We start from the raw sequence: 55,614 nt of genomic DNA on the forward strand, positions 1-55,614 counted from the left end.
CCGCATCCAGGAGCTTCGCTGAGCGGTCCCGTCGCGGCCCAAGACCGGTCAGGAATCAAGAAGCACCGGTCGCCGAGCCGCACCTAGCGTGATGGGCATGACAAACATCGAATCCGTCACCCTCGACGTGGCCGACCCCACGGCCGCCAACCGCTTCTACACCACTGCCTTCGGTCTGGACACGCAGATACGCCTGCGGGCCTCGGAGGCGCCGACGACCGGCTTCCGGGGGTTCACGCTGGCGCTCACGGTGTCCCAGCCGGCCACCGTCAACGGCCTCATCGGCGCTGCCCTGGACGCCGGTGCCACCTCGCTGAAGCCTGCCGCGAAGTCGCTCTGGGGCTACGGCGGTGTCGTACAGGCCCCCGACGGCACGATCTGGAAGGTCGCGACCTCGGCGAAGAAGGACACCGGCCCGGACACCCGGCAGATCGACGAGATGGTGCTCCTGCTGGGAGTGGCGGACGTGGCCGCGAGCAAGCGGTTCTACGTCGAGCGCGGCCTTACCGTGGCCAAGAGCTTTGCCCGCATGTACGTCGAGTTCGCCGCTGGGTCGAGTCCGGTCAAGCTGGCGTTGTACCGGCGCCGCGCCCTTGCCAAGGACCTCGGCGTAGCTCCCGACGGCACCGGATCGCACCGGCTCATGATCGGCGGCAGTGCCGGGCACTTCACCGACCCGGACGGATTCGCGTGGGAGGCCGCGTCGCTGGCCACCACGCCCTGATGTGTCACTGCTGTCTGCCGATCACGAGATCGCCGCACGAGTGAATGGAGAAAGCATGACGGGCGCGCCGCCGCGTGGCTTTGCGGAGAGACTGCGGGACACCCGCGCGAAACTGGAGAGCGAGGTCGATCTCTGGGTCGCGACGTCGGGCTCCCCGGGCGGCGTCCACCTCATTCCGCTGTCGTACCTCTGGGACGGGACCGCGTTCCTCATTTCGACGCCGCGCACCTCGGTCACCAGCCGCAACCTGCTGGCGGATGGCCGGGTGCGACTCAGCCTGGGGCCGACGCGCGACGTCGTCATCGTCGACGGCACCGCCGAGCCGGTGGACATCGCCGACCTCGACCCGGACCTGGGCGACGCGTTCGCCACCAGGACCGGTTTCGACCCACGCGAATCCGACGAGCCCTACCAGCACTTCCTGATCCGGCCGCGGCGCATCCAGGCCTGGCGGGAGGCGAACGAGTTGCAGGGACGAGTCCTCCTGCGCGACGGCCGCTGGCTCGGCTGACCCAGCGCGGTTGGTTCACCGTCCAGTCCGGCCGACCGGGTGGCCTCAGGGTGATCGGCCCGACTCAACCTCTGCCGACAATGTCATCCGGCGGCGGCCAGCCCGACGAGGTGACCTTCGGGGTCGGTGAAGAAGCCGACCACCAACGTGTCGGCGGGGTTGCGGTGCGGCCCCGACACGCGAATGCCGCCGAGACTTTCCGCTTGCTGCAGCGCCGCCTCCACGTCGGACACGCCGACGTAGAACAACGTCCGGTGCGGGTAACCCGCGCCGCCGCCGACGCCGCCCGGGATCCCGGCACCGCCGTCGGTGCTGGTTTCCGGGTGGACGAACCCGTAGTTGCCCGGTGCCGAGACCGCCTCGGCGGCGGCGTCCCCGATGTCGAACTGCCAGCCGAACAGCTCACCGTAGTAGTTGCGCAACCGCTGCGGATCCGTCCCGATGATCTCGAAGTGCATCACTGGCCGTCCCATGGACGTGCTCCTTTCCTGCGCCGCAGCGCCCGACTGCTTCGGCCCTCGCGGCAAGTCGTCGTGGCCCGTGCGGGCCGTCCGGTGCGTGAGCCCTGCCTGTCGGGACCGTAACGCTCATGGTTGCAAAAAACAACTGGGTGGTAGCGTTTAACATGCAACCCGGATCAAGGTCAGGAGGAGGCCGCATGCCGACCAGTCGTACCTACGGCGACGCCTGCGGCATCGCCCGCGCCCTCGACGTCGTCGGAGAGCGGTGGGCGCTGCTCGTCGTCCGTGAGCTCCTTCTCGGGCGGCAGCGCTTCTCGGACCTGCGCCGGTCACTGCCGGGGGCCAGCTCCAACATGCTCACTGACCGACTGCGCGAGTTGGAGAGCCGCGATGTGGTGCACCGGCGCCGACTGCCGCCCCCCGCGGCCTCGGTGGTGTACGAACTCACCGAGTCCGGACGCGAGCTGGAACCGATCGTGCTGGCCCTCGGCGGCTGGGGCCTACGCATCCCCCTACCCGCGGCTCCGGTCCACCTGAGTGCCACCTCGGTGCTGCTCTTCCTGCGCGGTTCATTGCACCCGAATCCCCAGGCACCGCCGGCCACCTACCGTTTCGAGCTCGACGACCGGGTGTGGACTGTCCGCACCCAGGACGGGCAGGTCCACATCGAGCCCGGCGAGCCGGCCCAGTCGCAAGCCTGCCTGCGCACCGATCCGACGACGCTCAATGCCCTCCTCGATGGCTCCATCACCCTGGCCACCGCACTCACCTCCGGCACAGCCGTCATCAGCGGCGACGAAGCCATGCTCGGTCAACTCTTGCAGCCCGGTAATCCCTGAGCCGATCGGCCATCGACGTCATCGGTTGTTCGGCAGAATGTGGCGGCGACACAAGCGATCCGTAGGAGACCGACATGCGGAAATTGATCGCAGACGAATGGATGACCCTCGACGGGGTCGTCCAGGCCCCCGGCTACGACGGGGAGGACAGCGACGGCGGCTTCCAGCACGGCGGCTGGCACATGCCCCACATGGACGACATCACGACGAACTGGGTCACCAAGACCACGGTCGAGACCGGTGCTTTCCTGTTCGGCCGCCGCACGTACGAGATCTTCGCGTCGTTCTGGCCGACCGCTCCCGCCGAACTCGCCACGCTCGCCGAGGCGCTCAACAACCGGCCGAAATACGTCGCCTCGACGACGCTCACCGAACCGCTCGCGTGGCAGAACTCCACAGTCCTTCAGGGCGACATCGCCAAGGCCGTGGCGTCGCTGAAGCAGGAAGACGGCGGCGCCCTGCACGTCGTCGGCAGCTCCCAGATGACCAGATCTCTCATCGAGCACAACCTCGTTGACGAGCTCCGCATCTTCATCGAGCCGGTCCTCGTCGGCGGCGGCAAGCGCATCTTCCCCAAGGACGGCACCCTCCGGCGGCTGCGGCTCACCGGGAGCCAGGTGACGACCACTGGCGTCATCATCGCGACCTACACCACAGCCGAGTCCTGACGCTCCGCACACGAGGGACGCACCTGCGTCTACCTGGCCGAGGCGGCGATCTGGGGTGTCCGCGCGGATACGATCCATGCCACCGTCGCGAGTTGAGCCGGTGAAGGAGCCGCCGATGATCTCCGATCCAACGCTCGTCCGCATCGGCCAGGGGGTGGAGCTGCACCATGGTCGAGGCCAGCGTGAGGCCGCTCGCCACTTGTTTGCGCAGATCTGGGATGAGATCAACGGGGAGCAGGGGGATCCGTTGCACGTTTGCGTCCTTGCGCACGCGATGGCTGACGTGCAGGACGATGTCCACGAGGAGTTGGTTTGGGACCAACGAGCGCTGACGGCGGCCGACCAGCTCACGGAAGTTCGGGTGGCAGAGGCCGGGGTGATGCTGCCCGTGGCTGGTTTGTATCCGTCATTGCACCTCAACCTGGGTGAGTGCTACCGCAAGCTCGGCGACCTCGGCCGTGCCCGGGAGCACCTCCAGCTCGCGCAGACTGGGATCGGCGCGCTTGGCGATGACGAGTACGCGCAGCTGATCAGGGGCGGACTGGATCGGCTGACGCAGCTGCTGACTTCCAAGTAACCGTTCGCTGCCGCCAGAGACGACCCGGCAACCAGCGGCGTTCGTGGGCGCAGAGCGAAGTCCCGGGTGCCGGACCAATCCGACCAGCGACATCGTGGACGGTGGGCAGGAGCGCTCGCTGAGTTGATCGGGGTCAGGCCTGCGGCGCTTCAGTCGACAGGTACTTCCTCCAGCGTGTTCAGCGTCCGACGCTGGACCAAGTCGGCTCCGCGTTTGCCTCGCGGTGTGTTGGATGGCTTGAGGTCATGACGGGGTCCTCCTTCGTCGCTACAGGGATCAGGCCGCGTGCCGACCGTTGGCGGTCGGAAGACGACCTCATCCGGTGCATGGTGGCATCGGTCCCGGAGTGGGGTCCTGGGCATGGTCATCCCCATGCCCAGGACCGGCGCCGCGAGTTCGGCGCTCAGGGGATGATGGTGATCTTGCCGTGGGTCTGCCCCGCCTCGCCCTTGCGGTGGACGAGCGCGAGGGCGGACAGCGGGTGGGACTCGGTGACGCCGACAGTGAGCGCGCCCATGTCGATGAGCTCGACGATCTCGGCGAGCTGTTCGATGTCGTTGCGGGCGTCAAAGTGGACGGCGGTGACCTGCGCGGTAGCTGGCGGATCGACCGGCGTGGCGATCGAGACGATGATGCCGCCGGGCCGGACCAGGGGAACAAGCTCCGCAGCCGCCTCGGGACTGATCGCGGCGAGGTTGATGACGGCGTCGACCTGGCCGTCGAGCGCGTCGGCGAGGGGTGTGCGGGTGTAGTCGATGATCTGGTCGGCGCCGTAGGTACGGACCGCGGCAGCGCTGCGGCCGCTGGCCGTGGCGATCACTGTTGCTCCAGTGTGCTTGGCGAGTTGGACGGCGAAGACACCGACGCCTCCGCCGGCGCCGTTGATCAGGACACGCTGTCCCGCAGTGGGATGGGCATGCTCATGCAGCGCCTGCCAGGCGGTGAGCGCGGCGACCGGGATCGCGGCGGCGTCAGCCAACGGGATGGTGGTGGGTGCTTTGACCAGGGTGCCGGCGGCGGCGACGACGTACTCGGCCGACGCCCCACCGTAGTCGAGGCGGCCAACCACCCGGTCGCCCACGGTGAAGGAGCTGACATCGCTGCCGGTCTCAGTGATCGTGCCGGAGACATCGAAGCCGAGGGTGTATGGCAGGTCCACCGGCAGCACGGCCTGCAGGAACCCTGATCGGAGCGCGGCATCGGAGGGGTTGTAGGAGGCCGCGGCGACCCGGATGAGTACCTGGTCCGGCTCGGGCATCGGCCGCAGCACCTCTTCGTAACGGATGATGCCGGCATCGCCGTACTGGTGGATACGTGCGGCCTTCATGGTGTCGCGGAAAGCGCTGGCGTGGTCGGTCACCCAGGTCCGGAACGTGCGCGCCGGCGCTCCGGTGACCTCTTGCACCGTGGAGGTGACCGGCCTCGGCTCCGTCACCATCTCGGCCTGGGACTGGAGGACGCCGTCAACGGCCGCGGGCGGCCAGCCCTGGGCTAGCATCTGCCGCCGCGCAGTGTCCGGTGAGGTCTCGACCCAGCGCACCGGGCGGCCGATCACCTCACCGATGATGCGCACCTGGTCGGCCTGGGTGAGTGATTCAGGACCGGTCAGCTCATAGATCGCTCCTGCGTGCCCGTCGCCAGTGAGTGCGCGTACCGCGACGGCGGCGATGTCGCGCTCGTGCAGCGGGGGCATGACGGCCGCCCCGTAGGGCGCGCGCACGATGCCCTCGGTGCGGATCTGCTCGGTCCACCTGAGGGTGTTGGCCGCGAAGACGTGGGGCCGTAGGAACGTCCACTCCAGCCCGGACCGCTTGATCAAGTGCTCGACCTGCTGTTCGTGGTCGCGTACGGCCGCCGACGAAAGGTAGACCACGCGACCGGTGTGCTCGGCGACCACATCCAGGACTGCGGGCACGCCCTCAGCCGTGGCAAAGGGCCAGACCAGGAACGCCGCCTCGACCCCGGCCATGGGCGCATGCAGGGTGTCTGGCTCGGACAGGTCACCGCCCATGACCTGGACGCCGGGCGGCAGGACCGCCGATTCGGGATCGCGGGCCAACGCCCGAACCTCGATTCCCGCGTCCATCAGCTGAGTCACAACCTGTCGGCCGACCGTGCCGGTCGCCCCAGTAACCACAATCTTGTGTCGCCGTGCCATAACGGTGCCTCTTCTAAGTCGTCTCGGGCCCGGCTCACGGCCTCGGGGTTGATCACTTCTCTTGCGATCCACCGTACGAGGAGCGCAGGAGACTCTCTATGCGCAGACATCTCTGATTCATACGCAAACGTCTTCGCGGAATGTCAGCGATAGACTCGACCGGTGGATGTGCTCAGCGATGTGATCGCCATCATGCGCACCGGACGGCCCCGTTCAGCGCGCGTTCAATGGCACGCGTCCTGGGGACAGCGCTTCCCCTCCGCCCCCGGCTCCGCGGGCATTCAAGTGATCCTGCAGGGTTCGTGCTGGCTCACCCCGCCCGACGGCGGCGCACCCATCGCGCTGGGCGTCGGCGACGTGGTGTTCTTCCCCCACGGGCACGGATACGGCCTGGCCGACAACCCCGCCACCTCGCTGGCCGAACCCGACTGCGATCCGCTTGAAGAGGCCGAACTCTACGCCTCAGCGTCCATCGGCCAGCCTGTGCACGGCACCCCCACCGTGACGCTCTGCGGCGGATATCGGCTCGACCCGGCCCGGGCTCATCCGCTGCTGGACGACCTACCCGGCATGGTCCACCTGCCCGCCCGGCTCGGGCACCGCGCCGAAGTCCGCGCCGCCGTCGACCTGCTCGGCAGCGAACTCAATCACCCCCGTCTCGGCGCCGACACCATTGTGCAGGCCCTGCTCGACATGCTGCTCCTCTACATCCTGCGAGCCTGGTTCGACGAGCAACCCGAGCGGGGCACCGTCACCGGCTGGTCCGCGGCACTGGCCGACCCGGCGATCAGCGCCGCGCTGCACGCCATCCACCGCGACCCCGCACACCACTGGACGGTCGAGACACTGGCCGCACAGGCAAGACTGTCCCGCGCGGCCTTCTCCAAGCGATTCACCGCCATGATCGGCCAACCACCCCTCACCTATCTGACCTGGTGGCGCATGACCACCGCGGCACGGCTGCTCCACGGATCCGACGCCCCACTTAGCGAGGTGGCCACCCAGACCGGCTACACCTCGGAATTCGCCTTCGCAAACGCCTTCAAGCGGGAGTACGGCACCGCTCCCGGCAGATACCGCCGACGCAGCCAAGCGGGAACCCCGAACAAAGAACAGAACTCGGCGTAACCACACCTCAGCCAGTCGCCCTGCTCCAGAACACGCCACCGCCAGCCCGGCAGACGGTCTACCTGCGAGAACGCCACCGTTCCTACAGAGGGCCAGCCGTTGCGGTTACCCGGTCGTAGTCCAGACGCTTGTCCAGGTCCAGCTCGAACCGGGCCATGCAGGTGCAGGGTCAGCATGGAGATCTCCTGCGCCTCCCGGTCGGAGCCGGGCAGTTCTGCCTCCCGCCCATAGTGGATCGCCACGTTCGCGGAGTTCCACTGCTCGATCACCTGCAGTGGCGGAAGTCGAGACATCCAGAGGCCACTCAACACCGAGTGGATCGGGGCACCGCGGCCCCCTGATCACCATCCTGAATCCTTACGCACAAGAACTGTCATTATGATGTGCGGCCGTTATGCCCTATTTGAGGGGAGGGATTGCCGGATTATCGTTACCGGTTATCCGGTAATCCGTCCGCGAGGTCTCCGAACCATGGCAGCGGATGCTCAACCTTCCACAGTGCGGAGCCGCAGCGGACAGCGACGTTGCTGATGACCGCCCGGCACCTGGAGGCCGCGGCGGTCGACGACGCCCTCGACCTGTTCGATTCGCTGATGGCCACCCGCCTGATCAGCCCGGCGCGGCGGGCCACGGACAAGGCCCGGCTGGCGGCGATGCCGAAGCTGGAAAAGGCGTCCACGACGCTGGTCGCGGTTACCAAGGTGATGCTGGAGCTGTTCGCCGGCGCCGAAGGCGCCCTCGACATCGCCTCGGCACGGGCGGCGATCGAGGAGGTCGCTTCCCGGGAAGAGGTCGCCGCGGCGGTGGCGACGGTGACCGAGCTGGTGCCCGACGAGGACTCGTGGGAGGCCGACAACCGGGCGGCGATCGCGGCCCGCTACGGCGTGGTGCGCCCGTTCGTACGGCTGCTGGCCACCGTGCTGCCGTTGCAGGCCGCCCCGGCCGGCCGCGAGCTCCTGGCCGAGATTCACCGGCTGCCGGAACTGCTGCGCCGCCGGATCTCGCAGAAGCCGTTGGGCGAGGCCGACCTGAACATGAACCTCGTGACCGGCACGTGGCGGCGCGCGGTGCTGGCCAACCCGGCCCTGGACGGTGCGGCCGACCGCGACGCCTACGTGATGTGTCTGCTCACCCAGCTCACCGCGGCGCTGCGCCGCAGGGACATCTTCGCCTACCCGTCACTGCGCTGGGGCGACCCGCGCGCTCAGCTGCTCGACGGCGCCGAATGGAGCGGCGTACGCGATGACGTCCTGGCCGGTCTCGGGCTGACCGGGCCCGTCGAGGAGCACCTGGCCGAGATGGTGACCGCGCTTGACGGCGGCTGGCGCCAGCTCGCCCAGCGCATCGAGGAGGCCGGCCCGGACGCCAGCGTCCGCGTCGTGCCGGGTGACGGGGGCCGGATGCGGCTGTCGGTGTCGCGGCTGGAGAAGCTGGGCGACCCGCCGTCGCTGGTGGACCTGCGTAAGCGGGTTGCGGCGATGCGGCCGCTGACCGACATCCCCGAGGTTCTGATGTACGTGCACTCCTGGACCGGGATGCTGGATGCCTACCAGCACGTTGGCGGGCTGAACACCAGCATGGACGACCTGCCGCTGACCGTGGCCGGGCTGCTGGTCGCCGACGCCTGCAACGTCGGCCTCGCCCCGATCATCAACCCGGCCGAACCGGCGCTGACCCGCGACCGCCTCTCCCACGTCGACCAGAACTACATCCGCCCGGACACCCACGGCGCCGCCAACGCCCGCCTGGTCGCCTACCAGGAGAAGATCGGCATCACCGACCTGTGGGGCGGCGGCCTGGTCGCCGGCGTCGACGGGTTGTGGTTCGTCGTGCCGGTCCAGACGATCCAGGCCGCGCCGAGCCCACGGTTCTTCGGCTACAAGCGTGGCATCACCTGGCTCAACGCGGTCAACGACCGGTTCGCCGGGCTCGGCGCGACCATCGTGACCGGCACCGTGCGCGACAGCCTGCACATCCTGGACGCGCTGCTCAACCTCGACGCCGGACCCCGCCCGGAGATGATCACCACAGATACGGCCTCGTACTCCGACATCGTGTTCGGCCTGTTCCGGCTGCTCGGGTACCGGTTCTCACCGCGCATCGCCGACATCGGCGGCACCGGGTTCTGGCGTGCCGACCTGCCCGGCGCCGAGCCGGGCGACTACGGGCCACTGAATGCGATCGCCCGCAACAAGGTCAACCTCAGCCGGATCGTCACGCACTGGCCGGACATGCTGCGCATCGCCGGATCGCTGGTCACCAGCCGGGTCCGGGCGTATGACCTGCTGCGGATGCTCACCCGCGACGGCACCCCGACCCCACTGGGGCAGGCCCTGGCCGAGTACGGGCGCATCCCCAAAACCCTGCACCTGCTGGCGATGATCGATCCAGTGGACGAGACCTACCGGCGTACCGTCATCCGCCAGCAGAACATCGTCGAGTCCCGCCACGCCCTCGCACGCAAGATCCTGCACGGCAACCGGGGCGAGATCTCCCAGGCGTACCGGGCCGGGCAAGAAGACCAGCTCGGCGCGCTCGGCCTCGTGCTCAACGCGATCGTGCTGTGGAACACCCGCTACATCGACCTGACGGTCAACCTGCTGCGCGCCCAGGGCTACCCAGTGCGCGACGAAGACGCCGCCCGCCTTTCCCCGCTCGGGTACGCGCACATCAACATGCTGGGCCGCTACAGCTTCCCCAAGCCGGGCGACGGGCCACAGCTGCGCCCGCTGCGCGACCCCGACCAGCCGGAGAACTTATGCGCGCCAAGGACATCGAGCCCGGCCGCGAGTACGGGCGCAACGCCTCTGCGAAAGCAGACAGCCGCTGTTGCAGGTGGCCGTGGAAGGCCTTCCCGTCCGCGCAGACGGCAGCAGCGGTCGGGCAGAGCTGGCCCTGGGTGCGCCGCTGCCCGTACGAGGGTGAAATCGAGATCCGGTGGGTGCTGCTCGAGTCCAGCCGAGTACGCCGTGCCGAGTCCGGAACGCGAGGACTACCTGCGGACGCAGATCGCGCACCGATTAGGTTTCCGCGCCGCGCCCGTCTGTACGTATAAGAACGACTCACGAGAGGCTGGCATGATGCGGAAACTGACCTTTGGCATGAATGTGACCCTGGACGGCTACATCGCCGCGCCCGGCGACGACCTCGGCTGGAGTGGGGGTGAGGGACCGGACTCGTCGTCGAGCGACGAGCTGTTCCAGTGGTGGTCCGACCGGGTGGGGGCGACTGGCCTGGCGCTGTATGGGCGCAAGCTGTGGGAGGCGATGAGTTCCCACTGGCCGACCGCCGACCAGCAGCCCGGCGCCACACAGGCGGAGATCGAGTTCGCCCGCCGCTGGCGGGACATGCCGAAGGTGGTGTTCTCCTCGACGCCCAGGACGGTCGACTGGAACACGCGCCTGGTCACCGGCGACGCGGTCGCCGAGATCACCCGGCTCAAGGCCGAGGACGGCGGCCCGATGGACATCGTCGGCGCGACGCTTGCCGGGGCGGCCATGCGGGCCGGGCTGATCGACGAATACGCCCTGGTCACCCACCCGGTCCTGGTGGGCGGCGGCACGCCGTTCTTCACCGCGCTGGACAGCTGGGTGAACCTGAACCTCGTGGAGACGCGGACTTTTTCCGGCGGCGTAGTGCTGACCCGATACGAGACGAGGCGATGAGCACGGGCCAGCTGCTCGGCTCGTGAGGCCGGGTCGAAATCCTTCCTGACGTGCTGACCGTGACCCTCGGCTATGAGGGAACCTTCCCCGGGCCCTTCCTTGCGTTCCAGTCAGATGTTGACCGACTTGCTGGAGATGAGGACGACGGCGTCGTTGATTGTGACGATGTTCTTCGGGCATAACGCCGCCCCGCCGGCAACGCCGGCGGGGCGGTGGTGTTCGCGTTGTCGCGTTGGTGTTCAGCTGGTCGGGGTGCTCATTCCGCAGTGACTTCGGTGATGCCGGCCCGTGCGCTGGACTCGTCGACGATGGGGACTTGTGTGATCACAGTGTCGGGGGCAGGTCCAGCCATGGTTTGTCGGTGGCGTCGAATCCGGTGAGCTCGGCGATCTTCCCGTCGACGATGTGCAGGACCGCGATGTTGAATAACCGGTACTTTGGGTCGTTGGGGGTGCGGAGGTACAGCACGGCGGCGGGCATGCGGTTGATCGTCGTGGTGATACAGCGCCAGTCGTCGTAGCCGGGCTGGAAGAGCCCATTGGAGACCCAGCCGTCCACCGCGTCCTTGGCCGTGATGACCGAGGTGCCCGCCTCGGGCAGCATCACGAAGCGCAGGTCGTCGCGCAGCAGGGCCATCAGCCCGTCGAGGTCGTTGCGCTCATGGGCGTCGATATACAACTTCACCACGGCGCGCTCGTCATTCGACAGCTCGTGGGTGGCAGGGCTCCGCCAGTCGAGGCGGCGGTCGGGCAGCTGCGCGCGCATCGTCACGCGAGCCCGCTGCAGTGCGCTGGTGACCGATGCGACGGTCAGCTCGAGGGCGTCGGCGGCCTTCGCCGCCGGCCAGCCGAGGACGTCGCGCAGGATGAACACCGCCCGCTGCCGCGGCGGCAGGTGCTGGACGGCGACGATGAAAGCCAGCTCGATCGTTTCCCGCGCCACCACCGATTCCTGCGGGTCCTCGGGGAGCATCCGGTCCGGGTACGGCTGCAGGTAGAGCACCTCGGAGCCGACGTCCGCCAGCTCGGACGGTACGGGTGTGCGGTCGTTGCGCTTCTCCAGGAAGTCGAGGCAGGCGTTCGTCGCGATCCGGTACAGCCAGGTCCGCAGGGCCGCGTGGCCCTTGAACGACGCCCGCTTGTTCCACGCTCGCAGGAACGTCTCCTGCGTCATGTCCTGGGCGTCCTCGTAGTTCGCGAGCATCCGGTAGCAGTGCACCTGCAGCTCACGCCGGTGGCGCTCCGTAATGAGTGCAAACCGCGCCGTGTCGTCTGAGCGGGCCGCCGCGATGAACGCGGCCTCGTCGGCGCCCAGCAGTCTGGCGTCGGTCATGGTCATCAATCCTTCCACCGGTGCGAGAGGCTAACAGAACTGACGACGTGACGGAGGATTTCTGATCGGCGAAGCCGCTGACACCGGGCCGTTCGCCAGGCGGGCTGCGGCAGCTTGCCTCGCACGTGCCGGCATTGAGCCCGCGCACGTACAAGAAGGTGCGGCCGGTCGGGAGCACCTGGACGCACTACTCGGTGGTACCGTATAGTGGTACTCGGTAGTACGAGGTACCGGAGGGTCGAAGAGGAGCCGCGATGGACGACCTGACAGAGATGCTGAAGGGCACGCTCGAGGGCTGCGTGCTCGAGATCATCGGCGGCGAGGAGACCTACGGGTACGCCATCACGCGTCGGCTGAACGAACTCGGCTTCGCCGACGTCGTCGAGGGGACGGTGTACACCATCTTGCTGCGACTGGAGAGGAACGGACTCGTCCAGGTGACGAAACGACCATCCGAGGTGGGCCCGCCGCGCAAGTTCTATGCGCTCAACGACGCCGGGCGCAAGGAGCTCGCGACGTTCTGGGCGAAATGGCAGTACGTCTCATCACGCATCGACAGGCTCAAGGAGGGCGGGAGATGAGCTTCTGGGAGACCATCACAGGCAGCGATCTCACCAGGGAATGGAAGGTGTTCGAAGCCCGGGCAGAGGCATTGCCGGCCGACTACCAGGCGGCATGGGAACAGGTCAAGGGCAACCTCTTCCCCTACACGGGCTTCACAGGTCGCAACCTGATGCCGATCCTCGACGCCGCCCTGGGGCTGCTCGAAGAAGCATCGGCGGACGGGCAGAGCATCCACGAGGTGCTCGGCGACGACATCCCCGGCTTTTGTACGGCGTTGGCCGGCGGAGAGGGTGCCCGTACCTATCGCGACCGGTGGCGCGAGCAGTTGGACAGGAACGTCGCAAGGAAATTGGGCCGGCTAGGAGGCTGACGTGGGCATCCAGGACATCATCGAGGGCAAGAAGCAGTGGCGGGCGCACGTGGCTCGGGTCAAGGCGCTCCCGCCGGACTACCAGATCGTCTACAAGGAGATGCAGAGGTACCTGTTCAAGGTCGGCCCGGTCGACCTTTTTGATGGGCGCCTGCTCGCCGGGATCGTCGACTTCTTCGAGGAAGGTGCCGCGGCCGGCAAGGGGGTTCTGGAACTCATCGGCACCGACGTCGCCGCCTTCTGCGACGACCTGGTCAAGGACTCGCGCACCCACGCGGACGTCTTTCAGGAGTCCATCAGCGGGACGGACGAGAAGTAACACCCGTCGTCATCATGGCAGCGGGCGTAAGGCCGCACGACGCGCTGGCGAGCTGAGCAGCTTGCCAGCGCGTCGGCAGATCCGCGCTCCCCTAGTCGGCCTTCGGCTGGTTGTCGGCGGTTGCCTCGGCGATCATCGAAAAGCTGGCCAGGTCATAAGCCTCGCGCCCCTCCTGCTCGGGCATCCGCAGTGTGCTCTCCCGCTGGTACCCGGCCTTTTCGGCCACCCGCAGGGACGCCACGTTGTCGACGCGGGAGTGCAACTGAACCCGCCGCATCCCGCCGTCGGTAAGCGCCCACCGTCCAACCGCCCGGGCCGCCTCGGTCGCATAGCCGCGACCTCGCTGACTGATGTGTATTCCGTAACCGATCTCGGTGCGACCAGCCTGCCAGTCGGTGTCCCGCAACCCGGTACTGCCGACAATCCGGCCGGTGGTCCGCTCCACTATCGCCAGGTGTACGCCCTCGCCGCCCAAACGCCGCTGATGCACCTTGTCCGCCAGCCACTCGTCCACGTCAGCGACCGCCTCAGGGAAGCCTGGCGGCAGTGCCGTGCGATCCCCGGCCGCCACGAATGCCGCCACAGATACGGCATCCTGCGGCCCGAACTCACGAATCTCCAACCCGCCGGAGATGATCTTCACTGGAGGGAACATGGTGCGCAGGGTAAGCCGCACCCCGTGCGCGGTGCAGGGGGTTTTGCGCTCGTCGCGAACCAAGCGGATCGTGCCACCGCAACTCATCGGCAAGGCCCGACGTCTCTGGCGGAAGCACCGGAATTGGCCCGCCGCTGGGACCGAAAGTTACGGCCCGACAACGACGTTCGCGAGCGGCTTGCCCGCCGCGTACCGCCGTACCTGGTCGACCAGCAGCCGGCGGGCCCGGGGTGCCAACGCGGCGGTCAGGCCGCCGACGTGCGGGCTGATCAGGACGTTCGGCGCGGACCACAGTGGGTGATCGGCGGGCAGTGGCTCGGGTTCGGTGACGTCCAGGGCAGCGTGCAGCCGGCCCGCGTTGAGCTCGGCGAGCAGCGCCTCGGAGTCCACCACCCCGCCCCTCGCCACGTTCACCAGCAAGGCACCGTCGGCCATCCTGGCGAGGAAATCCTTGTTCACCAGGCCCGCGGTCTCCGGGGTCAGCGGGGTGGCCAGGATGACAATATCGGCGTGTGGCAACAGTTCCGCAATTTCGGAAATCGGCCTCACGCCGGGGCGGGCGCTCCGGGCCACCCGGCTGATCTCCACCTCGAACCCCACCAGCCGGCGCTCGATCGCGGCGCCGATCGAGCCGTACCCGACGATCAGCACCCGGGCGTCAGCCAGCCCGGTCGACCAGCCCGAGGCCCAGCGGCCCTCGCCCCCCGCCCGGACGAAGTCCGGCAGCCGGCGCCGGGCGGCCAGGGTGAGTGCCACGGCCAGCTCAGCGGTGGCCGCGTCATGCACGCCCCGGCCATTGGCCAGGATCAGGCCGGGCCGCAGGAACGGCAGGATGTGGTCGTAGCCGGCGGTCACGGTCTGCACCACTGTGAGCCGGGGCATCCGGGCGATCGGCTCGCAAAGGCGCGGATCGATAATCCCGTACGGGATCGCATAGAACTCGACGTCGTCCAGGTTCTCGGCCATGGGCTGAGTGCCGTCGTACAGCGCGATGTCGAGATCGTCGAGATCGGCCACTGCGTCGGGGTGAGGGATCAGGTAGCGCACGGCGGCATTATCCCGAAGCCGTCGCCCGGGCCGAAATCCTCTGCAATCTGCCCTGGCGCCGCCACGGCACCGGGTTCACGAGCAGGGAGTTTGACCCTCGGGTAGGTCGAGGCCCGAGGGTCGCGGCATGGACATCCAGAACGAACAGACCGCACCCGACGAGACGATGGCGAGCATCGTCGCCGCGGTGGAGCTCGGCCGCTCAGGCCAGCGCGCGCAGGCCAGGGAGGCGCTCACCGCGCTCTGGGATCAGATCGGCGAAGCCGGCGACGCCTTCCACCGCTGCACCCTCGCGCACTACCTGGCCGACCTCCAGGACACCACCGAAGCTGAACTCGGCTGGGACGAGCGTGCCCTGGCCGCGGTCTCCGACCTCACCGACGAACGGGCCCAGCAGTACCACCACTCGTTTCAGGTCCACAACTTCCTGCCGTCGCTGCACCTCAACCTCGCCGACGACCACCGCCGCCTGGGCAACAACACCCGGGCCCGAGAACACCTGGCCCTGGCCGAGCGCTTCGTCGGGCGGCTGCCGGACGACCCGTACGGCGAGGTGATCCGCGCCGGCATCCGCAACGCCGCCGAGGCGTTGGGGCCAGTGCGGGAGTAGTCGACCGCGAACCGCTGCGAACGTCGGGCCATGCCGGCGGGGCCGTCGCCAACCTCGCCGGTATCCGCGCCCGCGAGCCGGGTGACCGCCCGATCTTGCAACTTACCTTCTTGACGTGCGGCAGATGCGTAGCTAAGTTTCAGCCACCCGGACTGAGAGGCCGCCGTCTATGCAGACTCGACTCACTCCCGCAGCTACCTGGGTGACCACACTGGCGACCGCGCTCGCCCTCCTGCCCGCCCAGGCCTCGGCCGCACCGGCACACCCCCCGTCGGCCGAGCACGGCTGGGTCACCTCCACGCTGCGGCACATGAGCCTGGAGCAGAAGGTCGGGCAGCTCTTCGCCACCTACGTCTACGGCTCAGACGCCACCGCGCCCACGGCCGCCGACCGCGCCGCGAACCGGGCCGCGTTCGGCGTCGAAACGCCGGCCGAGGTCATCGGCCGGTACCACCTCGGCGGCGTCTGCTACTTCTCCTGGTCGCACAACCTGGACAGTCCTCGCCAGATCGCGACCCTCTCCAACGGACTTCAGCAAGCCGCGCTCGGCGACCGGTCGAAGGGCCGCGTGCCCCTGCTCATCTCCACCGACCAGGAGCAGGGCGCGGTGGTACGGATGCCCTCCCCCGCCGCCCAGTTCCCCGGGTCGATGGCGCTTGGTGCCGCGCGGTCCCCCGAGGCCGCCCGGACGGCGGCGGAGATCACCGGGCGTGAGCTGCGCGCGGTCGGCATCCGCCAGCCGTACGCGCCGATCGCCGACGTCAACGTCAACCCGGGTAACCCGGTGATCGGCGTCCGGTCCTTCGGCGCCGACCCCACCCTGGTGGCTGACCTCACCGCCGCCCAGGTCACCGGCTTCCAGGACCGGGCTCGGGTCACCGCCGTGGCGAAGCACTTCCCCGGGCACGGCGACACGGCCACCGACAGCCACACCGGCCTGCCGGTGATCAACCACAGCCGCGCGGAGTGGGACCGGATCGACGCGCCACCGTTCCGGCGGGCGATCAAGGCCGGCGTCGAATCGATCATGACCGCGCACATCGTGGTCCCCGCGCTCGACCCCTCCGGCGACCCGGCGACGTTGTCGCCGACGATCCTCACCGGTGTGCTGCGCGGTGAACTCGGCTTCCGGGGCGTCATAGTCACCGACGCGCTGAACATGGCTGGCGTGCGCGCGAAGTACGGCGACGAGCGGGTACCCGTACTGGCGCTCAAGGCCGGCGCCGATCAGCTCCTGATGCCGCCGGACCTCGCGCTGGCCCGGGACGCGGTGCTGCGGGCCGTCGCCGCCGGCGAGCTCACCGAGCGAAGGATCGACGAGTCGGTCCGTCGCATCCTCGGCATGAAGTACCGCCAGGGGCTGGCCCGCTCACCGCTGGTCGACGTCGAGAAGGCGGTACGCACGGTCGGCGCGCCGGAGCACCTCGCCGCCGTCGCCCGGGTCACCGACCCGACGCTCACCGCCGTCCGCAACGACGCCGGCATACTGCCGCTGCCCCGCGCCGACCGGTCGGTGCTGGTCACCGGCTGGGACAGCGCCGCCTTCGCCCCGGTCGCGACGGTCGCTGACGGGTTCACCGCCCGCGGCGCCCGAGCCACCGCCCGACCGGCGACGCTGCCCTCCGACGCGGCGATCGCCGCGACAGCCGCCCAGGCCGCCGAGCACGACCTCACCGTCGTGCTGGTGAACAAGGCGTGGGACACCACTGTCACCGACCCGCGCGCCACCCAGCAGCGCCTCGTCGCGGCGCTGCTCGGCACCGGCAAGCCGGTGGTCGTCGTGGCCGTCCGAGACCCCTACGACATCGCGTACCTGCCGGGCGTGACCACCTACCTGGCGACCTACTCGTACACCCGGGCGGCGATGGACGCACTCGTCCGCGCGCTGCACGGCGAGCTGTCCCCGAGCGGGCGGCTGCCCGTCACGATCCCCACGGCCGAGGGGGCGGGCTCCGTGCTCTACCCCTACGGCCACGGTCTGAGCTGGTAGGAGGCAACCCAATGCAGCGGAGGAATTTCCTTGTCGGCGCGGTCGGTACGGGCGCGCTGGGGGCGAGCGCGGGAGCGCTCGGCGTCGGTGCCCTGGCACCGGCGGCGGCCAGCTCCCGTGGCCGTCGGGTCCGCACCGGTCTCGACGAGTTGGTGTCCTCCGGGTTCGCCGACCTCGCCGGCCAGCGGGTGGGCGTCGTCTCCAACCCGACCGGCGTCGACGCGGCGTACCGGCACCTCGTCGACCTGATGCACGGCTCGGGTCGGGTTCAGCTGGTCGCGGCGTTCGGCCCCGAGCACGGCTTCCGGGGCTCCGCGCAGGCCGGCGGCAGCGAGGGCAACGGCGTCGACGCCCGCACCGGCATCACGGTGTACGACGCGTACGGCGCCTCGCAGGCCCGGTGGGAAGCCATGTTCACCGAGGCCGGGGTGGACACGGTGGTCTTCGACATCCAGGACGTCGGGGTCCGCTTCTACACCTACATCTGGACGATGTACACCTCGATGGTCGCGGCGGCGCGGGTCGGCAAACGCTACGTCGTGCTGGACCGGCCCAACCCGATCGGCGGGCGGGCCTACGGGCCGATGATGACCACGCCGTACACCTCGGGTGTGGGTCTGAAGGAGATCATCCAGCAGCACGGGATGACCGTCGGGGAGCTGGCCCGGTTCTTCAACGCCACGTTCCTGCCAACCGAGGCGGGGCGACCGGTCGACCTGCACGTGGTGCGGTGCCGGCACTGGAAGCGCGACGACCTCGCCGCCGACACCGACGTGCCCTGGGTGATGCCCAGTCCGAACATGCCCACCCCGGACACCGCGCTGGTCTACCCGGGCACCGGGCTGTTCGAGGGCGTCGCGTCGATCACCGAGGGGCGCGGCACGTGCCGCCCGTTCGAGCTGATCGGCGGGCTGGCGACCGACTTCGACCACCACTGGGGTGACCGGCTCAACGCCCGGAACCTGCCCGGAGTCGAGTTCCGCGAGGCGTACTTCTCGCCGACCTCGGCCGGGCAGAAGCCGGACCTGCTCAACAAGCTCTGCGCAGGCGTGGAGGTCAAGGTCGTCGACCGGGCCGTGTACGACCCGATCCGCACCGGCGTGGCGATGCTGGTGGAGGCGCACAAGTACCCGGCATTCGCCTGGCGACGCGACTCGTGGGACACCGTGCGCCCGTACTGGATCGACAAGCTCACCGGCTCGCCGCGACTGCGTACCCAGATCGACGCCGGCGCCGACGTGGACGACGTCGTGGGCGCCTGGGCCGACGAGCTGACCACCTTCAACCGGCAACGCCGGCCCTACCTGCTCTACTGAGGAGTGCGGTCATGACCAGGTCGACCCGTCGTCCGCTCCGCTCACTCGCGCTCGGCCTGGCCCTGGTGGTCCTGGGCACGACGCTGCCGACCGCCGCCGCGGTTGCCGCGTCACCCCCGGCCCCGTCGGGACCGCCGACCGTCACGCCCGCCGACATCCACTTCCGACACGACACGCTGCGGCGCGGCAGCGCCCGCCAGGTCGGCCTGCTCCCCGACCAGGTGGATCGCCTGCCCGCCGACCTGGCGGCGTACCTCCAGCCGACGCCCGACCATCCCGGATACCCGATGTACGCGGGCGCGGTGGTCCTGGCCGCGAAGGACGGCGTGATCGTGGAGCACGCCGCCGTGGGCAGCGCGGTGAAGTACGCCTCCGTCGGGCCGCCGCCCGGCCTGGTCGGCGTGGAACTCCCTGCCGACCAGCAGATCGCGACCCGTCCCGACACCATCTTCGACCTGGCGTCGGTGTCGAAGCTGTTCACCACGATCGTCACCATGCAGCAGGTGGAGCGGGGGCGGGTGGAGCTGGACGCGCCGGTCGCCCGGTACGTCCCGGAGTTCGCCGCTGGCGGCAAGGCGACGGTCACCGTCCGGATGCTGCTCACCCACACGTCGGGTCTGCCCGCGTTCACGGCGCTGTGGAGCAGGTACCCGACGCCGGCCGAACGGTTCGCCGCCACGCTCGCCACGCCCCTCGCCGCCGGGGCGACACCCGGCTCCCAGTACGTCTACTCGGACCTCGGGCTGATCGCGCTGGGCGTACTGGTGGAACGGGTGACCGGTCGGCCGCTGGCCGAGCTGGTCCGCGACGGCGTGACCGGGCCGCTGGGCATGACCGACACCGGCTACAACCCGGGCCCGGAGCGGCGGTCGCGGATCGCCGCGACCGAGTACCAGCCGTACGCCGGGCGCGGCATGGTCTGGGGTGAGGTGCACGACGAGAACGCCTGGTCCCTCGGCGGGGTGGCCGGGCACGCCGGGGTCTTCTCCACGGCAACGGACCTGGCCGTCCTCTGCCAGTCACTGCTCAACGGCGGCGAGTACCGGGGTCGGCGGATCCTGCGCTCGGAGACGGTGCGCACGATGCTGGTCAACTACAACGCGCCGCTGGAGTCGGCCTACCCGGAGAGCGACCGCGGGCTCGGCTTCGAGCTGAACAAGCACTGGTACATGATGGGGCTCTCCTCGCCGGTGGCCTTCGGGCATACCGGCTTCACCGGAACGTCGATCGTCATCGACCCGCTCTCCCACTCGTTCGTCGTCATGCTGAGCAACCGGGTTCACCCGGACCGGGGCTGGGGCAGCAACAACGTGGCCCGCAGGGCCGTCGCGCGTGACCTCGCCGAGGCGATGCCGGTGCGACCGCGCTCGGCCAGCGCCTGGCGGGCCGACCCACGCGACTCCGCGACGAGCACGCTCACGGCGCCGCTGCGCCGGCCCGCGCGGGGCGCGACGGCGAGCTTCCTGCTCTGGTACGACACCGAGCCCCGCTACGACAGCGCGCGGTTCGAGGTCTCCACCGACGGCGGGCAGACCTGGGCGCCGGCGACCATGCAGCTACGCGACGCCGGCCGACGGTGGACCGCCGACGGCACGGTCACCGGCTACGGGGGCCGGGTGTGGTGGCAGGTCTCGGTGGCGCTGCCCGACCAGGCCACCCACCTGCGATGGAGCAGCAGCACAGACGGCTCTGGCCAGGGGCGTGGCGTCTACGTCGACCGGGTCGTGGCGGCGGACCGGTACGGCGTGCTCTTCCAGGGCGAAGGCGGCGACGCCTCCCGGCTCGTCGCCGACGGGTGGTCACCCGCGCGCAGCTGAGCCGTTCGCCCGGGGTCGGAGTGTGGCCGGCCCCGGGCGAACGGGCTGCCCTGCAACCGCGCGTCGAATCGCGTTGCGGTGACCGGCGGGCGCTGCGAGGCTCGACGGATGCCAGCCATGGACGGCGCCGACGTACGCGACGCGGCCGACGAGATGACCCGGGTCCTGGACCCGCACCGGGACCGGGACTGGTCGGTGCCGGCCGGCACGCTGCGCTGGACCTGCTGGACCACGGCCGCCCACGTGGCACACGACCTGCTCGGGTACGCCGGCCAGGTCACCGGCCGACCCGATGACGCCTACCTGCCGTACGACCTGCGGGTCTCCCCCGACGCGAGCCCGGCGCAGGTGCTGACGGTTGTCCGGGCCTGCGCCGGCCTGCTCGCCGCTGCGGTCGACGCCGCCTCGCCGGAGACCCGGGCCTGGCACTTCGGCCCGTGCGACCCGGCCGGCTTCGCCGCCATGGGAGTGGCGGAGACCCTGTTGCACACGCACGACATCACCCTCGGCCTCGGCGTGCCATGGCTGCCGCCGCACCGGCTGAGCACGCTGGTGCTGCGGCGACTGTTCCCGGACGCCCCGGCCGGCGCCGCGCCCGAGGTGCTGCTGTGGATGACCGGGCGCGGTGAGCTGCCCGGCCGGGCGCGGCGCACCTCGTGGAGTTGGCGCGCCGCGCTGGACTGAACGAGCCTCAGCTCACTGAGGGGGCGGCCAACGAGTGCCGGTGACCGTCGCGCGGGAACGGCGGGTACGCCGGCAGCACCTCCTGGAAGAGGTAGCCGCTCTTCTCCGCCACCCGGCAGGAGGCCGGGTTGTCCACCTGGTGCAGCAGGTCGAGGCGCGCCAACCCGGTGAACCGGTCGAACGCCCACCGGCTGAGTGCGGTGACCGCGCGCGGGGCGACGCCCCTACCGCGCGCCCACGCCGCCGTCCAGTAGCCCACCTCGGCCACCGGGCGTCCGGGCGCGACCCGCTTGAGCACCACGCACGCCACCAGCCGTGGACCGTCCGCGCCGTCCTCCAGCGCGGCGAAGGTGAACCGCCGGCCGTCGTCCCAGTCCTGCCGGGCCTGCTCCAGCCACTGCCGCCCCTCGTCGACGGTGGTCACCGGGTTCTGGGTCCACCGTTGCAGCACCGGATCCCGGTACGCCTCCAGCAGGGTGTCCAGGTCGTCGTCACGCCAGGGGCGTAGGACGAGGCCCGGCGCAGCGGTGGTAACCATCGCGGGCAGCTCGATTCGCATCCGCACAGTCTGCCGTGACGGTGCTGGTCAGGCTGACCCGCCGCTGGCGGTTCAGGTCGCCCGGCGGCGCCACGGCAGCCACGCCCACCGGGACCGGCGGGCCGGTGCAACGGCGGGCGCCGGCGTGGCGGCGGGTGCCCTGGTGGCGGGCGGGGTGTGCTCGGCGCGCCAGCGGCGGACCACCTCGTCGGCGTTCACCGGCCGCACCACGACCCGGGGGCCGTCCGGGTTGCGCAGCCAGGCCACGATCTGTGCGTTCAGGTTCCCCACGAAGTCCCGGACGGACTGCTCGGTGGGCAGGTCGCGGACCTCGTCGGGCACCTGTTCGATGCGCCGGCGTAGTTGCAGCGGGGTGGGCAGCAGCAGGTCGCTGGGCAGCTTCTCGCGCTCCAGGAAGCTCTTGATCCACCACGACTCGTCGTACGGCATCCCTCGGCCGGGGATGGGCTTGCCCATGCCGGGCAGGTCATCGAACTCGCCGCGTTGCACGGCTCCCCGGATCTGCGCCTCCACGGCCGCGTCCCACGCTTCAGTCACCCTGCGGCACCTCCCTGGCCACCGTAACGCGCCGCCTCCGGACGGTGGCGCGCCCCGCAACGGACAGCGCGGTCGGGCCCGTGACCATTCCCGTCGGTCTCCGTCGGGGGTGGTTTCGGACCGAAAGACCGGTTCGAACGGCAGGCCACGGTCTGGCAGGTGGCCCTGGGCCGGGGTGCCCGCCCGGCCTACGGTCGGTGCGGGTATCGGTGAACGGGGGGCGTCATGGTGGGTACGGCTGCACTGCTGGGCATCGCGTTGGTGGCCTTGGGGCTGGTGCTCACACCCGGCCCGAACATGGTCTACCTGATCTCCCGCTCGGTGGCGCAGGGCCGCCGGGCCGGGCTGATCTCGCTGCTCGGGGTGGCCGCCGGGTTCGGCGTCTACCTGGCGGCGGCGGTCGCCGGGCTGGCCACCGTCTTCGTCCTGGTGCCGACGCTGTACGCGGCGGTGAAGCTGGCCGGGGCCGGCTATCTGCTCTGGCTGGCCTGGCGGACGCTGCGCCCGGGTGGGCAGTCCCCGTTCACGCCCGCGCCGCTGCCCCCGGACCAGCCGCGACGGCTGTTCACCATGGGCCTGGTCACCAACCTGCTGAACCCGAAGATCGCCATCCTCTACGTCTCGCTGCTGCCGCAGTTCATCGACCCGGCGCGGGGGCACCTGGCGGCGCAGAGCCTGCTGCTCGGCCTGACCCAGATCACCGTCGCGCTGACCGTGAACGCGCTGATCGTGCTCAGCGCCGGCTCCCTCGCCGGGTTCTTCGCCCGCCGGCCGCTGTGGCTGCGGGTGCAGCGCTGGGTGACCGGCACGGCGTTGGCCGCGCTGGCCGTCCGGATCGCCACCGACCGCTCCCGCGCCGCGGTCGCCACCCCCTGAGCCGGCAGTACGGTCAGTTGCCCAGGTCGCGGTGCCGGCGCAGCATGCCGGCGGCCAGCGGCGCGGCGTCCAGGTCGCCGGCGGCGAGCCGGGCGGCGAGGGTACGACGTACCAGCCGGTCGGCCAGCGCTGGCGCGTGCCGGCCGACAGCCATCTCCAGCCGGCCGCGCGCGGTGGTCGCCACGTCCCGGGGTGCCCGCCGGGCGGTGGCGGTGCGCAGGATCGCCGCGACCACCCCCTCGACGGGCTCCGGCCGGGACACCCCCTGCAGGGACAGGCCGGCCTCGGCGGTGCTGTCGTGGATCGGTGAGGCCACCATGCTCGGGTAGACGACGCTCACCCCGACGTGGGTGCCCACCTCGTGGCGCAGTGCGTCGGCGTACGCGACCAGCGCCCGCTTGCTCACCCCGTACGCGGCGGCGAGCGGCAGCGGCAGCACCGCCATCCGACTGGACACGAAGATCACCCGTCCCCGTGCGGCGAGCAGTGCGGGCAGCGCCGCGGCGGTGGTCCGCCAGGCGGCCAGCAGGTTGACCTCGAGCTGCCGGCGAACCATCTCATCGGGCGGCAGCTCGGCCGGGGCGGGGCCACCGACCCCGGCGTTGTTGACCAGCAGGTCCAGCCCGCCGAGCCGGTCAACGGCAGCTCGCACCGCCGGCGGCACGGCGGCTGGGTCGGTCAGGTCGCAGCCGAGCACGGGCAGGTCGTCGTCGGGTCGCGCGTGCAGGTCCAGCCCGACCACCCGGGCGCCGGCGGCGTTCAACGCGGCGCCGAGGTGACGGCCGAACGTGCCGCTCGCCCCGGTCACCAGCACCCGGCGGCCGGTCAGCCCGGTCACCGTCCGGCTCCGACCGGCGCGGTGGCGTCGGGACCGCCACCGCGCGGTGCGGTCGGGCGCGCGCGGCGGGCGCCGGCGGTCAGCTCCCGGGTCAGCTCGGCCAGGTAGACGTCGAAGTCCACCCGCATCGCCGGTCTGCGCTGACCCCAGCGGGCGGTCGCCGCCCGGAGCTCGGCGCGGCAGACGGCCCGCTGCCGGTCGGCCTCCGGTAGCGCGTACCGGCCGGCGAGCTGCGCGGCGATCAGCTTGGCCTGCGCCTCCACCAGGGGGAACGCGGACCCGGTGGACTGCATCAGCCCGACGAAGGTCAGGCCGGGGGCGTCGGGGTGGAACACGTGCCGGTACAGCGACAGGGTGTCCGCGCCCTCGTTCAGCAGCGCCGGGTCGAGGAACGGGATCTCCACCCGGTAGCCGGTGCACCAGATGATCAGGTCGACCGGGTCGCTGCGGCCGTCGGTGAACTCGACCCGGTCGCCGTCGAGGGTGGCGATGCCGGGGCGGGCCTCGATGTCGCCGTGGGTCAGCCGGGACAGCAGCCCGTCGGAGAGCGTCGGATGGTCCTGGAGGAAGCCGTGGGTCGGTGCGGGCAGCCCGTAGCGGGCGGGACTGCCGACGGTGGTGCTGAGCATGGTCTGGCTGATGCGTTGGCGCAGTCGCCACGGCAGCCGGCGGGCCAGCGCCCCGTTGAGGGTGTCGGAGGGGCGGCCCAGCAGGTACTTCGGGACCACCCACACGCCCCGGCGCAGCGACAGCAGGGTGCGGGTGGCCGCGTACGAAGCGTCCACCGCGATGTCCATCGCGGAGTTGCCGCCCCCGACGACCAGGACCCGCTTGCCGGCCAGTTGTTCCGGGCCCCGGTAGTCGTGGCTGTGCAGCTGTTCGGCGGTGCTGGCGCCGGGGTACGGCGGGCTGGGCAGCCGGGGCACCCGGTTGTGGCCGTTGGCGACCACCACGGCCTCGACGGTGACCTCGACCGGCCCGTCCGGTCCGCTCGCCCGCACGGTCCAGGTGCCCGAGGGATCCCGGGTGACCCGCTCGACGGTGTGGCGCAGGCGGATGGTGTCGCCCAGCCCGAAGCGGTCGGCGTACCCGGCCAGGTAGCCGGCGATCCGGCGGTGGTCGGGGTAGTCGGGCCAGTCGGCGGGCATCGGGTGGTCGGCGAACTGGGTGCGGCCGCGGCTGGTGTTCAGGTGCAGCGTGCGGTACGCGGGCGAATCGGGCGCCCCGTACACCCAGAGGCCGCCGACCTGGTCGGTGGCCTCGAAGCAGACCGTCGGCACGTCGGCGTCTCGCAGTGCCTTGACGGCGGCGAGCCCGGCCGCGCCGGCGCCGATCACCGCCACCCTGGGTGGTACGCCCATCGCTGCCCCCACTTAATCCAACGTCCGATGGATAATCGTCGTGAGCGGGCGGCCCGTCAAGAGGCCGCCGGTCCGTACAGCCCGTCCAGGAAGCGGTGCACGAACACCCGGAACTCGCGCCGCTCCCGGGCGCCCGGCGCACCCGCGGCCAGCGCCACCACGTGCCCGTGTGCGGCCCAGACCAGGCTTCGCACCGTGATGTGCGGTGTCGGTTCGACCAGCGCGCCGGCCGCCGCCGCGGCGGTGAGCAACTCCGTCACCAGCCGGTACAACGGCTCGGCGTAGCGCTGGTCGAGCTCGGCGTGCCGCTGCGGTTCCAGCCAGCGTCGCAGCCACAGCGCGGTGGTCTCCGGACGGTCCTCCAGGAAGTCGACGAAGACGTCGACCAGGTCGTGCAGGGCGCGCCGCGCCGCGTCCGGCCCCGCGTCGAGGGCCGATCGGGCCTGCTCGGCGGCCTGCGTCAGGACCTCCCGTTCGGCGCTGAAGACCCGGGCGAAGCAGGCGTCGTAGAGCGCCGCCTTCGTACCGGTGTGGTGGGCGACCGTGGCGACGTCCACGCCGGCGGCGGCGGCGACCTCCCGGAGCCCGACGGCGTCGAAGCCGCGCTCGGCGAAGAGCGCGGTGGCCGCGGTGAGCACCACCTCGCGGGTCGGGCGGCTCTGGTCCCGGCGGGGCCGACCCGGACGGCGTTGGGGCATGGTCATGGCCGCCATTCTGCCCCTAGAATCCATCAACCGTTGGATTGGTGGGCTGCTGCCCTGGAGAGGATGCGGCGATGACCGGGCTCGACCGGCGGCCCGCCGCCGCCACAGATGCGACGCTGCCCCGCGGCCCGTTGGCCGGCTTCGCCGCCGGCTCGATCGGCATGGGTGTCTGGGTGACCGTGCCCGGCCTGCTGCTGCTCTACTTCCTCACCGACGTGCTGGCCGTCGAGCCGTGGCTGGCCGGTCTGGCGCTGCTGTTGCCGAAGGTCGCCGACGTGCTGCTGCACCCGTGGGTCGGGCATCGCGCCGACGTGGAGCAGACCCGCCGGGGCGACCGGCGGCGACTGCTGCTGCTCGGCTGCGTCCTGCCGCTCGCGTTCGCCGCGATCTTCGCGGTGCCCGGCGAGCTGACGGGCGCACCGGCCGCCGCGTGGGTGGCGGTGTTCTTCGTCGCCGGCAACCTGCTCTTCGCCGCCTACCAGGTCCCCTACCTGGCCACCCCGGCCGACCTGCGGATCGGCTACCACGAACGCACCCGGCTGATGGCGTTCCGGATGGTGGTGCTGACCCTGGGCATCCTCGTCTCCGGGCTGCTGGCCCCCCTGCTGACCGGCGGCGACGCCGCGACCCGCACCGGCTACCAGCGGATGGGTGTGGTCCTGGCGGTGGGGATGCTGGCCGCCATGCTGGTCGGCGTCGCCGGCATCGCCCGGCTGCGCGGCTCCGCGGCGGCGACCGGTCCGGCGGGGCACGGCGGGTGGCGGGCGTTGCGCACCGCGCTGCGCGACCGGCAGTTCCGCTGGCTGGTCGCCGCCTACCTGGCCATGTCCACCACCACCCATCTGGTACTGGCCGCGGTGCCCTACTACGCCGAGTACGAGCTGCGCGCCCCCGGCCTGACCACGGTGCTGGTGGCCGCGTTCGTGGCGCCGGCCCTGCTGGTCACCCCGGCCTGGCTGGTGCTGGCCCGCCGGGTCGGCAAGCAGCGGGCGCTGCTCGGCGCGCAGGGCGCGTTCGCGGCCGGCTCGCTGGTGCTGGCGGTGGGCCGACCGGCCGGCCTGCCCCTGCTGATCGGCGCGGTGGCGGTGCTCGGGGTGGCGTTCGCCGGCATGCAGCTGCTGCCGTTCTCGATGCTGCCCGACGTGATCCGCGCGGCCGACACGACCGGCGCCGGCACCTACACCGGGGTGTGGACGGCCACCGAGGCCACCGGCGCGGCCCTCGGCCCGTACGCGTACGCCCTGTGCCTGACCGTCGGCGGGTTCGTGGCCTCGACGGCCGGTCAGACGCCGGTCCAGCCGGACGCGGCGCTCGCGGCGGTCCGCTACGGGTTCGGGCTGCTGCCCGCCGTGGCGATGCTCGCGGCGCTGCTGCTGCAACGCCGCTACACCCTGGACGCGACCGCCCGGACGGCCGGCTGACGGCGCGGCGACGCCGTCAGTTGCCCGGCACTAGACTTCGCCCTCGATGGACGCCCAGCCCACCCCCACCGAAACCCGCCCGTGTGCCCACTGTGGACAGCCGGTGCCGCAGCGTGTCGGCGCGGGTCGACCGTTCCGCTACTGCCGGGACAACGACGGCGCCTGCCAGCGCGCCTCCCGCAACAGTCGGATGCGCCACCGCAACGCCCCCGGCCTGCCCGGGCAGGTGGCCCGCACCTGGGAGGCGGTGGACCGGCTCGACCAGATCGTCGAGACGTTGACCGAGTCCCTGCACGCCGAGCTGTCCCCGGTGGGTGTGCAGCGGCAGTTGGCCCAGGCCCGCGCCGAGGCGGCCACCGAGGTCGCCGCCGCGCAGGCCGAACGCGATGAGGCCCGCGGCGACGCCGAGGACGCGGCGGCGGACGCGGCCCGGGCCCGCGAGCAGGCCCGTGGTGCGCTGGCCGACGCCGAGGACGCCCGGCAGCGCGCCGAGCGGGCCGTACAGCAGGCCGGCGCGGCCGACGAGCGGACCCAGCGGGCCGAGGCCGCCCGCGACCAGGCACGTCACGACGCCAGTGCGGCCGAGGCGCTGCGGAGCCAGGCCGAGCGGGACCGCGACCAGGCGCGACACGACCTGCGCGACCTGCGCGCGCACCATGACACCGAGCGGCAGCGGGTGGCGGACCTGACCGTCGAGCGCGACGCGGTGCGCGCCGACGCCGAGCGGGCCACCCGGGCCGCGGCCGAGGCGACCGAGCGGGCGCAGCGGTGGCAGGCCGAGGTGCAGGACGTCCGGCGTCAGATCGAGCAGGCCCGCGCGGACGCCGCGCGGACCCGCACCGAGGCCGCCGACGCCGCCCGGGCCCGGGAGCAGGCCGACCGGGCCCGCGACCGCGCGCAGGTCGCCGCCCGCGAGGCCGACGACGCCCGGCAGGAGGCGGCCGAGCTGGCCGCGCAGCTACGCGCGGAACTGGCCGCCACGGCCGCGCAGCGCGACACGCTCGCCGCCGAGGTGGGCGCCGCCCGGCAGGCCGCGGCCACCGCCGAGGGCCGGCTCAGCGCCCTGACGGTACGGCTGGAGGCCGCCGAGACCGACCGGGACCTGGCCCAGCGGCGGGTGGCGCAGCTCGGCGACCAGGTCAGCGACCTGGCCTTGGCGCTGGCCCGGCTCGGTGCCGCCACTGCCGACGACGCCACCCGCTGACGCGGCCCGGTGCTCAGGCCCGGTCAGTGGATGCCGGCCATCAGCGCGCGGATGTGCCGGGCGAACATCACCGCGCCCAGCCCGAACGCCACCGACGCCAGGCCGAAGGTGAGGAAGTAGGTCGGCTCGGACCAGGTGTCGGCGAGCCGGGCCACCTGCCCGCCGATCGCGTCGCCGACGGCGGTGGCGAGGAACCACAGCCCCAGCATCTGGCTGGCGTACTTCACCGGCGCCAGCTTGGTGGTGGCGGACAGGCCGACCGGGCTCAGCGACAGCTCACCGGCGACCTGGAGGGCGAAGACCGCCACCAGCCACCACGGGGACACCTGGTCGCCGCCGACGGCGGCCTGCGCGGCGGCGGCCATCAGCACGAACGACAGGCCGTTGAGTACCAGACCGACGGCGAACTTCACCGGCGTGGACACCCGGTGGCCCACCCGCAGCCACAGCAGCGCGAACAGCGGCGCGCCGATGATGACCAGGATCGGGTTGACCGACTGGAGCCAGGACGCGGGGAAGGTGAAGCCGGCGACGTTCCGGTCGGTGCGTTCGGCGGCGAAGATGTTCAGCACCGACCCGGCCTGGTCGTAGATCAGCCAGAACGCGGCGGCGAACACGAACAGCCACAGGTACGCCTTCATCCGGCTGCGCTCGGTCGTGCTGAGCTCCCGGTCGGTCATGATCCGGGCGAAGTAGCCGATGGTGACCAGCACGGTGACCGCGGTGAGCAGGTTCACCACCGAGTCGATGGTGAACAGTCCGGCCAGCGCGAGCGCGGCGACGAGTACGACGAGCGCCGCGACCGCCACGCCGACGCGGGTCAGCGCCCGGCGGCGGTCCGCGCCCAGCAGCGGGTCGGCCGGGCGGTCCCCGGCGTCGCCCAGGTTGCGCCGGCCCAGCACGTACTGGATCACACCGAAGGTCATTCCGACCGCGGCCACGGCGAATCCCAGATGCCAGTTGATCTTCTCGCCGAGCAGGCCGGTGATCAGCGGGGCGATGAACGCGCCCAGGTTGATGCCCATGTAGAAGATCGAGAAGCCGGCGTCGCGGCGTGGGGAGTCCCGGTCGTACAGGGCGCCGACCATGGTGGAGATGTTCGGTTTCAGCAGGCCGGTACCGAGGACGATGAGGACCATCCCGGCGAAGACGCTCCACCGCGTGGGCACCGCCATCACGTAGTGCCCGGCGGCGATCACCACCCCACCCCACAGCACGCTGCGCCGGGCGCCGATCAGCCGGTCGGCGACCCACCCGCCGGGCAGCGCCATCAGGTACACCATCGCGTTGTACGTGCCGTAGACCGCGGTGGCGCTGGAATCGCCCAGGCCCAGCCCGTCGTCGGTGGTCTCGGCCGTGAGGTACAACACCAGGATCGCCCGCATGCCGTAGAAGCTGAACCGCTCCCACATCTCGGTGAGGAAAAGGGTGGCCAGTGCGCGGGGATGACCGAAGAACGTCCGCTCGGTCGGGGCACCGCGCTCGACCGGCACGTCATGGGCCATCGCAACCTCCGCTGCACTCGGGCGGTTAACATCCCCGGTGGCAGCCGAAACACTCCACCGTTGCGAACCGGCCGGGGATCACCTGGTGGGGTGGTCGTCCTGGCCGGCTACCCTTGGTCCCGGCCCACCCGTGGACGCCTCACGCCCCCGGGCGGGAATGGCTGGGCGGGAACGCACCGTTACACCCAGAAGACCAGCACCACGAACGAGGGGAAGTCGATCATGGGCGAGCGTATGCTGCGCGGAAGCCGCCTGGGCGCGGTCAGCTATGAATCCGACCGCAACACGGAGCTCGCGCCGCGTCAGACCCGCGAGTACCTCTGTGCCAAGGGCCACCAGTTCGAGGTGCCGTTCGCCGTCGACGCCGAGGTCCCGACGACCTGGGAATGCAAGTTCGACGGCAGCGTCGCTCGACTCGTCGACGGCAACGAGCCGGAGCAGAAGAAGGCCAAGCCGCCGCGTACCCACTGGGACATGCTGCTGGAGCGGCGCTCCATCGCCGAGCTCGAGGACATCCTCGCTGAGCGGCTGCAGGAGGTCCGTACCCGCCGCGGCCGCGCCTGAGCCGCACCGCACCGCACGACACGGCGCCCCCGGGGTTTCCCCCGGGGGCGCCGTCGTGTCTCTACCGGTCAGTTACGGCCAGGCTCGACGATCTCGCCCTCGATGGCCCGGCCGCCGTCGACCACCACCGGCTGCTCCGGTTCCGGACGGGGCGTCGGTCGCGGCGCACCCTGGCGCACCCGCACGGTACGCGGGCCGAACAGGTCACCGGCGACCATCGACGACACCCGCCGCTCGGTGGTGCGTTGCATCCCGGCGCGGGCCAACCGCCGCAGCGGCGGCACCAGCAGCAGCAGGCCGACCACGCCGCTGACCAGACCGGGCACCGCCAACAGCAGCGCGCCGGCCAACCCGACCAGCCCGTCGGTCACCTGCCGGCCCGGTGGCTGTCCCGCCTGCGTCGCGGAGCGGAATCCACGCCAGGCGCGCATGCCCTCGCGGCGCAGCAGCACCAGCCCGAGCAGCGAGGCCCCGAACACCAGCAGCACCGCCACGCCGAACCCCAACGCCCGCCCCACCAGGACGAACACCGCAAGTTCCAGCACCACCGCCAGCAACAGGGCCAACGGTACGAACCTCAGTCCTCGGCGCATCTCACCTCATCGCCATCCCGCGGCACACGGACAAGTACCGCCCTTCCAGCATGACACGGCCGCGCTCACGGCCACCGCACCTGACCGGTGGGGGTGCCGTGCAGGCCCCGACGCACCGCCTGCCGCCGGTCCTGCACCCCCCAGGTGGTGATCCGCCACAGCGCCTCCGCCACGATCCGCGGGCTCATCTTGCTGTCCCCGCGTTCCCGTTCGGCGAAGGTGATCGGCACCTCCACGATCCGTACTCCGGCCTGGTGCGCCAGCCGGGACAGCTCCACCTGGAACGAGTAGCCCTGGGAGCAGACCGATGCCAGGTCGATGGCGTCCAACGCGCTGAGCCGGTACACCCGGTAGCCGCCGGTGGCGTCGGACACCGGCATGCCCAGCGCGAGGCGCGCGTACAGGTTGCCGCAGCGCGACAGCAGCAGCCGCCGCAGCGGCCAGTTCACCACCTGCGCGCCGCTGGTCCACCGCGACCCGATGACCACGTCGGCGTCGCGGGCGGCCTCCAGCAGCGCCGGCAGGTCCTCCGGGGCGTGCGAGCCGTCGGCGTCCATCTCCACCACGGCGTGGTAGCCGCGCTCGCGGGCCCAGCCGAACCCGGCCAGGTACGCCGCCCCGAGGCCCTGCTTGCCCTCCCGGTGCAGCACCCGCACCTGCGGGTCGGCCTCGGCCAGGGCGTCGGCGATCACGCCGGTGCCGTCGGGGCTGTTGTCGTCGGCGATCAGGATCTGCACCGCCGGGGCGGCCCGGCGGACCCGGCCCACGATCGCGGCGACGTTGTCGGCCTCGTTGTAGGTGGGGATCACCACCAGCACCCGGCCCACGCCGGGCACCTCATCCGAACGCCGGACCGTATCGGTCGCCTGGATCACGGTTCCTCCGCTCCCGCCGGCGTACCGGCTGCTGCTATCCGGGCATGACCCGCTGCCGCCGACGCAGCACCGCCGCGCCGACCAGGGCGGCCGCGGCCAGCCCGGCGAGCGCCACCTCCGGCCACCAGCCGAGCCGGGTGGCGAGGGTGGTTCCGCCGTCGAGCCGTAGCTGCCGCACCACGACCTCCCGGGTGTTGAACCCGGTGGCGTCGCTTACCCGCCCGTCGGGGGCCACGAACCCGGACACTCCGACCGTGGAGGCCATCAACGCCGGCCGGCCGTGCTCCACCGCCCGCAGCCGCACCATGGCCAACTGCTGGCGGGCCTCGGCCACGTTGAACGTCGCGTTGTTGGTCTGCACCACGAGCAGTTGCGCGCCGCCGGTGACGGTGTCGCGGACCACTTCGTCGTAGGCGACCTCGAAGCAGATGACGTCGCCGAGGACCGTCGAGCCGGCGCGTACCACGCCCGGGGTGCTCCCGGCCACGAAGTCCGACCGGATCAGGTCGACCTTGTCGCTGACCATGCGGGCCACGTTGCGCAGCGGCACGTACTCGGCGAACGGCACGGGGTGCCGCTTGGCGTACACCTGGGTCAGGTCCGGGCCGGTGCCCGGCTGCCACAGGACACCGGCGTTGCGGACCTCGCCGGGGCCGGGGCCGAGCAGCACCGCGCCGACCAGGATCGGCGCGCGGATGGCGTCGGCGGCCTGGGAGATCCGGGCCCCGGCGGCGGGGTTGCGCAGCGGGTCGATGTCACTGGAGTTCTCCGGCCACACCACCAGATCGGGTTGGCGCTGCTCACCGGAGGCGACCCGCGCGGCCAACTCCACGGTGGCGTCGACGTGGTTGTTCAGCACCGCCTGCCGCTGGGCGTTGAAGTCCAGCCCGAGGCGCGGCACGTTGCCCTGCACGATCGCCACGGTGACCGGGGCGCCGTCGCCCACGGCGGCGACCGGCACCAGCAGGCCCGCCGCGCTCAGCGCCACCGCGGCGGCGGCCGGTACGGCCACCGGCAGCCACCGGCGCGCCGGAGCGGCGTCCCCCGGTGCTGCCCGGACGGCGGTCCAGCCCCGCCAGGCGGCGGTGACCAGCAGCCCGCCGACGAGGGCCACCGCGAAGGTGACCAGCGGCGCGCCACCCAAGGCGGCCAGGCGCAGCAGCGGGGAGGAGTCCTGGCTGAACGCGAGCCGCCCCCACGGGAACCCACCGAACGGGGTGCGGTCGCGCAGCGCCTCCTGCCCCACCCAGAGCAGCCCGGTCAGCGCCGGCCACGCCCACCGGGTGCGGTCGGCCAGCGGCGACACCCAGGCCGTGGCCATGCCGAGCAGCGCCAGATAGCCGGCCTGCAACAGCGACAGCAGCACCCACGGCAGGTAACCGGTGTGCAGGTTCGTCCAGGCCAGCAGCGGCCCGAAGAGCGCCAGCCCGGTGAGGAAACCCAGGCCGGCGCCAGCGCGCAACCGTCGCCGGTGCGCCGCGGCGGCCAGCAACGCCACCCCGACCGGCGCGAGCGGCCACACCCCGTACGGCGGGAACGCCACCAGCAGGGCCAGACCGGCGGCCAGCGCCATCGGCGCGGCGACCTTCAGCGGCAGTGGCCGGCCGGCGACGACCGGCGCAGCCGGCACCGCCGGGGCGTGGGCCTCATCCCGGTCCAGTGTCGTCACCGCAGCTTCACCTCGATCACGGGGCGAAGGCTACCTGGCCGGCGGGCCCGGCGACCGCATCGGGCCGCCGGGGACGAACCACCCGGCGGACATGAAATCGGGGCGCGGCTCGCGCCGCGCCCCGATGCTCCCAGGCCCTCCCCGGCCGGTGCGGCGAGAACGAGGCACGCCGACCTTCGGACCGACCGGACGCGGACTGGCTGCCCCCGCCGGGCCGTTGTCTACTGGCCGTGCACCTCACCCTGCCCGTACACCGGTAACCGCGACCGGTTCGCGCCGCCCCGCCGACCCCCGCCCGCTGGACCTGGCCGCCGCGACGATGACGCTGAAAATGTCGCTCGGCCAGCGGACGAAGGGACGAAGCGAACAACAGCCGCTTCCCGTGGTAGGACTCAAAGACGGTACGTGTTGCACCCCGCCCCCTGTCAACCCGCCCCCGGCCTGTCGTGTGTTGCGACACGGCGTGTCGGGTCGGCGAGTCTCAATGCGTGGCCAGATGGTGGCGCAGCAGCGCTCCCGCCGCCGACCGGTGCTCCTCGGCGAGCAGCCCACCGGCGGCCAGCACATAGTCGACGTCCACCACCGCACGCGCGGCGCGCGGCAGCGCCCACCCCCCGGCGTGGTCGCCGAGGACGCTCGCCAGGACCTGCCCCGCCGTGCCCGCCGGGGCGTGCCGCAGCACCCCACCGGAACCCACCATCAGCCGCACATCGCGCAGGTCCCGTCCGGCCCGTTCCCCGGTGGCGGCACCCCGGGCGTGCCGGCGCAGCGCCACCGTCGCCGCGAGGGTGGCGATGCGCCGGTCCACGGCCCGCTCGGGCTCGTCGGCGGCCAGGAACGCCGGGTCGGCGGCACGACGTACCGCGGCCGCCGTCAGAGCGTCCTGCTCACCGGGGGCCAGCAGCCGTTCCTCCGCCGCGGCGCGGACCACCCCAGGGGCGCTCCACCGCATGCCCAGGTCCCCCTCCACGGTCCGGGCCCGCCACAGGCTGCCGGCGACCTCCCGGCCCGGCCCGGTGGCCCGCTCGTCCGGGGTGAGCACCGAGTACACGTCGGTGGTGGCCCCACCCACGTCGACCACGGCCAGGTCCCCGCCGATGGTGTCGGCGAGCACCTCCACGCCGGTGAGCACCGCATCCGGGGTGGCCGCGCGCACCAGCCGGGCGAACCGGGTGCCCCGCGACAACCGCTTGCCGCCGATGACGTGCCGCAGGAACACCGCGCGGATCGCCGCGCGCGCCGGCGCCGGGGCGAGCACCCCGATGCGGGGCAGCACGTTGTCCGCGGCCGTCACCGGCACACCGGCGGACTCCAGCAGCGCGGTCACCTCGGCGCGTACCTCGCCGTTGCCGGCGAGCACCACCGGCACCCGCCAGCGGGCCCGGGCCAGCCGGGTCGCGTTGTGGGTGATCGTCTCGGCGTCACCGCCGTCGGTGCCACCCACGAGCAGCACCACATCCGGCCGGGCCGCCCGCAGCGCCGCCAGGTCCGCCGCACCGAGGCGGCCGGCCGCCACGTGCACCACGTGCGCGCCGGCGGACAACCCGACCCGCCGGCCCGCCTGCGCGGTGACCAGCGGCTCGTAGCCGATCACGGCCAGCCGCAGCCCACCGCCGGCCGACGAGCAGACGTACCAGGGCAGGTCCCGCCCGCCCAGCCCGGCGGTGGCGGCCGCGACCGCGGCGTCCAGGCCGTGCAGCACGTCGGTGCCCACCGTGGTCGGCGCCGCCGCGGCGCCCACCAGCACACCGGCGGCCAGGTCCACCACGGCCGCCTTGGTGTACGTGGAGCCGACGTCCGCGCAGACCGCCAGGGTCACGACGCGGCGGGAACGACCACGGTGCCGGTCGCGGTGACCGCCACGACCGGCGGGTCCAGGACCTCGGCGGCGGACTCGGAGCGGTCCGGGCGGCCCCGGCACACCACCGCGCAGCTCAGCTCCAGGGTGCGGCTGCGGGTGCCCACCCGGGACACCTGCGCGGTCACCTCCACCACGTCACCGGCGCGGATGGGCGCCGTGAACCGCACATCGGAGTAGCCGGCGAACAGGCCCTCGTCGCCGTCGGTACGGATGCACACCTCGGTCGCCACGTCCCCAAACAACGCCAACGCGTACGCCCCGTCGACGAGGTTGCCGGCGTAGTGGGCGTGCGAGTACGGCACGTACCGCCGGTGCGTCACCGTCAACCCGAGCCTGGAGTCGGTCATACCATCGCCTTCCGCTGCGTGATCAGGGCGTGCACCAGATAGCTGGCCACCTCGCCGGGCGTGGTGCCCCGACCGAAGATCCGGTCCACACCCAACTCGTCGGTCATCGTCTCGTCGAACCGGGGACCGCCGACGATCAGCAGCGGCCGCCGCCCGGCCGGCATCGCCTCCCGGAACGCCGCCGACATCTCCCGGGTGTTGTGCAGGTGCGCGTCGCGTTGGGTGACCACCTGCGACACGAGCACCGCGTCGGCCTTCTCCACCCGGGCGGCCTCCACCAACTCCGGCACGCTGACCTGCGCACCCAGGTTGGTGACCTTCAGCTCCCGGTAGTACTCCAGGCCCTTCTCCCCCGCGATGCCCTTCACGTTGAGGATCGCGTCGATGCCCACGGTGTGCGCGTCGGTGCCGATGCACGCCCCGACCACGGACAGCTTGCGCCGCAGCCGCTGCTTGATCACCGTGTTGACGTCCTTGGCCGACAGCAGCGCGAAGTCCCGCTCCACCACCTGCACCGCGTTCAGGTCAACCAGGTGGTTCACCCGCCCGTAGACGACGAAGAACGTGAACTCGTCACCCATCGGCTTGGCGTGCACCACCATCGCCGGGTCGATGCCCATCCGATTGGCCAACTGCACCGCCGCGCCCTCGGCCCGCTTGTCATGCGACACCGGCAGGGTGAACGACACCTGCACCATCCCGTCGCCGGTGGTGTCCCCGTACGGCCGCACGATCTTCTTCGCGGCGTCGGTGGCGCTCATGCCGCATCCCCTTCCAGGATCTCGGTGGCCGGGTTGCAGTAGTCCGCCTCGTGCGCGGCGACCCCGGCGAGGCCCTTGCCACGGTCCGCCGGCCGCTTCATGATCCCGAAGGTCCCCTCGGCGATCGCGGTGAGCAGCGTCTGCTCCCCGATGCGCTCCAGCAGGTCCAGCGCCTCACCGAGAACCTGGTTGGCGCGCCGCCGGATGAACCCACCCGGCGCCGGCACGAAGTCCTCGTGCAACCCACCGGCCGCGCCCAGCACGTACCGCACGTTCTGCAGGGCAATGTCCCGGTCGGACAACCACGGCGTCACCACCGCCTCGGTCATCATCCCCACCAGCAGGATGCCCTGCCCGGTCATCGCGCCCGCCAGGTTGAAGAACCCGTCGAGCAGGTTGCCCCGGAACACGTCGCCGGTCATGTGCTTCGTCGGCGGCATCCACTTCAACGGCGCGTCCGGGAACAGCTCCCGGGCCAGCAGCGCGTGCGCCAACTCCAACCGGAACGACTCCGGCACCTCCGGGTTGATCTCGAACGCGTGCCCCAGCCCCAACTGCCAGTCCGCCAAGCCCGCCTCGTGGGCGAAGAACTCGTTGAGCAGCTGCGACACCGTCACCGTGTGCGCCTCGTCGACCGCGTCCGCGGTGGTCAGGTAGTTGTCCTCACCGGTGTTGATGATGATCCCGGCGCGCGCGTGGACCTGCCGGGAGAACCGCTGGTCGACGAAGGTGCGGATCGGGTTGATGTCACGGAACAGGATCCCGTACATCGAGTCGTTCAACATCATGTCGAGCCGTTCCAACCCGGCGAGGGTCGCCATCTCCGGCATGCACAGCCCGGAGGCGTAGTTGGTCAACCGCACGTAGCGGCCCAACTCCTTCGACGACTCGTCCAACGCCGCCCGCATCAGCCGGAAGTTCTCCTGGGTGGCGTACGTACCGGCGAACCCCTCCCGGGTCGCGCCCTCCGGCACGTAGTCCAGCAGCGACTGCCCGGTGGAGCGGATCACCGCGATCACGTCCGCGCCCGCCCGCGCCGCCGCCTGCGCCTGCGGGATGTCCTCGTAGATGTCCCCGGTCGCCACGATCAGGTAGATCCACGGCCGCTGCTTCGGGTCCCCGTGCCGCTTGATGAGGCGGTCCCGTTCCGCGCGCCGCCGGTCGATGCGCCGGATACCCGCGCCGACCGACCGACGCGCCGCCGACCGGGCCGCCGTGGCCGCCCGACCGGTGGGCAGGCCGAAACGCACCGACCCGGCCGCGGCCTTCTGCGCCAGCAGCGTCACATCCGAGAGGCCCTCGCGGGCCAGCGCGTCGAACACCGGCACCGCCACCCCGTGACCCAGCCCCACGTCCGCGACGACCGCGTCGACGAGCCGGTTCACCCACGGGATGCCGTCCGGGTCCGCGCCGCTCACCCCGGCCAACCGCAGCACCGCCCGCTCCACCGACACCGTGGTGTGGCTGCGCGCCAGGTCCACCACCGGCTGCCCGGCCCGGCGCGCCAACTCCCGCGCCCGCGCCACCAGCACCGGATCAAGATCAAGCTTTCCGGTCACGCCGTCGCCCCCGCCACATCGATCATCCGCCCGCTCACGCCACCGCTTCGCGGCGCGAGCACCCCGCTGCTGTCCTTACCGGTTCGCTCGCTCAGCTCGCTCACGACGACCCTTCCTGATAGATGACCTCACCGCGCAGCACCAGGCTCCGGCACACCGGCAGCGGCGTCGGGTCCTCCGGACCCCGCAACTCCGGGTCCTCGGCCAACAACACCGGCAGGCCCCGCTCCACCCCGGCCGGCGTCGACCACACCGCGAACGTCGCCGGCGCACCCAACGCCAACACACCCTCGACGTCCAGGTGCACCGCCCGCCACCCGCCACGGGTGTGCGCGGCGAACGCCGCCCGCACACCCATCCGCTGCGCCGGGTTGTGATGCGCCGCCGCCGCCCGCACCGACCCCCACGGATCCAGCGGCGTCACCGGCGAATCCGAACCGAACGCCAACGCCACGCCCACCCCGTGCATCGAGCCCATCGGGTTGGACTCCAACGACCGGTCCGGACCCAACCGCGCCTCGTACATCCGGCCCGCGCCACCCCACAGCCGGTCGAACGCCGGCTGCATGCTCGCCACGACCCCGTACTCCACGAAATGGGCGATCATCCGCTTGTTCATGATCTCCGCGTGCTCGATGCGGTGCCGGGCGGCGCGCAACCGCTCCACTCCCAGCGTCCGCGCCGCCGCCGCGAAGCCCTCCAGCACCGTGCCGATCGCCGCGTCACCAATCGCGTGGAACCCACCCTGCATGCCGTGCGCCGCGCAGTCCAACAGGTGATCCCGCACCTGCTCGGCCGAGAGGTACCCGTGCCCGCACCCGTCGCCGTCGCCGTACGGCTGCGACACGTGCGCCGTCCGCGAACCCAACGCCCCATCGGCGAACAGGTCACCGCCAGCGCCCACCGCACCCAACTCCCGGGCCCGCGCCGCGCCACCCAGCTCACCCCAGTACCCGTACACCTCCGGCAAACCGGCGCCGGAGATGCCCAGCAGACCGGTGAAGTCCTCCTCGTCGGAGATCTCCGGGCCACCGCACTCGTGCACCGCCGCGATACCCAGCGACGCCGCGTGCGCGAGCGCCACCCGTTGCGCGGCGACACGCTGCGCCCGGCTCACCGAACCCTGCGCCGCCGCCCGCACCACGTGATGCGCATCACGACGCAACCACCCCGACGCGTCGTACCCGGCCTCGGCCGCCGCCTGCGGACACGCCGCCAGCAGCGCCGTCGACACCAACGCCGAATGGATCGACGCCTGCGACAGGTACACCCGCCGACCACCGGCCGCCCGATCCAGCGCCGCCGCGTCCGGCAGTGCCGGATCCGGCCAACCCGACTCGTCCCAGCCATGCCCCAGGACCACCGCGTCCACCGGCAGACCGGCCGCGAACGCGGCAACCGCGTCGAGCAACTGCGCCGCCGAACGCACCCCGGACAACTCCAGCCCGGACAGCGCCAACCCGGTGTCGGTGGCGTGCACGTGCGCGTCGACGAACGCCGGCGTCACCAGCGCACCGCCCAGGTCCACCACCCGGTCGGCCGGCGGCGCGTCACCGTCGGTCCCCAGCCAGGCGATCCGCCCACCGGAGACCAACAGCGCGGTCGCGCTCGGGTCGGCGGGACAGTGCAGCACGCCGCCGCGGTACAAGGTCGAGGGGTTCGTCATGACCTCAGTCTGCCGCGACCCGTGCCGCGAACAGCTGACGCACCCCCGGCTCGGCGCGCAGCAGCCCCAACGCCAGCTCCGCGTGCCCCGGCACGTACCCGTTACCCACCAGCATCGTCACGTCCGCCGCCAGCCCCTCGGCGCCCAACGCCGCCGCGGAGAAGCTCGTCGCCATCGAGAAGAAGATCACCGTGCCGCCGTCGGCGGTGGCCAGCACCGCTCCGTGCTCGCAGCCCGGCACATCCACGCAGACCACGGTGACGTCCGCCGGGCTGCCCAGGGCGGTGGTCACCGCCGTGGACAGGGCCACCGGATCCCGGGCGTCGGCCAACGCCACCGCCGAAGCCAGGCCAGCGGCCGTCAGCGCGTCGCGCTCCGCCGCCACCGGCACCACCCCGACGGTACGCGCGGCACCCGCCCGCCGCGCCGCGGCAAGCGACAGGGAGCCGCTCTTGCCCGCCCCGCCGATCACCGCGACGCGCACCGGCGTCGGGTCACCGGTCCGGCGACGATCCTCGACGTAGCGCGACACCACCCGCGCCGTCAGCGCGGGCGCCCCGCACACGTCCAGCACCGCCAGGGACAGCTGCGGGTCCTCGTCGTCGGGCAGCACCGCGGCGATGGAGCGGGCGAACAGAATCGCCCACCCGTCGCAGGGCACCTGCTCGCTACGCCCGTCCCAGCGCGCCAGCCCGTCGGTCACCACCAGCGGGGTCAGCGTCAGCGACACCAGGGTGGCGACCCGCTCCCCGGGCTTGAGGCCGAGCGGGGAGCGCCGGCCGGCCTCCTCGACGACGCCGATCAACATCCCGCCGGAACCGGTCACCGGGTTCTGCATCTTCCCCCGGGTGGAGATGATCTCCAACACCTCGGCGCGGACCGCGTCACCGTCACCGCCGTGCTTCTCCGACAACTGCCGGAAGCTCGCCGCGTCGAGGTTCAGCCGCTGTACCCGGATCCGCACCTCGTTCGGTGCGATCACGGCGGACGTGTCCAACCGCCAAGCCGCCTGCGGCAGCACCCCCGCCGGTTCCACGACGCGGTGCAGTCCCACCGGTGACGTCACGTCCACCTCCCCTGCTCAGCCGTCCGAAGCCCCGGTCAAGGCTCGCGTAACGGGAAAACTTACGGCAGACTAATTTCTTCACCGAATATTTTCCAGTAGCCTTCGGGTTTCGTGATCAGCCGCAGCACCGAGGAGGGGCCGTGACCCAGACCCAACCGGTTGAGACCATCCCTCAACCCCGTCACGCCCCGGTCGCCGTTCCGACCGCCGGGCAGCCATACGAATACCACCGCCGCCCCCTGGTCGAACCCGACTGGACCCGCTTCCCGGGCTGGCGCCACGTCACCCGCGACCAGTGGGAATCCGCACAGTGGCAGCGCGTCAACTGCGTCAAGAACATCAAGCAGCTCCGCACCGTCTTCGGTGACCTCATCGACGAGAGCTTCTACGCCGACCTCGAGGCCGACCAGAAGGCCCTGGCCACCATGTCGATGCTGGTGCCACCCCAGATGATCAACACGATGGTGCCGTTCGCGCCCCTCACCACCGAGGCGCTGCTCGCCGACCCCATCCGGCGCTACATGATCCCGGTCGCCTCCGACCGACGCACCGACTGGCCGTCACACCCCTACGCCAGCCGCGACTCCCTGCACGAGCACGACATGTGGGTCGCCGAAGGGCTCACCCACCGCTACCCCACCAAGGTCCTCGCCGAACTGCTCTCCACCTGCCCCCAGTACTGCGGGCACTGCACCCGCATGGACCTGGTCGGCAACTCCACCCCCACCGTCGACAAACTCAAGCTCACCCTCAAGCCCGTCGAGCGCTACGACGCCCACATCAGCTACCTCAAGGCCCACCCCGGCGTCCGTGACGTCGTCGTCTCCGGCGGCGACGTGGCCAACGTGCCCTGGCGCAACCTCGAGTCGTACCTCATGCGCCTGCTCGAACTGGACACGGTCCGCGACATCCGGCTCGCCACCAAGGCCCTGATGGGCCTGCCCCAGCACTGGCTGCAGCCCGACGTGGTCGAGGGCCTCGAACGCGTCGCCCGCACCGCCGCGCGGCGCGGCGTCAACCTCGCCATCCACACCCACGTCAACCACGCCCAGTCGCTCACCCCGCTGGTCGCCCGCGCCGCCCAGACCGCCCTCGACGTCGGCGTCCGCGACGTCCGCAACCAGGGCGTGCTCATGCGCGGCGTCAACGCCACCACCCCCGAGCTGCTCGACCTCTGCTTCGCGCTCCAAGGCGAGGCCGGGATCCTGCCGTACTACTTCTACATGTGCGACATGATCCCCAACGCCGAGCACTGGCGCGTCCCGGTCTGGCACGCCCAGCAGCTCCAGCACGACATCATGGGCTACCTGCCCGGCTACGCCACCCCGCGGATCGTCTGCGACGTCCCCTTCGTCGGCAAGCGCTGGGTGCACATGCTCACCGACTACGACCGCGACCGCGGCATCTCCTACTGGACGAAGAACTACCGCACCTCCATCGAGTCCGCCGACCTGGAGGCGCTCAACAAGCGCTACGCCTACTACGACCCGATCGACACGCTGCCCGACAGCGGGCAGCAGTGGTGGGCCGACCACCGCGACGACTGACCACCAGCACGACGCCCCCGGGATCACCTTCCCGGGGGCGTCACCCGTTGCGGTGCTGGTGTGACCGGTGCCGGGCCGGTCAGCCGGCGGCCAACACCTCGGACAGCGCCGCCGGGACCAGGCCACGCTCACGCAGCCCGGCCAGGATGCGCGGCAGCGCCTCGTCGGTCATCCGGGCGTTCGCCTCGGTCACATGCATGATCACGACCGACCCGGGGCGTACGTTGTCCAGCACCGCCCGCACGATCGGCTCCCAGGCGGTGGCGAAGGGATCCCCACTGACCACGTCCCCGTCGACCACCGTCACGCCGAGCGGTGCGAGTGCCGCCAGCGCCGCCGCGTCGTGGCAGAGCCCCGGAAAGCGGAAGTACCGGGTCTGCCGACCTCCGTACGGTTCGATCACCTCGAAGGTCTTCGCCGCGTCGCCGGTCATGCCCTTCGGGGGCACGCGAGGCAGGTCGTAGCAGTTGCCGGTGTACGCCGCGTGCCCGTAGGTGTGGTTGGCCAGTTCGAAGCGCGGGTTGTCGGCGATCCGCCGGGTGAGGTCCGGATACCGCTCCACCCACTTGCCGGTCAGGAAGAAGGTGGCCGGAACCTGCTCCCGCTCCAGCAGGTCGAGGATGCGCAGGTTTGCATAGGACTTCACCCGCCCGGTACGCAGGTTCTGCAGCATCGCGTCGGTCATGTCCGCGTCGAACGTCAGCGCCACCCGGTTGCCGCTGCGGGGTCCGTGATCCACCACCGGCGGCCGGGTCCCCACCCGCGTCGCTCCAGGGACGGTGGCCGCCGGTCGGCGCTCCTGCCCAGTGGCGCTGACCGACGGCGCTGCCGAGGCGGTGGGTTGGACGAACGATCCGCCGACGGTCGATGTGGACGGCGCTGGTGCCGTGGACAGCGCGATCGCGGACGCCGCGGTGCCGACAATGGCCGCCGCGACCAGTACGCCGAGCAGCGGGCGCAGCCGAGGTCGGATCACGACGGTGATCATCCCAGACGCGAAGGCCGCTCACTGTCCCCGCCGCGGGGGGCGTACATGACGACGGCGACGCCGATCTCCGCCAGCGCGAACAACACCAGGGAAACGGAGCACGGTCACCCCGCGGCCCTAGGCGCGGCACACGACGGGTCCCCGGGCGATGCTGCGCCCGGGGACCCGCGGACCCGTTCAGGTCACTTCTTGAAGGCGTCCTTCACGTTGCTGCCCGCCTCCTTGACGTTCTGACCGGCCTGCTTGGCGCGCGCGTCACTCTGCTGGCTGGCGCCCTCGCCACGCATCCGCTCGTTGTCTGTCACATCGCCGATCCGCTCCTTTGCGGCACCGGCCACCTGCTCGACCTTGTTACGTGCCTTCTCGGTGAAGCTCATCGCGCCTCCTCCGTCTGGCGACTGTTCCGGATCGCTTGCCCGCTCTGCCGGTGCCGAAACCGGCGGTGCCGGTCGGCACACCCTGTAAGGCATCCTAGGAAGATAGGTGGGGTTTTTGACCAAGCCTGACCGGATAGGGACGCGGCATCGGTGGCCACCGGGTGCCGCCCTGCCAGCGGTGGTTAACTGGCCGCATGGGAGAGCTCCTGCTGATCCGGCACGGCGAGACCACCTGGAGCGCCACCCGGCGGCACACCTCGTACACCGATCTGGAGCTGACCCCCGACGGCGAGCGGCAGGCCCGCACCCTCGCCGCGTTCCTGGCCGGCCGGCGGTTCGTGACCGTGCTGGCCAGCCCTCGCTCCCGGGCGCTGCGCACCGCGCAGCTGGCCGGGCTCACCGTCGACGCCGTCGACGAGAACCTCAGCGAGTGGAACTACGGCGAGTACGAGGGACGCACCACCGTCGACATCCACGAGGACCACCCGCACTGGAACATCTGGACCGACGGCTGTCCCGGTGGGGAGTCACCCGCGCAGGTGGGCGCCCGGCTGGACCGGGTGCTGGCCCGAGTCACCCCGCTGCTCGACCGGGGCACCGTGGCGCTGGTCGGCCACGCGCACAGCCTGCGGGTGCTCGGCGCCCGCTGGATCGGCCTGCCCCCGTCCGCTGGCGGCCTGCTGCGGCTGGACACCGCCACGGTCAGCGCGCTCGGTCACGAGCACGGGCGGCGTGTCATCCTGCGGTGGAACCAGCCGGCTCCTCCGGCACCCGGGACCGCGACCGACTCGGTGCCCCGGCACTGATCTTCGGCGGCCGGTTCTCGTACGGGGTGGACAGCACGACCGTGGTCCGGGTGGTCACGTTCGCCGAGGTGCGGATCTCCTGGAGCACCCGCTCCAGGTCGGTCGGGCTGGCCACCCGCACCAGCAGCATGTAGAAGTCCTCCCCCGCCACCGAGTAGCAGGAGTCGATCTCGGGCAGGTGAGCCAGTCGCTCGGGCGCGTCGTCCGGCTGCGACGGGTCGAACGGCCGGATCGCCACGAACGCGGTCAGCGGCAGGTCCAGCGCCTCGAAGGAGACCCGGGCGGCGTACCCCTTGATCACCCCGCGCTGCTCCAGCCGGCGCACCCGCTGGTGCACGGCGGACACCGACAGACCCACCTTCTCGGCCAGGTCGGTGTACGACAGCCGGCCGTCATCGGTCAGTGCCGCGACGATGGCGCGGTCGATCTCCTCCACGGCGAGCAACCTACCGGGAAAAACGCCCGACGGCGACGACGCTTCCACCGCACCGCGCCGACGGCGGCTGCGATGGACCCACCGCAGCCGCCCCGCCACGTACCGTCGACCGCGCTCAGCCCCGCGCCAGCGCGCGGGAGATCACCAGTCGCTGGATCTGGTTGGTGCCCTCCACGATCTGCAGCACCTTGGCCTCACGCATGTACCGCTCCACCGGGTGGTCTGCCACGTAGCCGGCGCCGCCGAGCACCTGCACCGCGTCGGTGGTCACCCGCATCGCCATGTCGGTGGCGAAGAGCTTCGCCTTGGCCGCCTCGATCGAGTACGGCCGCCCGGCGTCGCGCAGCCGGGCCGCCGCGAGGGTCAGCGCGCGGGCGGCGGAGATCTGGGTGGCCGCGTCGGCGAGGGTGAAGCCCAGCCCCTGGAAGTCGATGATGGCCCGGCCGAACTGCTGCCGCTCCCGGGCGTAGCCAACCGCGTAGTCCAGCGCTGCCTGGGCCAGCCCGACCGCGCAGGCCGCGATGCCCAGCCGGCCGGAGTCCAGTGCGGACATCGCGATGGTGAAGCCCGCTCCCTCGCCGCCGATCAGCCGTTCGGCCGGCACGCGCGCCTCGTCGAACGCGATCTGTGCCACCGGCGAGGAGCGCAGCCCCATGGTCCGCTCCGCCGCCTGCGGGGTGACGCCAGCGGTGCCAGCGTCGGCGAGCAGGCAGGAGATGCCCTTCGGGCCCGGCCCGCCGGTGCGGCAGAAGATGTTGTAGAAGTCGGCGACCCGGGCGTGGGTGATCCACGCCTTGGTGCCGGAGACGAGGTACGCGTCGCCGTCGCGGACCGCCCGGGTGCTCAGCGCCGCGGCGTCGGAGCCGCCCTGCGGCTCGGAGAGGCAGTACGCGCCGAGCAGCTCGCCGCCGAGCATGTCCGGCAGCAGCTTGCGCTGCTCATCAGTGCCGAACGCGGCCACCGGATAGCAGGACAGGGTGTGCACGCTGACCGCCTCGGCGACGGCGAGCCAGCGGCTGGCCAGGATCTCCAGCACCTGCAGGTACACCTCGTACGGCTGGGCCGCACCGCCGTGCTCCTCCGGGTACGGCAGGCCGAGCAGGCCAGCCCGGCCGAGGGTGCGCAGCACGTCGCGGGGGAACTCGGCGCGCTCCTCGAAGCCGGCGGCTTTCGGTGCGAGCTCGCGGTCGGCGAGCTCGGTGGCGAGGTCCAGCAGATCGTGGGCCTCGTCGGTGGGGAGGATCCGGTCGACAGTCATAGTGCGATGAGCTCCGTGGGGGTGGTGTTGAGCCGTTGCACGCCGTCCGTGGTGCAGACGACGATGTCCTCGATGCGGGCGCCGTGCCGGCCCGCCAGGTAGATGCCCGGTTCGATGGAGAACGCCATCCCGGGTTCCAGCGGCCGGTCGTTGCCGGCCACGAGGTAGGGCTCCTCGTGACCGTCCAGGCCGATGCCGTGGCCGGTGCGGTGCAGGAACGCGGGGCCGTAGCCGGCGGCGGTGATCGGCTCCCGGGCGGCGGCGTCGGCCGCCGCGCCGGTGATCCCCGGCCGCACGGCCGCCACCGCGGCGCGCTGGGCGTCGTGCAGCACCGCGTAGTAGTCCACGAACTCGGCCGGTGCCGGCCCGCCGGCGACGTAGGTGCGGGTGCAGTCCGAACGGTAGCCCGACGGCATGGTGCCGCCGATGTCCACGACCACCGGCTCGCCGGCGCCGATCGGCCGGTCCGAGGTGCCGTGGTGCGGGCTGGCCCCGTTCGGCCCGGCCGCCACGATGACGAAGTCGACGGTGACGTGCCCGGCGGCCCGGATCGCCGCGGCGATGTCGCTGGCCACCTCGGCCTCGGTACGCCCGGGGCGCAGCCACTCCCCCATCCGCAGGTGCACCTCGTCGATCGCCGCGCCGGCCTCGGCGAGCGCCGCGATCTCCGCGGGGGATTTGCGGATCCGCAGCTCGCGCAGCACCTCGCCGGCCAGCCGCTGGGCGGCGGTGGGCAACGCGGCGCGCAGCGCGAGGACCTGCTCGGCCCACATCCGGTCGGCCAGCCCGACCGCCGCGAGCGGCCCGTCGAGGGCGGCGACGACCAGGGGGTACGGGTCGGTGCCGTCGGCGTGGTCGACGATGCGTACCCCGGTGGCGGGCGCCGGGGACGCCTCGGCGGCCGGGCGCTCCAGGGTCGGCACGATCAGGGTCGGCTCGCCCTCGGCGGGCAGCACCAGGCAGGTCAGCCGCTCCCCCTCGTGGGCGTCGTACCCGGTCAGGTAGCGCAGGTCGGAGCCGGGGGTGAGCAGCAGGGCGTCCAGGCCGGCGGCGGCGGTGGCGCGCTGCGCGGCGGTCAGCCGGTCCGGCGGGTACAGCTCGTCGATTCCCACGCGGCCAGCTTAACGGTCGTTTGGGGATACCCGGGGGTAGGCGCTTGGCCGCGTCCCGTACATCTCGGCCGCCGAAAACCCGGAAATTCACCGACGTTGATTGACGCGGACAGTTAACACTCTTTAAGATTTGGCTGCCTCGAGGCCACCCGTCCCTGCGTACCGCAACCTCACCCCCGCCCGCGACGACCCTGCGCGGGCGGCTGTCGTCCCCCGCCCACGGGAAGGCCCCCGATGTCCCCATCACCACGCCGCGCCCTCGCCGCCGGCCTGCTCACGCTCGCCACCGCCGGCGCCACCCTCGCCCTCGTTCCCACCGCCGCGCAGGCCGTGGTGCTGCCGAACAACTTCAAGAGCGTCGGCTACATGCCCTCCTGGGCCGGCAACGTCAACACCATCCAGTACAACAAGCTCACCCACATCAACTACGCCTTTGCCCAACAACGACGGCAGCCTGCGCGCGGTGGAGAACCCGAGCAAGCTCTCCTCGCTGGTCTCGCTCGGGCACGCCAACAACGTCAAGGTGTCGATCGCGGTCGGCGGCTGGAACGACGGCAACGACTCCGCCTTCGAGGCGCTGGCCGCCAACGCCGGCAGCCGGACCAACTTCGTCAACAACCTGGTCAACTTCGTCAACCAGTACAACCTGGACGGCGTCGACATGGACTGGGAGTACCCGGACCCGGGCGCCTCGGCGAACAACTACACCCAGCTCATGACGCAACTCGGCAGCGCCATGCACAGCCGCGGCAAGCTGCTCACCGCCGCCGTGGTCTCCGAGGGCGGCAGCGTCCAGGGCGTGCAGACGGCCGTGTTCGGCCAGGTCGACTGGCTCAACATCATGGCGTACGACGGCGGCAACCCGCACGCCAACTACGACTGGTCGATCGCCAGCATCAACCTGTGGAAGTCACGCGGCCTGCCCGCCAGCAAGGCCGTACTCGGGATCCCGTTCTACAGCCGCCCCGGCTACTACACCTACTCGGCGCTGGTCGGTATGGACCCGGCCAACGCCAACCGGGACTGCACCACCGTCGGCGGAGCGCAGCAGTGCTACAACGGCATCCCGACGGTCAAGCGCAAGACGCAGTGGGCGCTGGCCAACGCCGGCGGTGTGATGAACTGGGAGCTGTCCCAGGACACCACCGGCTCCACCTCGCTGGTCAGCGCGATGTACGACACCATCATGGGCGGCACCACCCCGCCGCCGACCGGCCGCACCGGCCCGATCACCGGGATCGCCGGCAAGTGCGTCGACGTCGCCTCGGCGAGCACCGCCAACGGCACGGCCGTGCAGTTGTGGAGTTGCAACGGCACCGCCGCGCAGAGCTGGACCGTGGCGAGCAACGGCACGTTGCGCGCCCTCGGCAAGTGCGCCGACATCACCAGTGGCTCCACCGCCAACGGCGCCAAGATCCAGCTGTGGGACTGCAACGGCAGCGGCGCGCAGGTCTGGCAGGCGCAGTCCAATGGCACGCTCCGCAACCCGCAGTCGAACAAGTGCCTGGACGCCAGCGACAACAGCTCGGCCGACGGCACCCGGTTGCAGATCTGGGACTGCTTCGCCGGCGCCAACCAGCGCTGGACTCTCCCGGCCTGACCCGGCCGCATGGAAGGCCCCCCGCGTAGCGCGGGGGGCCTTCCCACGCCCGTGGCGGCGGATCAGGCGGGGCGGTGCTCGCGGACCAGGTCGAGCATCTCGTCCACCGACCCGGCCGGGTCGGTGACCGGGAACTGCACGGCGCGAACCACCGCCGACGGGTCGACCAGCAGCGTCAGCCGCTTGAACCGTGAGACCCCACCGGCGCGGAAGGTGGGCAGCAGCAGCCCGGCGGCGAGCCGACCGTCCTGGTCGGACAGGAGCGGGAACGGCACCCGGGCGTGCGTGGCGAAGTCGGCGAGCTGGTCCGGCCGCTGCGTGCTGATCCCCCGCACGTCCGCCCCGGCGGCCTGGAAGTTCGCGTACCGAGCGGCGTAGGTGGTCGACTCCAGGGTGCAGCCGCGAGCCCCGGGAATGTCCGCCCAGCCCGGCGGGTAGCCCTGCGTCTCCGGCGCGTACGCCCCCGGGAAGAAGTACAGGACGCTCCAGGCGTCGGCGTCGATCAGCGCGACCGACTGGCCGTCGGGCCCGGGCAGGCCGACCTCGGGCAACCGCCGCCCGATCAGGTCGTGCACCCGGCGCGCCTCGGCCGAGGCGGCGTCGGCGGTCGCGGTCAGCTCCCCATCGCCCATCAGGTGCCTCGTTCCCCAGTCCTGCAGTGCGATCAGCACCGGCAGCAGCCCCTCACCCTTGGCGGTGAGCAGGTAGTCGTAGCGCGGCGGGTGCTGGGAGTACGGCCGGCGCTCCAGCACGCCGTGCTCGACCAGCGCGGCGAGGCGTTCGGTCAGCGCCCGCCGGCTGACGCCCAGCTCGCGCTGGAGCGCGTCGAAGCGGGTCGTCCCGCCGGCGACGTCGCGCACGATGAGGAACGTCCACCAGTCCCCCAGCACGCCGAGCGCCTGCGCGATGCCGCAGTCCGCGTCGGCAAGATCCTCCCGCCGCACCCGTCACCCCCATCTGTCCCGCCCCCGACTATAGTGCGTTTCAGATTGGAACGCACTGGTGCGCGCGAACGGGGGCGGACGACATGCACGTCGGAGAGCGGGCCGGGGTGTTCTGGCGATGGTGGACCGCCGGCACGACCAGCATGGTCGGGTCGGCGGTCGGCGCGGTGGCCCTGCCGCTGACCGCGCTCACCGTGCTCGACGCCACCGCGTTCCAGATGGGCCTGATCGCCGCAGCCAGCTACGTCGCCTGGATCGTGATCGGTCTGCCCGCCGGCGTCATCGTGCAGCGCCTGCCGCTGCGCGGCGCCCAGATCGGCGCCGACCTGGCCCGCGCGGTCGCCGTCGCGTCGATCCCGCTGGCCTGGTGGTGGGGCCACCTCACCGTCGCCCACCTGGTGATCACCGCTCTTGTGATCAGCTTCGCCAACGTGCTCTTCGACGTGGCCAACTCGACCTTCCTGCCCAGCATCGTGAACCGCGAGCAGTTGCAGTCCCGCAACAGCCTGACCTCGGCCACCCACGCCGCCACCCAGCTCAGCGGCCCCTCCCTCGGCGGGCTCGCCGTACAGGCACTCGGCGCGGTGCCCACCCTGCTCGTCGACGCCGTCAGCTACCTCGTCTCGGCGGCGCTGCTGCGCACCCTGCCCGCCCGCCGAGACGACGCGCCGGACCGCTGGCCACCGGTCGGCGAGCTGATCCGCGAGGGTTGGCGCTTCGTCGCGTACCACCCGGTGATGGGGCCGGGCATGTGGGCCGCGACGGCGATGAACTTCGTCTGCGGCGCGCAGTTCGCGCTCTACCCGCTCTACCTGGTCCGTGAGCTGCACGCCCCGGCCGGCCTGGTCGGGGTACTGCTCGCCGTCGAGGGGGTCGGCGCGCTGGTCGGGGCGGCGTTCACCTCGCGGATCACGGCACGGATCGGCACCGCACGCGCGCTGATCGTCGCCGGGTTCACCACGGTCGCCGGCGCGTTCCTGATTCCCTGGGGCACCGGCTGGCTGGCGTACGCCGCCTTCGCCGCCGGCAACGTCGTCTTCTCCCTCGGGACGGTGGTGCTCAGCGTGACCACCCGGACCTACCGGCAGATCGCCAGCCCACCCGACCTGCTCTCCCGGGTGATGGCGACCGTCCGGTTCGTCTCCTGGGGCGCGATCCCGGTCGGCGGGCTGGTCGCTGGCGCGGTGGCCGGGCCGCTGGGCGCCCGGGCCACCCTGCTGATCGTCGCGGGCGTGGTGGTCGCCGCGCCGCTGGTGCTGCTGCTCTCCCCCGTCCGGCACCTGCGTGACCTCACCGACCACGACCGGGGCGACGACCCGACGCTCCCGGCCGCGCCGACGGTCACCGTCGGAGGTCGGTGAACCGCACGGCCTTTCGCAGTCGGCCAGCCGGCGTACCCGGCGGTCGGTGTCCGGCCGGAGAAGACGGCGTACCGAGCGGACTGCGCCGCACGGTGACCGGCCCGCACGACGGTTTTCCGGGCCGGACGCCCCGAAGGGTCATAGCCTGGATCCGGGTGCCCGCGCGGGCATCCCGACCGGGAGGACCGACGTGGCACCGAACGAGGCGGACCGGGCGGCGACGCGCCGTCGCCGGCAGCTGTGGGCCGGGGTTCTCGCGCTGGTCGGCCTGGTCCTGCTGGTCATCGGCCTGACCGTGGCCGACGGTGTCGCGGCCTGGGTCGAGGTGGTGGTCGCGATCCTGCTGCTGGTGGCGAGCTACGTCGTGCAGTACCTGGCCCGGCGGGAGACCGTCTACCAGCACGACGAGCGGCGCTGACGCCGCCGGCGGCCGGGCGTACCCCTGATCGTCGGGGGGTTGTGCCAGGCTGTCGGGCGTGGCACACCGATCCCCGATCCTGCTGATCGACGCACCCAGCCTCTACTTCCGCGCATACTTCGGCATCCCGGAATCGGCCGCCCGGGCCGAGGACGGCACCCCGGTCAACGCGGTGCGCGGCTTCCTCGACATGCTCGCCACCCTGATCCGGGGTCGCGGTGCGGACCGGATGGTCTGCGCCATGGACTACGACTGGCGCCCGGCGTGGCGGGTCGAGCTGCTGCCGTCCTACAAGGCGCACCGGGTGGCCCCGCAGGGCGGCGAGGTCGTGCCGGACACCCTCTCCCCGCAGGTGCCGATGATCCTGGAAGTGCTGGCCGCGGTCGGCATCACCGTCGTCGGCGCGACCGGCTACGAGGCCGACGACGTGCTGGGCACCTTGTCGGTGACCCAGCCAGGCCCGGTGGAGGTGGTCTCCGGCGACCGGGACCTGTTCCAGCTCATCGACGACGCCCGGCCGGTCCGGCTGCTCTACGTCGGGCGCGGCGTGGCCAAGCTTGACGACTGCGACGACGCCGCGGTGCGGGCCCGCTACGGCGTGCCGGCCGACCGGTACGCCGACTTCGCCGCGCTGCGCGGCGACCCAAGCGACGGGCTGCCGGGGGTGCAGGGCGTGGGCGAGAAGACCGCCGCCCGGCTCATCGAGCGGTACGGGAGCATCGCCGGCATCCTGGCCGCCCTGGACGACTCTGACTCGTCCTTCGCGCCGGGCCTGCGGGCCAAGCTGGCCGCCGCCCGCGACTACCTGGCCGTCGCGCCGACGGTGGTGCGGGTCGCGCTGGACGTGCCACTGCCGGAGCTGCCCACCGCACTGCCGACCGCGCCCGTCGATCCGGACCGGCTGCTGGAGCTGGCCGGGACGTGGAACCTGGCCGGCTCCGCCCGCCGCCTGGTGGACGCCCTCGCCGCCCGCGCCGACGCCTGACCACCGATCCGCCGCCTCCGGTGCCGGTGACGGCCCGCTGGTGACATCACCCGCGCGGTCCTCCTGCGGGCAGCGGTTCCGCCGTTCGTTCAGTTGATCATCGGTGTTGCGATCGGCATCGGGCTCGGCGACGGGCTCATCTACGCCTTCGGCACCGGCCCGTGGCAGCTGGCCGTGATCGTCCTGCTGGCGATCATTGTCACGACCTTCCTCGGCGGTGGTCCTGCGGTCATTACCCAGGCCGCGGCGACCGCCGTGCTACCCGACGTCAGGGTTGGTCCAGTTCGATGCGCACCGTCAGCGGGCTCGTAGCCACCGCCTCGGAGGTGCTGACACAGAGCCGGCGAGCGAGACTGCTCCGCGCGATGTACCGCTGGCGCTCGCGCGGGTCATCGTCGTCGACGATGTGCGCCGTCCCGGTCCGCCAACGTGCGCTCCGCCCGCCGCCCGTCTTGACCCGGACCCGGGGATCGGCCTCGAGGTTTCGCACCCAGTCGGCGCGGCGCCCCCGCTGGGCGACCAGCCAGAAGATGTCACCGTCCATGCCATCGCACACCGGGGTGTACCGCAGCCGGCCGGTACGACGTCCGGTGGTCTCCAACAGCGCGTCGCCGGGGATCGGGAGTTTCACGTCCCACGCGAACCGGACGATCGGGTTGATCAGGCGCTGCTGGAGCGCGCGGAGCAGCGCTGCCCGCCACGACACCTCAGCAACCGTCCGCTCGCGCCGACGGACAGCTGTGCCGCCCACACCGACTGTCGAATTCCGTCATGGCCCCGTCCCGTCGAGATGTTCAGCTCGCCGCAACTCCCACACCAGATCGGGTTTCCCCGGGCGCCAGAACTTAAGCGCGCACCCTCGGGTCTCGCAGCGCCCGCGCAATGGCAGCGAGCATGCCGCTTTCGCACAAACCGGGTGCTCCGATCAGGAACTCCTCCCGGTCATACCACTCGACCAGGTCCACACCGGGCCGAGCGGCGATTGACCTGTCGACGGGCAGCTCGGCGTCATCGTCATAGCAGCCGTAGATCTCATCGGCGGCCCACATGCCCCAGTGCAGCGGGCCAAGCTGAGACTCGTTCTGCTCCTCGTCAAAGACGGTCATGAACCGCTCTTTCGCGTTCACCGGCCGCACGCCGAGCGACCCGGTCGCAAGCAGTTGCTCGAAGGTGGGGTCTTCGTCCCAGTCCTGGCTGGGGATGACCAGCGTGAGCACATCCTCCAGGTGCTCGTGGCAGGCGCAATCGGGACGTTGTGGCGGTCGCCAATCGTCCTTCGTGGAGAAGATTCCCATCTGGCGATCGTATGCGGCGCGCCATCGTCGCCGCCGCCCTGACTCAGCAGCGGCCGGTCGGTGAACACCCCGACCCTCAGCTCGCGACCGGCGATCGAGGTGCGGTCGGGGTAGTCCGAGACGGTGTGGCCTGTGCCGCGAGGCCGATCCTCGGGTGGCCGGGCAACTGACCGAGCAGGGTGCCGGCCAGCGCGACGACCAATCCCAACACCTGCACCGGGCGCAGCGTCTGACTGAGCGCCAGCCAACCCAGAACCGCCGCGGTGATCGGGCTGAGCAGGGCGAGGAACGCCACCGAGGTCGCCGGCAGCGCGGCGATCCCGCGGAACCAGAGCCAGTACGCCAGCGCCGTGCCGACGGTGGCCAGGTATCCGTACCCGGCGAGATGGGTGCCGGTCAGGGCGGCCGGCAGTCCTTCCGCGACGAGTGCCACCGGGGCGAGCAGCAGACCACCGGCGGTGAGCTGCCACGCGGTGAACGGCAGTGCGCCGACCCCGTCCGGGCGTCCCCATCGTTTCGTCAGGACGGTGCCGGTGGCCATCGAGGCTGTACCGAACAGACCCGCCAGGATGCCCAACAGGTCGAGCTGGGCATCCGGGCGCAGGACCACGAAGGAGACGCCGAGCACCCCGAGCAGTCCAGCGCCCACCGCGATCATGGTGGGTCGGATCCGGAGCAGGGCGGCCGAGAGGCCGACCGTGAGCAGCGGGCCGGTGGCGCCGAGCACGGCCGCGACGCCGCCGGGCAGCCGGTAGGCGGCGTAGAAGAGCATCGCGAAGAACACCCCGATGTTCAGCGTGCCGAGGACCGCCGCCTTCCACCACCACGATCCGCGGGGCAGGAGGCGGGTCACCGCGAGCAGGACGAGGCCGGCCGGCAGTGCCCGTAGCGCCGCGGCCAGCAACGGCCGGTTGTCCGGTAGGAGTTCGCTGGTCACGGCATAGGTCGTGCCCCAGACGATCGGTGTGATTGCGGTGCTGACGAGCATCCGGTTCATCGCGGTATCCCCTCACAGGCGGCAGCAGTTGTGGCTCACTAGGCGGCAGCGGTCACGGGGACCTGGGCGGGCCGGAGGTGACCCGGCTC

The 55,614-nt window shown here is 71.7% G+C and carries 57 protein-coding genes and 1 pseudogene (2 of these 58 cut by a window edge); 27 read left to right on the forward strand and 31 right to left on the reverse strand.

What is annotated here, in order from left to right; all coding sequences use genetic code 11:
- From OG470_RS27230 to OG470_RS27240, 3 genes are all read left to right on the forward strand, one after another.
- A protein-coding gene (locus tag OG470_RS27230) for a VOC family protein (RefSeq protein ID WP_328416709.1) crosses the window boundary here: on the forward strand, nucleotides 1–22 show its end. 389 nt of this gene lie to the left of the window's left edge; only the last 22 of its 411 coding nucleotides appear in the window; its start codon lies beyond the left edge, outside the window; the stop codon is at nucleotides 20–22.
- Nucleotides 23–97: 75 nt separating this feature from the next.
- On the forward strand, nucleotides 98–724 hold the full coding sequence (locus OG470_RS27235; RefSeq protein WP_328416711.1) for a glyoxalase: 627 nt from the start codon (nucleotides 98–100) through the stop codon (nucleotides 722–724).
- 55 nt (nucleotides 725–779) lie between these two features.
- Nucleotides 780–1,235 (forward strand): pyridoxamine 5'-phosphate oxidase family protein, encoded by a 456-nt coding sequence (locus tag OG470_RS27240; RefSeq protein ID WP_328416713.1) that lies wholly within the window; start codon nucleotides 780–782, stop codon nucleotides 1,233–1,235.
- 83 nt (nucleotides 1,236–1,318) lie between these two features.
- Here OG470_RS27240 and OG470_RS27245 read toward each other — a convergent pair whose 3' ends face one another.
- A complete protein-coding gene (locus OG470_RS27245) occupies nucleotides 1,319–1,708 on the reverse strand; it encodes a VOC family protein (protein WP_328416715.1) in 390 nt (129 codons plus the stop codon).
- A gap of 185 nt (nucleotides 1,709–1,893) precedes the next feature.
- On the opposite strand from OG470_RS27245, the gene OG470_RS27250 reads away from it, so the two are divergent.
- The 3 genes from OG470_RS27250 to OG470_RS27260 all read left to right on the forward strand — a co-directional run bounded on the left by OG470_RS27250 (nucleotide 1,894) and on the right by OG470_RS27260 (nucleotide 3,780).
- Complete coding sequence (locus OG470_RS27250) at nucleotides 1,894–2,535, forward strand: winged helix-turn-helix transcriptional regulator (protein ID WP_328416717.1); 642 nt, start codon at nucleotides 1,894–1,896, stop codon at nucleotides 2,533–2,535.
- Between the two features lie 74 nt (nucleotides 2,536–2,609).
- Nucleotides 2,610–3,203 carry a dihydrofolate reductase family protein gene (locus tag OG470_RS27255; protein WP_328416719.1) on the forward strand — a complete coding sequence of 198 codons (594 nt, stop codon included), beginning with the start codon at nucleotides 2,610–2,612 and terminating at the stop codon, nucleotides 3,201–3,203.
- Between the two features lie 115 nt (nucleotides 3,204–3,318).
- Nucleotides 3,319–3,780 carry a hypothetical protein gene (locus tag OG470_RS27260; protein WP_328416721.1) on the forward strand — a complete coding sequence of 154 codons (462 nt, stop codon included), beginning with the start codon at nucleotides 3,319–3,321 and terminating at the stop codon, nucleotides 3,778–3,780.
- Nucleotides 3,781–4,183: 403 nt separating this feature from the next.
- On the opposite strand, the gene OG470_RS27265 is transcribed toward OG470_RS27260, so the two are convergent.
- Both OG470_RS27265 and OG470_RS27270 read right to left on the reverse strand, forming a co-directional pair.
- Entirely contained in the window at nucleotides 4,184–5,107 is a 924-nt protein-coding gene (locus OG470_RS27265; RefSeq protein WP_328426629.1) for an NADP-dependent oxidoreductase, read from the reverse strand.
- A gap of 9 nt (nucleotides 5,108–5,116) precedes the next feature.
- Nucleotides 5,117–5,938: pseudogene (locus OG470_RS27270) on the reverse strand (NAD(P)H-binding protein); the annotation flags it as partial.
- Between the two features lie 162 nt (nucleotides 5,939–6,100).
- On the opposite strand from OG470_RS27270, the gene OG470_RS27275 reads away from it, so the two are divergent.
- Together OG470_RS27275 and OG470_RS27280 are read left to right on the forward strand one after the other, a co-directional pair.
- Nucleotides 6,101–7,066 (forward strand): AraC family transcriptional regulator, encoded by a 966-nt coding sequence (locus OG470_RS27275; protein WP_328416723.1) that lies wholly within the window; start codon nucleotides 6,101–6,103, stop codon nucleotides 7,064–7,066.
- A gap of 416 nt (nucleotides 7,067–7,482) precedes the next feature.
- Entirely contained in the window at nucleotides 7,483–10,731 is a 3,249-nt protein-coding gene (locus OG470_RS27280) for a Tn3 family transposase (RefSeq protein WP_328416725.1), read from the forward strand.
- Between the two features lie 324 nt (nucleotides 10,732–11,055).
- Here OG470_RS27280 and OG470_RS27285 read toward each other — a convergent pair whose 3' ends face one another.
- Nucleotides 11,056–12,063 carry an RNA polymerase subunit sigma-70 gene (locus OG470_RS27285; protein ID WP_328416726.1) on the reverse strand — a complete coding sequence of 336 codons (1,008 nt, stop codon included), beginning with the start codon at nucleotides 12,061–12,063 and terminating at the stop codon, nucleotides 11,056–11,058.
- A gap of 254 nt (nucleotides 12,064–12,317) precedes the next feature.
- On the opposite strand from OG470_RS27285, the gene OG470_RS27290 reads away from it, so the two are divergent.
- From OG470_RS27290 to OG470_RS27300, 3 genes are read left to right on the forward strand one after another with little or no spacing between them, the layout of a single operon-like run.
- Complete coding sequence (locus OG470_RS27290) at nucleotides 12,318–12,644, forward strand: PadR family transcriptional regulator (RefSeq protein WP_328416728.1); 327 nt, start codon at nucleotides 12,318–12,320, stop codon at nucleotides 12,642–12,644.
- Complete coding sequence (locus OG470_RS27295; RefSeq protein ID WP_328416730.1) at nucleotides 12,641–12,997, forward strand: DUF1048 domain-containing protein; 357 nt, start codon at nucleotides 12,641–12,643, stop codon at nucleotides 12,995–12,997. Before OG470_RS27290 ends, OG470_RS27295 begins: the two co-directional genes overlap by 4 nt.
- Nucleotide 12,998: 1 nt before the next feature.
- Nucleotides 12,999–13,316 carry a DUF1048 domain-containing protein gene (locus tag OG470_RS27300; protein ID WP_328416732.1) on the forward strand — a complete coding sequence of 106 codons (318 nt, stop codon included), beginning with the start codon at nucleotides 12,999–13,001 and terminating at the stop codon, nucleotides 13,314–13,316.
- Between the two features lie 91 nt (nucleotides 13,317–13,407).
- Here OG470_RS27300 and OG470_RS27305 read toward each other — a convergent pair whose 3' ends face one another.
- Nucleotides 13,408–13,971, reverse strand: a complete 564-nt coding sequence (locus OG470_RS27305; RefSeq protein ID WP_328416734.1) for a GNAT family N-acetyltransferase — start codon at nucleotides 13,969–13,971, stop codon at nucleotides 13,408–13,410.
- Nucleotides 13,972–14,118: 147 nt separating this feature from the next.
- Nucleotides 14,119–15,018, reverse strand: coding sequence for a 2-hydroxyacid dehydrogenase (locus OG470_RS27310; protein WP_328416736.1), 900 nt, complete (start codon nucleotides 15,016–15,018; stop codon nucleotides 14,119–14,121).
- 127 nt (nucleotides 15,019–15,145) lie between these two features.
- Between OG470_RS27310 and OG470_RS27315 the strand changes: the two genes are divergently transcribed.
- The 5 genes from OG470_RS27315 (at nucleotide 15,146) to OG470_RS27335 (ending at nucleotide 21,435) form a co-directional block, all read left to right on the forward strand.
- Complete coding sequence (locus OG470_RS27315; RefSeq protein ID WP_328416738.1) at nucleotides 15,146–15,628, forward strand: hypothetical protein; 483 nt, start codon at nucleotides 15,146–15,148, stop codon at nucleotides 15,626–15,628.
- Between the two features lie 202 nt (nucleotides 15,629–15,830).
- Nucleotides 15,831–17,618 carry a glycoside hydrolase family 3 protein gene (locus OG470_RS27320; RefSeq protein WP_328416739.1) on the forward strand — a complete coding sequence of 596 codons (1,788 nt, stop codon included), beginning with the start codon at nucleotides 15,831–15,833 and terminating at the stop codon, nucleotides 17,616–17,618.
- 11 nt (nucleotides 17,619–17,629) lie between these two features.
- Nucleotides 17,630–18,934 carry an exo-beta-N-acetylmuramidase NamZ family protein gene (locus OG470_RS27325; RefSeq protein WP_328416740.1) on the forward strand — a complete coding sequence of 435 codons (1,305 nt, stop codon included), beginning with the start codon at nucleotides 17,630–17,632 and terminating at the stop codon, nucleotides 18,932–18,934.
- Nucleotides 18,935–18,945: 11 nt separating this feature from the next.
- Nucleotides 18,946–20,751, forward strand: coding sequence for a serine hydrolase (locus OG470_RS27330; RefSeq protein ID WP_328416742.1), 1,806 nt, complete (start codon nucleotides 18,946–18,948; stop codon nucleotides 20,749–20,751).
- Nucleotides 20,752–20,868: 117 nt separating this feature from the next.
- Nucleotides 20,869–21,435 carry a maleylpyruvate isomerase N-terminal domain-containing protein gene (locus tag OG470_RS27335; protein ID WP_328426631.1) on the forward strand — a complete coding sequence of 189 codons (567 nt, stop codon included), beginning with the start codon at nucleotides 20,869–20,871 and terminating at the stop codon, nucleotides 21,433–21,435.
- Nucleotides 21,436–21,442: 7 nt separating this feature from the next.
- Here OG470_RS27335 and OG470_RS27340 read toward each other — a convergent pair whose 3' ends face one another.
- Entirely contained in the window at nucleotides 21,443–21,994 is a 552-nt protein-coding gene (locus OG470_RS27340; protein ID WP_328416744.1) for a GNAT family N-acetyltransferase, read from the reverse strand.
- Nucleotides 21,995–22,045: 51 nt separating this feature from the next.
- Nucleotides 22,046–22,531, reverse strand: a complete 486-nt coding sequence (locus OG470_RS27345) for a J-domain-containing protein (protein WP_328416746.1) — start codon at nucleotides 22,529–22,531, stop codon at nucleotides 22,046–22,048.
- Between the two features lie 225 nt (nucleotides 22,532–22,756).
- Between OG470_RS27345 and OG470_RS27350 the strand changes: the two genes are divergently transcribed.
- A complete protein-coding gene (locus tag OG470_RS27350) occupies nucleotides 22,757–23,407 on the forward strand; it encodes a LysE family translocator (protein ID WP_328416748.1) in 651 nt (216 codons plus the stop codon).
- Between the two features lie 13 nt (nucleotides 23,408–23,420).
- On the opposite strand, the gene OG470_RS27355 is transcribed toward OG470_RS27350, so the two are convergent.
- From OG470_RS27355 to OG470_RS27365, 3 genes are read right to left on the reverse strand one after another with little or no spacing between them, the layout of a single operon-like run.
- Nucleotides 23,421–24,245 (reverse strand): SDR family NAD(P)-dependent oxidoreductase, encoded by an 825-nt coding sequence (locus tag OG470_RS27355; protein WP_328416750.1) that lies wholly within the window; start codon nucleotides 24,243–24,245, stop codon nucleotides 23,421–23,423.
- Entirely contained in the window at nucleotides 24,242–25,606 is a 1,365-nt protein-coding gene (locus OG470_RS27360) for a flavin-containing monooxygenase (RefSeq protein ID WP_328416752.1), read from the reverse strand. The genes OG470_RS27355 and OG470_RS27360 overlap by 4 nt, the downstream gene beginning before the upstream one ends.
- A 56-nt stretch (nucleotides 25,607–25,662) precedes the next feature.
- Nucleotides 25,663–26,304, reverse strand: a complete 642-nt coding sequence (locus OG470_RS27365) for a TetR/AcrR family transcriptional regulator (protein WP_386991563.1) — start codon at nucleotides 26,302–26,304, stop codon at nucleotides 25,663–25,665.
- Between the two features lie 77 nt (nucleotides 26,305–26,381).
- Between OG470_RS27365 and OG470_RS27370 the strand changes: the two genes are divergently transcribed.
- Complete coding sequence (locus OG470_RS27370; RefSeq protein WP_328416756.1) at nucleotides 26,382–27,731, forward strand: MFS transporter; 1,350 nt, start codon at nucleotides 26,382–26,384, stop codon at nucleotides 27,729–27,731.
- 46 nt (nucleotides 27,732–27,777) lie between these two features.
- The gene (locus OG470_RS27375; RefSeq protein WP_328416758.1) at nucleotides 27,778–28,935 is read left to right on the forward strand and encodes a hypothetical protein; all 1,158 of its coding nucleotides are present in this window, start codon (nucleotides 27,778–27,780) and stop codon (nucleotides 28,933–28,935) included.
- Nucleotides 28,936–28,958: 23 nt separating this feature from the next.
- Here the strand turns inward: OG470_RS27375 and OG470_RS27380 are convergent, their stop codons facing one another.
- The gene (locus tag OG470_RS27380) at nucleotides 28,959–30,440 is read right to left on the reverse strand and encodes a peptide MFS transporter (RefSeq protein ID WP_328416760.1); all 1,482 of its coding nucleotides are present in this window, start codon (nucleotides 30,438–30,440) and stop codon (nucleotides 28,959–28,961) included.
- A 222-nt stretch (nucleotides 30,441–30,662) separates the two neighbouring features.
- Between OG470_RS27380 and OG470_RS27385 the strand changes: the two genes are divergently transcribed.
- On the forward strand, nucleotides 30,663–31,004 hold the full coding sequence (locus OG470_RS27385) for an RNA polymerase-binding protein RbpA (RefSeq protein ID WP_007460094.1): 342 nt from the start codon (nucleotides 30,663–30,665) through the stop codon (nucleotides 31,002–31,004).
- Between the two features lie 68 nt (nucleotides 31,005–31,072).
- Here OG470_RS27385 and OG470_RS27390 read toward each other — a convergent pair whose 3' ends face one another.
- From OG470_RS27390 to OG470_RS27430, 9 genes are all read right to left on the reverse strand, one after another.
- Complete coding sequence (locus tag OG470_RS27390; RefSeq protein ID WP_328416771.1) at nucleotides 31,073–31,597, reverse strand: FxsA family protein; 525 nt, start codon at nucleotides 31,595–31,597, stop codon at nucleotides 31,073–31,075.
- A 65-nt stretch (nucleotides 31,598–31,662) separates the two neighbouring features.
- The gene (locus OG470_RS27395; RefSeq protein ID WP_328416773.1) at nucleotides 31,663–32,472 is read right to left on the reverse strand and encodes a polyprenol monophosphomannose synthase; all 810 of its coding nucleotides are present in this window, start codon (nucleotides 32,470–32,472) and stop codon (nucleotides 31,663–31,665) included.
- A 34-nt stretch (nucleotides 32,473–32,506) separates the two neighbouring features.
- Nucleotides 32,507–34,141: an apolipoprotein N-acyltransferase gene (gene lnt / locus OG470_RS27400; RefSeq protein ID WP_442930994.1), complete on the reverse strand. Its 1,635-nt coding sequence runs from the start codon at nucleotides 34,139–34,141 to the stop codon at nucleotides 32,507–32,509.
- Between the two features lie 481 nt (nucleotides 34,142–34,622).
- Complete coding sequence (locus OG470_RS27405) at nucleotides 34,623–35,960, reverse strand: glutamate mutase L (RefSeq protein ID WP_328416775.1); 1,338 nt, start codon at nucleotides 35,958–35,960, stop codon at nucleotides 34,623–34,625.
- Entirely contained in the window at nucleotides 35,957–36,349 is a 393-nt protein-coding gene (locus OG470_RS27410; protein ID WP_328416777.1) for a hotdog domain-containing protein, read from the reverse strand. Before OG470_RS27410 ends, OG470_RS27405 begins: the two co-directional genes overlap by 4 nt.
- Complete coding sequence (locus OG470_RS27415; RefSeq protein ID WP_328416779.1) at nucleotides 36,346–37,110, reverse strand: OAM dimerization domain-containing protein; 765 nt, start codon at nucleotides 37,108–37,110, stop codon at nucleotides 36,346–36,348. Before OG470_RS27415 ends, OG470_RS27410 begins: the two co-directional genes overlap by 4 nt.
- Nucleotides 37,107–38,669 carry a lysine 5,6-aminomutase subunit alpha gene (locus OG470_RS27420; protein WP_328416781.1) on the reverse strand — a complete coding sequence of 521 codons (1,563 nt, stop codon included), beginning with the start codon at nucleotides 38,667–38,669 and terminating at the stop codon, nucleotides 37,107–37,109. The genes OG470_RS27415 and OG470_RS27420 overlap by 4 nt, the downstream gene beginning before the upstream one ends.
- A gap of 100 nt (nucleotides 38,670–38,769) precedes the next feature.
- Entirely contained in the window at nucleotides 38,770–40,335 is a 1,566-nt protein-coding gene (locus OG470_RS27425) for an amidohydrolase (protein WP_328416782.1), read from the reverse strand.
- Between the two features lie 4 nt (nucleotides 40,336–40,339).
- The gene (locus tag OG470_RS27430; protein ID WP_328426635.1) at nucleotides 40,340–41,389 is read right to left on the reverse strand and encodes a zinc-binding alcohol dehydrogenase; all 1,050 of its coding nucleotides are present in this window, start codon (nucleotides 41,387–41,389) and stop codon (nucleotides 40,340–40,342) included.
- A gap of 152 nt (nucleotides 41,390–41,541) precedes the next feature.
- Between OG470_RS27430 and OG470_RS27435 the strand changes: the two genes are divergently transcribed.
- Complete coding sequence (locus OG470_RS27435; RefSeq protein ID WP_328416783.1) at nucleotides 41,542–42,948, forward strand: KamA family radical SAM protein; 1,407 nt, start codon at nucleotides 41,542–41,544, stop codon at nucleotides 42,946–42,948.
- Nucleotides 42,949–43,027: 79 nt separating this feature from the next.
- Here the strand turns inward: OG470_RS27435 and OG470_RS27440 are convergent, their stop codons facing one another.
- On the reverse strand, nucleotides 43,028–43,924 hold the full coding sequence (locus OG470_RS27440) for a polysaccharide deacetylase family protein (protein WP_328416784.1): 897 nt from the start codon (nucleotides 43,922–43,924) through the stop codon (nucleotides 43,028–43,030).
- Nucleotides 43,925–44,118: 194 nt separating this feature from the next.
- On the reverse strand, nucleotides 44,119–44,313 hold the full coding sequence (locus OG470_RS27445; RefSeq protein WP_328416786.1) for a CsbD family protein: 195 nt from the start codon (nucleotides 44,311–44,313) through the stop codon (nucleotides 44,119–44,121).
- A gap of 194 nt (nucleotides 44,314–44,507) precedes the next feature.
- On the opposite strand from OG470_RS27445, the gene OG470_RS27450 reads away from it, so the two are divergent.
- Nucleotides 44,508–45,119 carry a histidine phosphatase family protein gene (locus tag OG470_RS27450; protein ID WP_328416788.1) on the forward strand — a complete coding sequence of 204 codons (612 nt, stop codon included), beginning with the start codon at nucleotides 44,508–44,510 and terminating at the stop codon, nucleotides 45,117–45,119.
- On the opposite strand, the gene OG470_RS27455 is transcribed toward OG470_RS27450, so the two are convergent.
- The 3 genes from OG470_RS27455 to OG470_RS27465 all read right to left on the reverse strand — a co-directional run bounded on the left by OG470_RS27455 (nucleotide 45,049) and on the right by OG470_RS27465 (nucleotide 47,925).
- Entirely contained in the window at nucleotides 45,049–45,555 is a 507-nt protein-coding gene (locus OG470_RS27455; RefSeq protein WP_328416790.1) for an Lrp/AsnC family transcriptional regulator, read from the reverse strand. The two genes, OG470_RS27450 and OG470_RS27455, sit on opposite strands and share 71 nt — an antisense overlap.
- A 115-nt stretch (nucleotides 45,556–45,670) precedes the next feature.
- A complete protein-coding gene (locus OG470_RS27460) occupies nucleotides 45,671–46,813 on the reverse strand; it encodes an acyl-CoA dehydrogenase family protein (protein ID WP_328416792.1) in 1,143 nt (380 codons plus the stop codon).
- Nucleotides 46,810–47,925 (reverse strand): M24 family metallopeptidase, encoded by a 1,116-nt coding sequence (locus OG470_RS27465; RefSeq protein ID WP_328416794.1) that lies wholly within the window; start codon nucleotides 47,923–47,925, stop codon nucleotides 46,810–46,812. The genes OG470_RS27460 and OG470_RS27465 overlap by 4 nt, the downstream gene beginning before the upstream one ends.
- Before the next feature lie 433 nt (nucleotides 47,926–48,358).
- Here OG470_RS27465 and OG470_RS27470 point away from each other — a divergent pair, with 433 nt between their 5' ends.
- On the forward strand, nucleotides 48,359–49,525 hold the full coding sequence (locus OG470_RS27470; RefSeq protein ID WP_328416795.1) for a glycosyl hydrolase family 18 protein: 1,167 nt from the start codon (nucleotides 48,359–48,361) through the stop codon (nucleotides 49,523–49,525).
- Nucleotides 49,526–49,587: 62 nt separating this feature from the next.
- Here OG470_RS27470 and OG470_RS27475 read toward each other — a convergent pair whose 3' ends face one another.
- Nucleotides 49,588–50,469, reverse strand: a complete 882-nt coding sequence (locus OG470_RS27475; protein ID WP_328416797.1) for a winged helix-turn-helix transcriptional regulator — start codon at nucleotides 50,467–50,469, stop codon at nucleotides 49,588–49,590.
- A gap of 83 nt (nucleotides 50,470–50,552) precedes the next feature.
- On the opposite strand from OG470_RS27475, the gene OG470_RS27480 reads away from it, so the two are divergent.
- From OG470_RS27480 to OG470_RS27495, 4 genes are all read left to right on the forward strand, one after another.
- Nucleotides 50,553–51,830 carry an MFS transporter gene (locus OG470_RS27480; protein WP_328416799.1) on the forward strand — a complete coding sequence of 426 codons (1,278 nt, stop codon included), beginning with the start codon at nucleotides 50,553–50,555 and terminating at the stop codon, nucleotides 51,828–51,830.
- 190 nt (nucleotides 51,831–52,020) lie between these two features.
- The gene (locus tag OG470_RS27485; protein WP_328416802.1) at nucleotides 52,021–52,248 is read left to right on the forward strand and encodes a hypothetical protein; all 228 of its coding nucleotides are present in this window, start codon (nucleotides 52,021–52,023) and stop codon (nucleotides 52,246–52,248) included.
- Nucleotides 52,249–52,306: 58 nt separating this feature from the next.
- Nucleotides 52,307–53,233, forward strand: a complete 927-nt coding sequence (locus OG470_RS27490) for a 5'-3' exonuclease (protein ID WP_328416804.1) — start codon at nucleotides 52,307–52,309, stop codon at nucleotides 53,231–53,233.
- A 93-nt stretch (nucleotides 53,234–53,326) separates the two neighbouring features.
- Complete coding sequence (locus OG470_RS27495) at nucleotides 53,327–53,545, forward strand: FUSC family protein (protein WP_328416806.1); 219 nt, start codon at nucleotides 53,327–53,329, stop codon at nucleotides 53,543–53,545.
- Here OG470_RS27495 and OG470_RS27500 read toward each other — a convergent pair.
- The 4 genes from OG470_RS27500 to OG470_RS27515 all read right to left on the reverse strand — a co-directional run.
- Nucleotides 53,502–53,939, reverse strand: coding sequence for a nitroreductase/quinone reductase family protein (locus OG470_RS27500; protein ID WP_328416808.1), 438 nt, complete (start codon nucleotides 53,937–53,939; stop codon nucleotides 53,502–53,504). The genes OG470_RS27495 and OG470_RS27500 overlap by 44 nt on opposite strands.
- A 139-nt stretch (nucleotides 53,940–54,078) precedes the next feature.
- Nucleotides 54,079–54,528, reverse strand: a complete 450-nt coding sequence (locus OG470_RS27505; RefSeq protein WP_328416810.1) for a hypothetical protein — start codon at nucleotides 54,526–54,528, stop codon at nucleotides 54,079–54,081.
- Nucleotides 54,529–54,604: 76 nt separating this feature from the next.
- The gene (locus OG470_RS27510; RefSeq protein ID WP_328416812.1) at nucleotides 54,605–55,525 is read right to left on the reverse strand and encodes an EamA family transporter; all 921 of its coding nucleotides are present in this window, start codon (nucleotides 55,523–55,525) and stop codon (nucleotides 54,605–54,607) included.
- Nucleotides 55,526–55,563: 38 nt separating this feature from the next.
- On the reverse strand, nucleotides 55,564–55,614 hold the 3' end of the coding sequence (locus tag OG470_RS27515; RefSeq protein WP_328416814.1) for an MFS transporter. Its footprint extends 486 nt past the window's final position; only the last 51 of its 537 coding nucleotides appear in the window; its start codon lies off the right edge, out of view; the stop codon is at nucleotides 55,564–55,566.

The organism is Micromonospora sp. NBC_00389 (assembly GCF_036059255.1).
In the GTDB taxonomy this organism is placed as follows: domain Bacteria; phylum Actinomycetota; class Actinomycetes; order Mycobacteriales; family Micromonosporaceae; genus Micromonospora.

What these genes read in the sequence shown, in the direction of transcription:
- OG470_RS27235 (WP_328416711.1), top strand. Translation starts at nt 98, where the DNA reads ATGACAAACATCGAATCCGTCACCCTCGACGTGGCCGACCCCACGGCC.
- OG470_RS27240 (WP_328416713.1), top strand. Translation starts at nt 780, where the DNA reads ATGACGGGCGCGCCGCCGCGTGGCTTTGCGGAGAGACTGCGGGACACC.
- OG470_RS27245 (WP_328416715.1), bottom strand. Translation starts at nt 1,708, where the DNA reads ATGGGACGGCCAGTGATGCACTTCGAGATCATCGGGACGGATCCGCAG.
- OG470_RS27250 (WP_328416717.1), top strand. Translation starts at nt 1,894, where the DNA reads ATGCCGACCAGTCGTACCTACGGCGACGCCTGCGGCATCGCCCGCGCC.
- OG470_RS27255 (WP_328416719.1), top strand. Translation starts at nt 2,610, where the DNA reads ATGCGGAAATTGATCGCAGACGAATGGATGACCCTCGACGGGGTCGTC.
- OG470_RS27260 (WP_328416721.1), top strand. Translation starts at nt 3,319, where the DNA reads ATGATCTCCGATCCAACGCTCGTCCGCATCGGCCAGGGGGTGGAGCTG.
- OG470_RS27265 (WP_328426629.1), bottom strand. Translation starts at nt 5,107, where the DNA reads ATGAAGGCCGCACGTATCCACCAGTACGGCGATGCCGGCATCATCCGT.
- OG470_RS27285 (WP_328416726.1), bottom strand. Translation starts at nt 12,063, where the DNA reads ATGACCGACGCCAGACTGCTGGGCGCCGACGAGGCCGCGTTCATCGCG.
- OG470_RS27290 (WP_328416728.1), top strand. Translation starts at nt 12,318, where the DNA reads ATGGACGACCTGACAGAGATGCTGAAGGGCACGCTCGAGGGCTGCGTG.
- OG470_RS27295 (WP_328416730.1), top strand. Translation starts at nt 12,641, where the DNA reads ATGAGCTTCTGGGAGACCATCACAGGCAGCGATCTCACCAGGGAATGG.
- OG470_RS27305 (WP_328416734.1), bottom strand. Translation starts at nt 13,971, where the DNA reads ATGTTCCCTCCAGTGAAGATCATCTCCGGCGGGTTGGAGATTCGTGAG.
- OG470_RS27315 (WP_328416738.1), top strand. Translation starts at nt 15,146, where the DNA reads ATGGACATCCAGAACGAACAGACCGCACCCGACGAGACGATGGCGAGC.
- OG470_RS27325 (WP_328416740.1), top strand. Translation starts at nt 17,630, where the DNA reads ATGCAGCGGAGGAATTTCCTTGTCGGCGCGGTCGGTACGGGCGCGCTG.
- OG470_RS27330 (WP_328416742.1), top strand. Translation starts at nt 18,946, where the DNA reads ATGACCAGGTCGACCCGTCGTCCGCTCCGCTCACTCGCGCTCGGCCTG.
- OG470_RS27335 (WP_328426631.1), top strand. Translation starts at nt 20,869, where the DNA reads ATGGACGGCGCCGACGTACGCGACGCGGCCGACGAGATGACCCGGGTC.
- OG470_RS27340 (WP_328416744.1), bottom strand. Translation starts at nt 21,994, where the DNA reads ATGCGAATCGAGCTGCCCGCGATGGTTACCACCGCTGCGCCGGGCCTC.
- OG470_RS27350 (WP_328416748.1), top strand. Translation starts at nt 22,757, where the DNA reads ATGGTGGGTACGGCTGCACTGCTGGGCATCGCGTTGGTGGCCTTGGGG.
- OG470_RS27360 (WP_328416752.1), bottom strand. Translation starts at nt 25,606, where the DNA reads ATGGGCGTACCACCCAGGGTGGCGGTGATCGGCGCCGGCGCGGCCGGG.
- OG470_RS27365 (WP_386991563.1), bottom strand. Translation starts at nt 26,304, where the DNA reads ATGCCCCAACGCCGTCCGGGTCGGCCCCGCCGGGACCAGAGCCGCCCG.
- OG470_RS27370 (WP_328416756.1), top strand. Translation starts at nt 26,382, where the DNA reads ATGACCGGGCTCGACCGGCGGCCCGCCGCCGCCACAGATGCGACGCTG.
- OG470_RS27375 (WP_328416758.1), top strand. Translation starts at nt 27,778, where the DNA reads ATGGACGCCCAGCCCACCCCCACCGAAACCCGCCCGTGTGCCCACTGT.
- OG470_RS27380 (WP_328416760.1), bottom strand. Translation starts at nt 30,440, where the DNA reads ATGGCCCATGACGTGCCGGTCGAGCGCGGTGCCCCGACCGAGCGGACG.
- OG470_RS27385 (WP_007460094.1), top strand. Translation starts at nt 30,663, where the DNA reads ATGGGCGAGCGTATGCTGCGCGGAAGCCGCCTGGGCGCGGTCAGCTAT.
- OG470_RS27390 (WP_328416771.1), bottom strand. Translation starts at nt 31,597, where the DNA reads ATGCGCCGAGGACTGAGGTTCGTACCGTTGGCCCTGTTGCTGGCGGTG.
- OG470_RS27410 (WP_328416777.1), bottom strand. Translation starts at nt 36,349, where the DNA reads ATGACCGACTCCAGGCTCGGGTTGACGGTGACGCACCGGCGGTACGTG.
- OG470_RS27415 (WP_328416779.1), bottom strand. Translation starts at nt 37,110, where the DNA reads ATGAGCGCCACCGACGCCGCGAAGAAGATCGTGCGGCCGTACGGGGAC.
- OG470_RS27425 (WP_328416782.1), bottom strand. Translation starts at nt 40,335, where the DNA reads ATGACGAACCCCTCGACCTTGTACCGCGGCGGCGTGCTGCACTGTCCC.
- OG470_RS27445 (WP_328416786.1), bottom strand. Translation starts at nt 44,313, where the DNA reads ATGAGCTTCACCGAGAAGGCACGTAACAAGGTCGAGCAGGTGGCCGGT.
- OG470_RS27450 (WP_328416788.1), top strand. Translation starts at nt 44,508, where the DNA reads ATGGGAGAGCTCCTGCTGATCCGGCACGGCGAGACCACCTGGAGCGCC.
- OG470_RS27460 (WP_328416792.1), bottom strand. Translation starts at nt 46,813, where the DNA reads ATGACTGTCGACCGGATCCTCCCCACCGACGAGGCCCACGATCTGCTG.
- OG470_RS27480 (WP_328416799.1), top strand. Translation starts at nt 50,553, where the DNA reads ATGCACGTCGGAGAGCGGGCCGGGGTGTTCTGGCGATGGTGGACCGCC.
- OG470_RS27505 (WP_328416810.1), bottom strand. Translation starts at nt 54,528, where the DNA reads ATGGGAATCTTCTCCACGAAGGACGATTGGCGACCGCCACAACGTCCC.
- OG470_RS27510 (WP_328416812.1), bottom strand. Translation starts at nt 55,525, where the DNA reads ATGAACCGGATGCTCGTCAGCACCGCAATCACACCGATCGTCTGGGGC.